Genomic DNA, 57,671 nt, shown 5'->3' with positions numbered 1-57,671 from the left:
GTGGCGATGGCGGTGTGCGGACTGGTGGGCAACTACGTGCTGTACCTGGTGGGCCTGAAATTGCTCAGCCCCGGCACCGCGCAGTTGGTGGTGCAGATGGGGCCGATCTTTTTGATGGTCGCCAGTGTGTTCGTCTTCAAGGAGCGCTTCAGCCTGGGACAGGGGGTGGGGCTGGTGGTGTTGATCATTGGTTTCGGCCTGTTTTTCAACCAGCGCCTGGAAGAACTGCTGACCTCGCTCGGCGCCTACACCGCCGGCGTGCTGACCATCCTGCTCGCCACCACGATCTGGGTGTTCTACGCCCTCGGCCAGAAACAACTGCTGACGGTGTGGAACTCGCTGCAGGTGATGATGGTGATCTACCTGTCCTGCGCCGTGTTGCTCACGCCTTGGGCACATCCCCTGGAGGCGTTGCACCTGAGCCCGCTGCAAGGCTGGCTATTGCTGGCGTGCTGCATGAATACCCTGGTGGCCTACGGCGCCTTTGCCGAAGCGCTGGCCCACTGGGAGGCCTCGCGGGTCAGTGCGACCCTGGCGCTCACGCCTTTGGTGACCTTTGTGGCGGTGGCCGTGGCGGCCTGGCTGTGGCCCGACTATGTGCAGGCCGAAGAGATCAACGCCCTGGGCTATGCCGGGGCGTTGGTGGTGGTGCTGGGTTCGGCAACCGTGGCGCTGGCGCCGTCGTTGCTCGCCGGGCTCAGGGCCCGGCGGTTGCGCCTGGCGTCCTAGGCTAGGTGCCCAGCATGTCTTCGGGGCGAACCCACTGGTCGAACTCCCCATCGGTGAGGTAGCCCAGTTCCAGCGCGGCTTCCCGCAGCGTCAGCCCTTCGGCATAGGCCTTCTTGGCGATCTCGGCGGACTTGTCGTAGCCAATGTGCGGGTTGAGCGCGGTGACCAGCATCAAGCCACGCTCCAAGTGTTCCGCCATTTGCACAGGGTCAGGCTCCAGCCCGGCCACGCAGTGTTCCTGGAAGTTGTTGCAGCCGTCGGCCAGCAGGCGGATCGACTCCAGCAGGTTGTGGATGATTACCGGCTTGTACACATTCAACTGCAAGTGACCCTGGCTGGCGGCAATGCCGATGGTCACGTCATTGCCCAACACCTGGCAGGCCAGCATCGACAGTGCTTCACACTGGGTCGGGTTGACCTTGCCCGGCATGATCGAGCTGCCCGGTTCGTTGGCCGGCAATTTCACTTCGGCCAGCCCGGTGCGCGGCCCGGAGCCCAGCAGGCGCAGGTCATTGGCGATTTTCATCAGGGCCACGGCCAGGGTTTTCAGCGCGCCGTGCAGCGTCACGAGAGGCTCATGGCCGGAGAGGGCGGCGAATTTGTTCGGCGCGGTGACGAACGGCAAGCCCGATAGCGCCGCCAGCTCCGAGGCAATCGCCTCGCCGAAGCCATGGGGCGCATTGAGCCCGGTGCCCACGGCGGTGCCGCCCTGGGCCAGCTCGCACACGGCGGGCAGGGCGGCACGGATCGCACGTTCGGCATAGTCGAGTTGAGCGATGAATGCCGACAGCTCCTGGCCGAAGGTGATCGGGGTGGCATCCATCATGTGGGTGCGCCCGGTCTTCACCAGCTTCATATGTTTGGCGGCTTGCTCTGCCAGGCCGCCGGACAGGGTGGCAATCGCCGGCAGCAACCGTTGATGCACCGCCTGCACGGCGGCGATGCTCATGGCGGTAGGGAAGCAGTCATTGGAACTCTGGGAACGGTTGACGTGATCGTTGGGGTGCACCGGGCTCTTGCCGCCGCGCTTATTGCCCGCCAGTTCGTTGGCGCGACCGGCGATCACTTCGTTGGCGTTCATGTTGCTCTGGGTCCCGCTACCGGTCTGCCACACCACCAGGGGGAACTGGTCGTCATGTTGACCGGCCAGCACTTCGTCGGCGGCCTGTTCGATCAGGCGGGCGATGTCGGCGGGCAGGTCGCCATTGCGGTCGTTGACCCGTGCCGCCGCCTTCTTGACCAGGGCCAGGGCGTGCAACACCGCCAGGGGCATGCGCTGCTCGCCGATGGCGAAGTTCACCAGCGAACGTTGGGTCTGGGCGCCCCAGTAAGCGTCATCCGGGACATCGACTTCTCCCAGGCTGTCGGTTTCGATACGGCTCATCGGGCACACTCCTTCAGGTTCGTTTGCGCAGTTTAGGCTGTGAAGAGCCTCGGGGGTTCCCCTGAAAGACTTTTCATCGGGCAATCCCTGTCCGACAAGGCCCGGGGTTGAGCCCTAAGGTTTTTTAGGCGCAGAATGGGCGCCCTTGGGGTCTTACCTCGCCTGCTAGAAAAGGAAACTCGATGACTCGTCTTCGTGCCATCTGTACCGCGGTTGCTCTGGTTTGCGCCAGCGGCCAGGTTCTTGCCGATACCGCCAGCCACAACGCCAGTGCCGAAGCCTTCCTTACCCTGGCCCACGCCGACAAGCTGGGTACCCCGGTGTACATGCAAGTGCAACAAATGTTCGCCCAGCGTTTCGAACAGACCAAGGCGCCTGCCGCCAAGCAGTCCGTACTGGACAGCTACCAGGCCAAGGCCAACGCCGCCCTCGACCAGGCCATCGGCTGGCCGAAGCTGAAACCGGACATGGTCAAGCTCTACACCACCAACTTCAGCGAATCCGAGCTCAAGGACCTGGTTGCCTTCTACCAGTCGCCACTGGGCAAGAAAGTCCTGGAAAAAATGCCGCAACTGACCCAGCAATCGGCCCAGATGACCCAGGCGAAGCTGGAAAGCGCCGTGCCGGTGGTGAACAAGCTGTTGGAAGACATGACCAACGAGCTGACGCCTAAAGCCGCCGCCCCGGCCAAGAAGAAGTAAGCAGGAATGACCATGCAACAGCGTATCGAAACGGCGCTTGCCGCCCTGGGCACCGACCACCTGAGTGTGCTGGACGAAAGCCACATGCACAGCCGTGGGTTGCAGACCCACTTCAAGGCCGTGCTGGTCAGCCCGCAGTTCGAGGGGCTCAACCGCGTCAAGCGCCACCAGAAGGTCTACGCCACCCTGGGTGACCTGATGAGCGAGTTTCATGCGCTGGCGCTGCATACCTACACGCCTGAAGAGTGGGCGAAAATCGACGCAGCCCCGGCCTCGCCGACCTGCGCCGGCGGGCATGATTGATGATCGGGTGTCTCTGACACCGGGCATTTGTTAGAATCCGCGACGCGCCGCCTAGACGGCGCGTTTTTTTTGCATCCGGTTCACCCCTTACGAGGGTAGCCACCTGGAGAGAACACCCATGACTCAACCGATTGTCGTGGCGGCACTGTATAAGTTCGTCACCCTCGAAGATTACGTCGCCCTGCGCGAGCCACTGTTGCAGGCGATGCTCGACAACGGCATCAAAGGCACCTTGCTGATCGCCGAGGAAGGCATCAACGGCACCGTTTCCGGCAGCCGCGAAGGCATTGATGGCTTGATGGCCTGGCTGAAGAACGACCCGCGCATGGTCGACATCGACCACAAAGAATCCTACTGCGACGACCAGCCGTTCTACCGCACCAAGGTCAAGCTCAAGAAAGAGATCGTGACCCTGGGCGTCGAAGGCGTCGACCCGAACAAGAAGGTCGGCACCTACGTCGACCCGCAGGACTGGAACGCGCTGATCAGCGACCCGGAAGTGCTGTTGATCGACACCCGTAACGACTACGAAGTGTCCATCGGCACCTTTGAAGGCGCGATCGACCCGAAAACCACCAGCTTTCGCGAATTTCCCGACTATATCAAAGCCAACTTCGACCCGGCCAAGCACAAGAAAGTCGCCATGTTCTGCACCGGCGGCATTCGTTGCGAGAAGGCCTCGAGCTACATGCTCAGTGAGGGTTTCGATGAGGTCTACCACCTCAAGGGCGGCATCCTGAAGTACCTCGAAGAGGTGCCGCAGGCAGAAACCAAATGGCAGGGCGACTGCTTTGTTTTCGACAATCGCGTCACCGTGCGCCACGACTTGAGCGAAGGCGACTACGATCAATGTCATGCCTGCCGCACACCCGTGAGTGTTGAGGACCGCGCCTCCGAGCACTATGTGGCGGGCATCAGCTGCCCGCATTGCTGGGATAAGCTGCCGGAGAAAACCCGCCGCAGTGCGATCGACCGGCAGAAGCAGATCGAGCTGGCCAAGGCCCGTAACATGCCGCACCCGATTGGTTTCAACTACAAGCAAACTCCTTCCGAGGCCTGAGCCATGTCCGCGCGCCTGCTCTATGTGATGGACCCGATGTGTTCCTGGTGCTGGGGCTTTGCCCCGGTGGCCGAGGCGTTGGTGGAGCAGGCCCAGGCGGCTGGCGTGGAGCTGCACCTGGTGGTGGGCGGCTTGCGTACCGGCAGTGGCGCGGCGCTGGAGCCGACCACGCGGCGCTACATCCTGGAGCACTGGCAGGCGGTGACCGACGCCACCGGCCAGCCGTTCAAGCGTGACGGCGCACTGCCCGACGGTTTCGTGTATGACACGGAGCCGGCGTGCCGCGCCATCGTCACGGCGCGCAGCCTGGCGCCGGATTGTGCATGGAAGCTGCTGGGGCTGATCCAGCGCGCGTTTTATGTCGAGGGCCGCGACGTGACTCTCGCTAGTGTGCTGGTGGAACTGGCCGAACGGGCAGGCATCCCGCGCATCGAGTTTGCCGGCGAATTCGACCGCGCCGAACAGCACGCCGCCACCGCTGCCGATTTTACCTGGGTACAGGACCTGGGCATCGCCGGTTTCCCGACGCTGCTGGCCGAGCGTAATGGCCAGTTGGCGTTGCTGACCAACGGTTACCAGCCGCTGTCCGAGCTTTCGCCTTTGCTGGGCCGATGGCTGGAGCGAGCCACCTGTGCATGAGCAACCTCAACGCACCGACCGCCTGACCTGGGCGGAAATCCGCCGCCTGGCCCTGCGCCACAAGAAGTCCCTGTGGATCGCCAATGGCGTCGCCGTGCTGGCGACCCTGTGCAGCGTGCCCATCCCTCTGTTGTTGCCGTTGCTGGTCGATGAAGTGTTGCTGGGCCGTGGCGATGCCGCGCTCAAGGTGATGAACCACGCCTTGCCCCTGGGCTGGCAGAAAGCCGCCGGCTATATCGGCCTGATGTTGCTGGTGACGCTGTTCCTGCGCTGCGGCGCGTTGGTGTTCAACGTGGTACAGGCGCGGCTGTTTGCGCGGTTGGCCAAGGACATCGTGTACCGCATCCGCGTGCGCCTGATCGAGCGGCTCAAGCGTATTTCCCTCGGCGAATACGAAAGCCTGGGCAGTGGCACGGTCACCACCCACCTGGTCACCGACCTGGACACGCTGGACAAATTCGTCGGCGAAACCCTCAGCCGGTTCCTGGTGGCGATGCTTACGTTGGTGGGCACGTCGGCAATCCTGGTGTGGATGCATTGGCAACTGGCGCTGCTGATCCTGCTGTTCAACCCGTTGGTGATCTACGCCACGGTGCAGTTGGGCAAACGCGTCAAACACCTGAAGAAACTGGAGAACGACAGCACCTCGCGGTTTACCCAGGCCCTGACCGAAACCCTGGATGCCATCCAGGAAGTGCGCGCCGGCAACCGCCAGGGCTTCTTCCTCGGGCGCCTCGGCCAGCGGGCCCAGGAAGTGCGCGACTACGCGATCCATTCCCAGTGGAAAACCGACGCATCGAGCCGCGCCAGCGGGTTGTTGTTCCAGTTCGGTATCGACATCTTCCGTGCGGCGGCCATGCTCACGGTGCTGTTCTCCGACCTGTCCATCGGCCAGATGCTCGCGGTGTTCAGCTACCTGTGGTTCATGATCGGCCCGGTGGAGCAGTTGCTGAACCTGCAGTACGCCTATTACGCGGCGGGCGGGGCGCTGACGCGGATCAACGAACTGCTGGCGCGGGCCGATGAACCGCAATACGCGGGCGGCGAAGACCCGTTTACCGGGCGCGAAACCGTCGGCATCGAAGTACGTGGCCTGAATTTCGGTTATGGCGAAGACCTGGTCCTCGACCAGTTGAACCTGGCCATCGCGCCCGGCGAGAAGGTCGCAATCGTCGGCGCCAGCGGCGGTGGCAAAAGCACCCTGGTGCAACTGCTGCTGGGCCTGTACACGCCCCAGGCCGGGACGATCCGCTTTGGCGGTGCCACCCAGCAGGAAATCGGCCTGGAGACCATCCGCGAGCACGTCGCCGTGGTGCTGCAACACCCGGCGCTGTTCAACGACACCGTGCGCGCCAACTTGACCATGGGCCGCGAGCGCAGTGACCAGGCCTGCTGGCAGGCACTGGAAATCGCGCAGTTGGAGGCGACCGTCAAGGCGTTGCCCATGGGCCTGGACAGTGTGGTGGGGCGTTCCGGGGTGCGGTTTTCCGGCGGCCAGCGTCAGCGCCTGGCGATTGCGCGCATGGTGTTGGCCGAACCGAAAGTGGTGATCCTCGACGAAGCGACTTCCGCCCTGGACGCCGCCACCGAGTACAACCTGCACCAGGCGCTGGCGCGCTTCCTCAGCGGCCGTACTACACTGATCATCGCCCACCGCCTGTCGGCGGTTAAGCAGGCAGATCGAGTCTTAGTGTTCGACGGCGGTCACATTGCAGAGGATGGCGACCATCAGCAATTGATTGCTGACGGTGGTTTGTACGCCAAACTCTATGGGCACTTGCAACAAGTACGTTGATTTAGCCTAGGCTGAGCTATCGGAAGCGGTGTTTCGCGTGCGTATCCAGCAGTGCATGTGCAAGGGGCTTCATGAAGCAAAAGCGGACTCTCGGAACGCCACGGTTGTTGGGCATTGTCTGGCCCTTTATCGCCGTGGTGCTGTTCCAGGCATTGTTGGGTTGTGTCAGCCTCTACGTGCTCTCGGCGGTGCGCGGTTATGTGGCTGGCGAAAGCCTGTGGTCCAAGGGCCAGAAAGACGCGATCTACTACCTGACGCTGTATGCCGACAACCGCGACGAAACCACTTACCTCAAATACCAGCAGGCGATCGCCGTGCCCCAGGGTGGGCATGAACTGCGTGTCGCCCTGGACCGCTCCACCCCTGATCTTGCTGCCGCTCGGTTGGGTATCCTCAAGGGCGGCAACCACCCGGATGACGTCGCCAGTCTGATCTGGCTGTACCTCAACTTCCGCCATTTCAGCTACCTGGAAAAAGCCATCGAGCTTTGGACCGTGGGCGATGGCTACCTGGTGCAACTGGATGACCTGGCGCGCGAGATGCACGGTGCAATCACCCGTGACCAGGTCAGCGCCAACGATGTGCGCCAATGGAAGGCGCATATCATCGCCATCAACGAAGGTGTGACGCCCGCTGCCAAGGCGTTCAGCGATGCCTTGGGCGAAGGTTCGCGGATGATCCTGCGGCTGCTGGTGATCACCAACCTGGCCACGGCACTGGGCCTGATTGTGCTGGCGCTGTTGCGCACGCATAAACTGCTGGCCCAGCGCCATGCCTTCGCCGACGCCCTGCAGCAAGAGAAGGAGCGGGCGCAGATCACCCTGGAGTCGATTGGCGACGGGGTGATTACCACTGATGTCGATGGCGCCATCACGTACATGAACCCGGCGGCCGAGGCGCTGACCCACTGGAATTCTGCCCAGGCCCAGGGGCTGCCCCTGGCGGCGCTGTTCAATCTGCTGGATGACAATGCCCAGCCCGATGGCTTTACCCTGATCGAACATATCGTCAAGGGCCAGCTCGGCGGCGGCAGGGAGCATTCGAAAACCATCCAGCGCCTGGATGGCAGCACGGTCTCGGTGACCCTGGTGGGCGCGCCGATCCGCAGCGCCGGCAAGGTGACCGGGGCGGTGCTGGTGCTGCACGACATGACCCAGGAGCGTCAATACATCGCCAACCTGTCCTGGCAGGCGACCCATGACGCCCTGACCGGCCTGGCCAACCGCCGTGAGTTCGAATACCGCCTGGAGCAGGTGCTCCACCCCATGGGGACGCAGCAGGGCGGGCGGCATGCGCTGATGTTCCTCGACCTGGACCAGTTCAAGTTGGTCAACGACACCTGTGGCCATGCGGCAGGCGACGAGTTGTTGCGGCATATCTGCGCGCTGTTGCAATCGGACCTGCGTGAAGGTGACACCCTGGCGCGCCTGGGCGGCGATGAATTCGGCATTCTGCTGGAGAACTGCCCGGCGGCCGCGGCTGAAAAAATCGCCGAGAGTCTGCGTCATACGGTGCAAAGCCTGCACTTCGTATGGAAGGGCCGGCCGTTCATGACCACCGTCAGCATCGGCCTGGTGCACCTTGGGCACACCCCGACGACCTTGGAAACCTCACTGCGCGCCGCCGACATGGCGTGCTACATGGCCAAGGAAAAGGGCCGCAACCGCGTGCAGGTCTACCACGCCGACGACTCGGAATTGTCCGTGCGCTTCGGCGAAATGGCCTGGGTGCAGCGCCTGCACATGGCCCTGGAAGAAAACCGGTTCTGCCTCTATGCCCAGGAAATCTCACCCCTGGGGCACACTGACGGTGGCGATGGGCATATCGAGATCCTGCTGCGCCTGCATGACGAGTCTGGCCGCATCATCCTGCCGGACAGCTTTATTCCGGCCGCCGAACGCTATGGCTTGATGACGTCCCTGGACCGCTGGGTAGTAGAAAATGTGTTCAAGATCATCAGCCGATGTCTGCAGGAGCGCCCGGGGCGTCCCATGGCGATGTGTGCGATCAACCTGTCAGGCATCACCATTGGCGATGATGACTTCCTCGGGTTTTTGCGTGAGAAGTTTCATACATACAATATTCCGCCGGGCATGATCTGTTTTGAAATTACTGAAACCAGCGCAATTGCAAATTTGGGCAGTGCGATCCGATTTATCAATGAACTCAAAGCCTTGGGTTGTCATTTTTCGCTGGATGACTTTTGTGCCGGAATGTCCTCGTTCGCATATCTCAAACATTTACCTGTAGACTTCCTGAAGATCGATGGAAGTTTCGTAAAGGATATGCTGGACGACCCGATTAACCGCGCGATGGTCGAAGTGATCAACCACATCGGCCATGTCATGGGTAAGCGCACAATTGCAGAGTTTGTCGAGACACCGCACATCGAACAGGCGTTACTCGAAATTGGTGTGGATTACGCTCAGGGCTACCTGATTGAACGACCGCAATTGTTTACCTTTGATAGCTTGCAGTGTCGACCTGTGCGGCCGCAGCCTCTGTTATTCAAGGCGCCCGGCACATTCCGCTGAAAACTTTGCTGGTCTGTACAATCACACTTAAAAAGGAGCCTTACAGTGATCGACACATTCAACAGAACCGGCCCGCTTATGGAAGCCTCGAGTTACCCCGCCTGGGCTCAGAAACTGATCCTGGACTGTAGCGAGAGCAAGCGCCGAGTTGTCGAACACGAACTGTACCAGCGCATGCGCGACAATACGCTCAGCGCCAGGACCATGCGCCACTACCTGATCGGTGGCTGGCCGGTGGTGGAGCAGTTTGCCTTGTACATGGCACAGAACCTCACCAAGACCAAATTTGCCCGCCATCCTGGGGAGGACATGGCGCGCCGCTGGCTGATGCGCAATATTCGCGTGGAGCTCAACCACGCCGATTACTGGGTCAATTGGGCCCGTGCCCACGGCGTGAGCCTGGACGAATTGCAAGCCCAGGACGTACCGCCGGAGTTGCATGCCCTCAGCCATTGGTGCTGGCACACCAGCTCGGCCGATTCGTTGATCGTGGCCATTGCCGCGACCAACTACGCGATTGAAGGCGCAACCGGCGAGTGGTCCGCCGTGGTGTGTTCCACCGGTGTCTACGCGGCGGCCTTCCCCGAGGAAGAACGCAAGCGTGCGATGAAGTGGCTGAAGATGCATGCCCAGTACGATGACGCCCACCCGTGGGAAGCGCTGGAAATCATCTGCACCCTGGCCGGGATGAACCCCACCAAGGCATTGCAGGCGGAACTGCGCCAAGCCGTGTGCAAGAGCTACGACTACATGTATTTGTTCCTGGAAAGCTGCATGCGTCTGGAGAAAGAAAAAGCCCCAGCGGTGATGCGTGAGCGTCAGGCGCGGGTTGCCAGCGAGGCTTGATGTAACCGTTGTGGCGAGCGGGCTTGCCCCGCGTTGGGCCGCGAAGCGGCCCGCTTTTTATTCAAAAAGCATGGGACTGCTGCGCAGTCCAACGCGGGGCAAGCCCGCTCGCCACAACATGCCCGATTACCCCAACAAGCCTTATTGCCACAGCAAGCCAGTTCGCTACAGCTGAAGGGGGTTACCCCGCCATCGCCAGGCGGTTGCGGCCTTCGCGCTTGGCCACGTACAACGCACTATCGGCCCGGCGCAGCAGGCTTTCGGCAGATTCGGCGGGCAGCAGGGTCGAGCAACCCAGGCTCACCGTCAATTCGATCCGCGTTCCGTCCGCCCAATAATCCTGGGCTTGTGTCGCCTGGCGCAGGCGTTCGCCAACCATCTTCGCCGCATCGCGGCCGGTGTTGGACAGCAGGATCAGAAACTCTTCCCCCCCATAACGAAACACCATGTCCACGTTACGCAGCTGGCTCTTGATCGATGCCGCCACAGTGCGCAGCACGTTGTCGCCGGCGGCATGGCCGTGGGTGTCGTTGATGGTCTTGAAGTGGTCGATGTCCAGCATCAGCAAGGACAGCGGGTTCAGGTGGCGGCGCGCCATGTCGATTTCCCGTTGCAGGGTCTGGTCCATGGCGATGCGGTTGCCGGTCTCGGTCAGTGGGTCACGCAGCGCGCTGCGGGTGGCGGCGCGGTATAGCAGGGCGTTGCGCATCGGGTAGAGCAGGGTCGCCAGCAGCGATTCAAGTTGGCCGAGTTCTTCTTCCGCCAGGCGCTGGTTGCGCCGGAAGATCAGCTCGCCCAGGTGCTCGCCTTCATGACTCAAGCTGTAGCTCATCGAGTGATGGCCGCGATGGCCGAACTCCAGGCGCAGGTCGCTGGCCTGGTGACGGTAGTGCAGGGCGTCCAGGGGCACCAGGCGTTGGATCTCACGGAAGAACAGCGCCAGAATGCGCTCCGGTTCCAGGCTGGTTTGCAGTTGCTGGCCCAGTTGCTGGCGAAGTTCGATAACGGTGGTGGGGCGGCGCGGCAGGAGGGCGGGTTGACCAAAGCCCAGGCGTTGCAATTTGGCACTGTCAAAGTCAATTGCATGGGTCTGGGTAGGTGTTTTCATAACCGTTCGGCCTCTAAGCGCTCAGCTGTCTTACAGGCTCGATGAGAGTGGCGAATGCCAGGCGTCTTACTGTTCCTTCAGTTCCGTAAAACATGAATTACAGTCTAGACCGCTTTACCTTGGGTTATAACCCCTGGGCACTGCCGCACGTCTTGTCATCGCTTAACCTGCTTGGAGAGGGTTAGAGCGAGTTTCATGCCACATTCGTTCAATTAAATAAAAAGCCTTACAAATCAAGCGACTGTTTTTATCTCTAAAAACAGTCGCCGAAGGATGACGCCAGTTATTTGGCAAGCGGGCGTCGCGCTTACTGTTTTTGCGGATCGAACTGTTTATCGCGAATAAACAACGCCGGGATGACGCCGCAGATGAAGTACGCGCCGCCCATTACCAGAAACCCCATGCCGATGGAGCCATGGGACGCCAGGAAACCAATGGCTGCCGGTGCCACTGCCGCACCAATGCGCCCGATATTGTAGGCCCCGCCCACTGCCGAACCACGAAACTTCGCCTCGAAGCTTTCGGTCATGTAGGTGGCATTCACGCCATAGGGAATCCCGTACAGGAAACCGAACACCACCAGCATCCACAAGATGTTCTCCGGGCTCTGGAACAACACGATTACCGGCAGGAAGACCGCCGTGCCCAGGGCGCCAAACGCAAACACGGCGCGACGTCCCAGGCGATCCGCCGCCAACCCCGCAAGGATCTTGCCGAAGATCATCGCGGCGTAGGTGCCGACCATATAGCTGGTCATCGACTTGAAGTTCATCCCCAGTTCGCTTTCCAGGTAGGACGGCATCCAGTTGTTCACACCGTAGTAGCCGAACTGCAGGAAGCCTGCGGTCAAGGCCCAGAGCAGGAACATGCGGCTGGCTTTGGGGTCGCTGAAGATCAGCTTGAACATGCCGTCGGGCTTTTTCTGCTGGGCTTGCCGGGTGCCATTGGCTTTCTCCTGCGCGCGCTCGGCGCGTGCGGTCAGCCAGGCTTGAGGCTCTGGCACCAGGCGTTGCATCAACACGGCGAGGATCACCGGGATGATCGCCACGTAAAACAACCAGCGCCAGCCGTGTTCGGGCAGGATCCAGCCTGCCAGCAGCGTGGCGACGATGTACCCCACCGACCAGCCAGCCTGCAGGGTGCCGAGCACAGTGGTGCGGTAGCGGGTCGGCACGTATTCGGCCATCAGCGTATTGCACGCCACATACAGCGCACCCAGGCCGAGGGAGGCGAAAAACCGCGTGCTCGCGAACTGCCAATAGCTGTGGGTCATGCCCAGGATCGCCGTGCCCACGGAGAACAGCACGATGCTCCACACGACGGTTTTGACCCGGCCGAAGCGGTCACAGGCCCAGCCCCCGTAGATGCCACCAATGGCCATGCCGGCCAGGGTGAAACTGCCCAGGCTGCCGGCCTCGACGCTGGTCAGGCCGAACTCGGCCTTGAGGCTGCTGAGGCTGTAGGACAGCAACATGAGGTCTGCGCCATCGATCAACAGACCGAGGAAGCAGAAGATAAAGACAATGATCCACAGTTTGCTTTTTGCAGGCGACAACGCGCCCGCCGATGCGGCGACTTCCATAGCGATACCTTGTTGTAGTTGTTAGGGCATTGGGTATGGGTGGTGCTCAGCGTTGCGCCGCGCGAATCATGTTGCGGGCAATCACCAGTTGCTGGATCTGCGTGGTGCCTTCGTAGAGGCGGAACAGGCGAACATCCCGGTAGAAACGTTCAATGGCGTACTCGCTGATATAGCCGGCGCCGCCATGGATCTGCACACAGCGGTCAGCGACGCGACCGCACATCTCGGTGGCGAACATCTTCGAGCAAGAAGCTTCGGTGCCGATGTCCCGGCCTTCGTCACGCTTGCGGGCGGCGTCGAGCACCATGCAGCGCGCCGCATAGATTTCGGCCTTGCTGTCGGCGAGCATGGCCTGGATCAGCTGGAACTCGGCAATCGGCTGGCCGAATTGCTTGCGTTCGATCGCGTAGTTCAGCGCGTCACCCAGCATGCGCTCGGCGGCGCCCACGCTGACGGCGGCGATGTGCAGGCGGCCTTTGTCGAGGACCTTCATGGCGGTCTTGAAACCCACGCCTTCCACGCCACCGATCAACTGGCTGGCTGGCACGCGGACGTTGTCGAAGATCACGTCGCTGGTGTGCGCGCCGTGCTGGCCCATCTTGTGATCGCGCTTGCCCAGGGACAGGCCTGGCGTGTCACGTTCGATGATGAACGCGCTGATACCGCCCGAGCCGCGGATCGCCGGGTCGGTGCGCGCCATCACCGTGAAAATCCCGGCGTGGGGTGCGTTGGTGATAAAGCGCTTGGTGCCGTTGATCACGTAGTGGTCGCCATCGCGTACGGCGGTGGTTTTCAGCGAGGCGGCGTCGGAGCCGGAGTCGGGTTCGGTGAGGCAGAACGAGCTGAGCAGCGCACCGCTGGCCAGCAACGGCAGGTAATGTTCCTTCTGCGCATCGGTGCCGTCGAGCAGGATGCCGATGGAGCCGATGCCATTGTTGGTGCCGAAGTAGGAGCGGAAGGCCGGGGAGGTGCGCCCCAGTTCAAAGGCGATGGTCACCTCTTCCTCCATGGTCAGGCCCAGGCCGCCGTAGGCTTCGGGAATGGTCAGGCCGAACAGGCCCATGTCCTGGAATTGGCTGATGATGTCCGCCGGGATTTCATCGGTTTCGGCGACTTCGTTTTCCCGTGGGATCAGCGCTTCATCGACGAACTGCGCAATGGCGTCCACCAGGATATGCAGGGTTTGTGCGTCTCGGATCATGTGCAGCCCTCAGCGGCCCGTTCGGCGGGCCTGTTATCGTCAATCTGCCGAGGCCATGCACCTGTCCAGCTAGCGGGTGGCGGCCTCGATATTGTTCACCATGTGCTTGAGGCGGGGGCCGATGTCGTCTTCGAGTTTCTCCCGGGAGAGGTGGAAACTCGGTCCGCCACAGTTGAACGCCAGCAAGCCGTGTTGTGCGTGTCGCAGCGGTACGCCGATGGCGTTGACATCGCGGTGCCACTCACCGATCGACATGCAATAGCCGAAATCGGTGTAGTCCCGGAAGGCGCGTTCCAGCCCCTTGCGGATGTTCGGCCAGTCCTCCAGATGGCGCTGGCGGATGTGGTCGAGAATGAACTCCCGCTCGTTTTCCGGCATCGCTGCCAGGCAGGCGCGGCCTGCTGAACTCAAGTGCAACGGCAACCGTGTACCGACCTGGCGGCGCATGGTCATGTTGGCTTCGCCCTGGACCACATCCAGGTACACCGCGTCGAGGCGGTCGCGGGTGGCCATCGCGACGGCCGCCTGGGCGTACTTGGCCATGGTCTCCATCAACGGGTGGGCCACGGCGCGGATCGACAGGTTCGACAACATGGCGTAACCGAAGGCCATCACGCCCACCTCCAACTGGTACCGGCCCGACTGCGGCAGGTGCCTGAGGTAACCCAAGCGGGTCAGGGTGTGGGTCATGCGGGTGATCGTCGGTTTCGGCAGCCCGGTCTTGCGCGCCAGTTCCTGGTTGCCCAGCACACTCTCGCTCGGCGTGAAACAGCGCAGCAGTTCCAGGCCACGGGCCAGGGCGGTGACGAACTGGCGGTCCTTGTCTTCCTCCTCATCGTTGTGCATCGGGTCAATCAACAAATGCTCGAAGGCGTTGTTGCCTGCTGGGACTTGGTTGTTGTCCGAGTCCGGGTTTCGACGGCGCATGTTAAGCCTCATTTTTTTATAAAATCAACAAAACAAAATAGTATTCCGCACAGCGAAACTAAGCAACTTTTTGCCTAGCGATTATTTGATGCGATAAACCCCAATAAAACAGCAGGTTAAAGACTGTATGTGCATGAGTTCGGGTTTTTACGTTTACACCTGTGGGGACGATACTTATGATTATCGATAAATACGGAATGTTATTTCGCATAGCGAAACAAGTGCAATCCAACTAACAAGAACTGTGCAGCAGGAGTCAATGTGACCAACGCTAACCCACCCGTGGTGACCCTCGACGTCCAGGACAATGGCGTGGCCGTGGTCCGTATCCATCGCCCCGAAGTCAAGAACGCCCTGAATACCCAGGTGCGTGAAGCGCTCGCCGAGCACTTTCGCGCTTTGGCTCGCCGTCAGGATGTGCGTGCCATTGTGCTGACGGGGGGCGAACAGTTCTTCGTCGCAGGTGCGGATATCAAGGAGTTCGCCGCTGCCGGGGCGATCGATATGTACCGCCGCCACACCGAATATCTGTGGGAAGCCATCAGTCGCTGCCCCAAGCCGGTGATCGCGGCCGTCAATGGTTTTGCCCTGGGCGGTGGCTGTGAGCTGGCGATGCATTGCGACCTGATCGTGGCGGGCGAGTCGGCGCGGTTTGCCCAGCCGGAGGTCAAGCTGGGCTTGATGCCGGGGGCGGGCGGCACCCAGCGGCTGGTGCGGGCGGTGGGTAAATTCCAGGCGATGCGCATTGCGCTCACCGGCTGCATGGTCAGCGCAAAGGAAGCCCTGGCCATGGGCATGCTCAGCGAGATGGTCAGCGACGATCAGACACTGCCCCGCGCCCTGGAACTGGCCGCGCAGATCGCCGCGCTGCCGCCGTTGGCGGTGGAGCAGATCAAGGAGGTGATGCTGGCCGGTGCCGACCTGCCGCTGGAAAGCGCCCTGGTGCTGGAGCGCAAGGCGTTCCAATTGTTGTTCGACTCCAAGGACCAGAAGGAGGGCGCTGCGGCGTTCTTCGAAAAACGCACGCCGCAGTACCGGGGGGAATAAGCATGAGCGACGCTATCAACACGATGGGCCTGGTGGGCACCGGTGTCATGGGCGCGGGCATTGCGCAAATCGCTGCTCAGGCCGGTGTTCGGGTATGCCTGTTCGATGCTCGCGACGGCGCTGCGCAAGCGGCCCGTGACAGCCTCGGTGGTACATTTGCGAAGTTGGTGGGCAAGGGCAAGATCAGCCAGGCGGCGGTGGACGCAGCGTTGGCCAACTTGCAGGTGATCGACCGCCTTGAGGACCTGCGCGATTGCGACCTGGTGGTGGAAGCCATCGTGGAAAACCTCGACGCCAAACGCGGCCTCTTGCAACAGCTTGAAGGTATTGTCAGCCCCACGTGCATCCTGGCGACCAACACGTCTTCACTCTCCGTCACGGCCATCGCCACTGGTTGCCGGCACCCCGGACGTGTGGCGGGCCTGCACTTCTTCAACCCGGTGCCGTTGATGCGCGTGGTGGAGGTGATCGATGGCCTGGCCACCGCGCCCAAGGTCGGTGAGGCATTGCTGGCCCTGGTTGCACGCACCGGCCATCGCGGCGTGCGCGCCAAGGACACGCCTGGTTTCATCGTCAACCACGCCGGCCGGGCCTACGGCACCGAAGCCCTGAAGATGCTGGAAGAAGGCATCGCCGAGCGCGGCGATATCGACCGTATCCTGCGCGACGGCGCCGGGTTCCGCATGGGGCCGCTGGAGCTGCTGGACCTCACCGGCCTGGACGTGTCGCACCCGGTGATGGAGTCGATCTACAACCAGTTCTACCAGGAGCCCCGCTACAAACCGTCGCCCCTGACCCGGCAGATGCTGGTGGGCGGCCGCCTGGGGCGCAAGACCGGGCACGGCTTCTATCAGTATGAACACGGCCAGCTCATCAACGGCCCGCAACCCCAGCCGGTGCCCACGGTGCAACCGCTGCCACCGGTGTGGATCGCCACGGAAAACAGTGAAGACTACGAGCGCTTGAGTGCCCTGGTGATCGACCTGGGCGCCCATCTGGAACACGCTGCGCAACCGTCGCCACAGGCGTTATGCCTATTGGCGCCTTACGGCCGCGATGCCACCAGCACGTGCGTGCACTTCGATACCGACCCGGCGCACACGCTGTGCATCGATGTGCTGACGGACCTGTCGCGCCACCGCACGCTGATGCAAAACCCGCTGACGGCCCCGGCGATGCGCGATGCCGCTCACGCCTTGCTCGCAGCGGATGGCGTGGGCGTCACGGTGATCGGCGACAGCGTTGGTTTTGTGGCCCAACGCACCTTGGCGATGGTGGTCAACCTCGCCTGCGACATTGCCCAGCAGCGCATCGCCAGTGTCGAGGATATCGACCAGGCCGTGCAGCTCGGCCTGGGCTACCCCAACGGCCCGCTGGCCTGGGGCGATGCCCTCGGGCCACGACGCCTGCTCACGATTTTACAGCGCATGAGCGAGCTCACCCACGACCCGCGCTACCGCCCCAGCCCGTGGTTGCGGCGGCGGGCGCTGCTGGGTATTTCCCTGCGCCATGAAGCGCCGAAAGCCGGCTGATTTCCCAACCTCACAGGATAAGAACAATGGGTGCATTGACAGGTTTGCGGGTGCTGGATCTGAGCCGTGTGTTGGCCGGCCCCTGGTGTGGGCAAGTGTTGGCTGACCTTGGCGCGGAAGTGATCAAGATCGAACGCCCGAAAAGCGGCGACGACACCCGTGCTTGGGGCCCGCCGTGGATGAAGACCGACACCGGTGAGTCGTCCGGCGAGGCTTCGTATTACCAGTCGACCAACCGTGGCAAGTTATCCGTGGCCATCGACATCGCCAGCCCCGAAGGCCAGGAGTTGGTACGGGCGCTGGCGGCCAGTTCCGATGTGTTGATCGAGAACTATAAAGCCGGCTCCCTGGCCCGCTACGGCCTGGACTACGCGACCCTGGCCGAGCTCAACCCGCGCCTGGTGTATTGCTCTATTACCGGCTTTGGCCAGACCGGCCCGCGTGCCGAGGAGCCGGGCTACGACTTCATCATCCAGGGCATCGGCGGCCTGATGAGCATCACCGGCGAGCGCGATGACTTGCCCGGCGGCGGCCCGCAAAAGGTCGGCGTGGCGTTCTCCGACCTGATGACCGGCCTGTATTCCACCGTGGCGATCCAGGCCGCGCTGCTCAGCCGTGAGCGCACCGGCGTGGGCCAATACATTGATATGGCGTTGCTGGATGTGCAGGTCGCGACCTTGGCCAACCAAAGCATGAACTACCTGGCCTCGGGCAAGGTGCCGCAGCGTTATGGCAATGCCCACGCCAATATCGTGCCTTACCAGGTGTTCCGTGCCGCCGACCGCGACTTCATCATCGCCTGTGGCAACGACAGCCAGTTTGTCGCGCTGTGCCAGAGCATCGGCCTGGCGCATTTGCCGGACGACCCGCGCTTTCGCCGCAACGCCGACCGCGTGGCCCATCGCGAAGAGATTGTCGCGCTGCTCTCGGCGCACTTTCTGGGGCGCAGTGCCGATGAGTGGGTGGCGTGTATCCATGCCTCGAAGGTGCCGGTGGGGGCGATCAACTCCATCGCGCAATCCCTGGAAGAACCCCAGGTGATCGCGCGCAACCTGATGGTGAAGATCCCCCATCCGCAAAACCCGGAGTTCGCCATGGTCGGCAGCCCGATCAAAATGTCCGGCACCCCCGTGGAGTACCAGCGGCCGGCGCCGAGGCTGGGGCAGCACACCGACGACATCCTCGGCGAGCGGTTGGGCTTGTCACCGGAGCAACTGGCCCGACTCAAGGCCCGCGGGATCGTTGAACAGCAGGGTTAGACCAGGGTGGTGCGGTCGATCTGCGCGATGGACGTGACGCCAGTCAGGGTCATGGCCACGCGCATCTCCTTGGCAAAGATGTCCAGCAGGTTTTCCACGCCGTGCTGGCCATCGGCGGCCAGCGCGTAGGCGGTGGCGCGTCCCAGCAGGCACGCCTTGGCACCCAGGGCGAGCATGCGCACCACGTCCAGCCCGGAGCGGATGCCGGAATCCACCAATACGGTGAGGTCATCGCCCACTGCATCGGCAATCGGCGGCAAGGCTTTGGCGGTGGACAACACGCCGTCCAATTGGCGGCCGCCGTGATTGGAGACCACGATGCCATCGGCGCCGAAACTCACCGCGTCCTTGGCGTCCTGGGGGTCGAGGATGCCTTTGATGATCATCGGGCCTTTCCAGAACTCGCGGATCCACTCCAGGTCTTTCCAGCTGATCGACGCGTCGAAATTGTTCGCCAGCCAGCCGATGTAGTCTTCCAGGTGGGTGGGTTTGCCCAGGTATTTGGAGATATTACCCAGGTCATGGGGACGGCCCATCAACCCCACATCGAAGGCCCATTGCGGCTTGGCGACGGCTTGCAGCATGCGTCGCTGTGCGGCGAACGGGCCGGACATGCCCGAATGGGCATCGCGATACCGTGCGCCGGGCGTGGGCATGTCCACGGTAAATACCAGCGTCGTCACACCGGCCGCTTGCGCGCGCTCCAGCGCGTTGCGCATGAAGCCGCGGTCCTTGAGCACATACAACTGGAACCAGATCGCTTGCGCGCTTTGCGACGCCACTTCTTCAATCGGGCACACCGACACCGTCGACAGGCAGAAGGGGATGCCCTTGTTCGCCGCCGCCTTGGCTGCCTGCACTTCACCGCGCCGCGCATACATGCCGGTCAGGCCGACCGGGCTGAGGATCACCGGCATGTCGAGTTCCTGGCCGAACACCGTGGTCTTCAGGCTCAGATTGTCTACATTGCGCAGGATGCGCTGGCGCAGGCTGATCTCGGCCAGGTCCGAACTGTTCGCACGCATCGTGTGCTCGGCGTAGGCGCCGCCGTCGATGTAGTCGAACAGGAAGCGCGGCAGCTTGCGCTTGGCGGCTGCGCGGTAGTCGGAGGCGGACGAGATGATCATTTTTAGAGGCTCCACGGGCAAGGTGGCTTCAGGATAGGCAATTCTCTGGCATGATAAAAACAACTTTTATCGCTGGCAGCCAGTCGCCAAAGGAATACTGATGAACCTGAGAACATTGCGTGCCTTTGTAGAAGTGGTACGCCAGGGTGGTTTTTCCCAGGCTGCCGAGGTGGTGTCCCTGACTCAATCCAGCGTGAGCAAGGCGGTCAAGACCCTGGAAGACGAACTGGGCACGCCGCTGCTCAATCGCCTGGGGCATCGCAACGAACTCACCGCCGCCGGCGAAATTGCCTACCGCCGCGCCCTGGTGCTGCTCGCCGAGCGCAATGACCTGGTGGCCGAGATCAACGATTTGTGCGGCCTCAAGCGCGGCGTACTGCGCATCGGCCTGCCGCCGGTGGGTTGCGGCGTGCTGTTCGCGACCATGTTCGCCACCTACCGCAGCCGTTACCCGGACATCGACATCGAACTGACCGAATACGGCAGCAAAAAACTGCGCGAATGCCTGGAAGCAGGGGAGGTCGACCTGGCTGCGCTGCTGCTGCCGGTGGACGAAGACTTCGACTTCCAACCCGTGCGCAACGAACCGTTGATGGCGGTGCTGCCCATCAGCCACCCGCTGGCCCGCCTTGAACGTATCGACTTCACCGACCTGGCCGATTCGCCGTTCATCCTGTTTGAAGCCGGCTTCGCCCTCAACGCCAAGATTCTCGCCGCCTGCGAGCGCAAGGGCGTCACCCCCAAGGTGACCGCCCGCAGCGGGCAGATCGACTTCATCATCGACCTGGTCGCCGCCGGCCTGGGCGTAGCCTTCGTGCCACGCATGCTGGCGCACAAACACCAACACCCCGGCATCGCCCTGATCCCCCTGGACGAACCCCACACCGACTGGCACATCGCCCTGGCCTGGCGCGCCAGCGCCCACCTGCCACCCGCCGCCCTGGCCTGGCTGGAACTGGCCAGGGAGCACGCCGTTTCAACCGGCCATCCGGTTTAATCACGCCGAGTGCCAGAGAAAGCTTGACTTCTCCTTTTCAATCAGTAACATACGGCGCATTCCGCGATAGCTCAGTTGGTAGAGCAAATGACTGTTAATCATTGGGTCCCTGGTTCGAGTCCAGGTCGTGGAGCCAGATAGCGACATAAAGAGAAGCCTGCAGAGATGCAGGCTTTTTTTTGCCTTGGATTTCTCTGGGGGGGATCAAAGCGCACAGCGTGATAGGCATGAAGGCGTCTCTAATCCTACGATTCAGAGGGAGCGGGGCGGGGAAAGGGGAGGATAACGTCAGTAAGGGGTCCAGTACGCTGAAGGCATTGGATGCCATGGGCCAGTTTATAAATGGCCCGACAGGCGATGCCAAATTTGGTAACAGCAAGCAGAGTTCCAGCGAGCAGGTTGTTGAGCAAACTAATCGTTCATCAACCCTCAAGGCGGGTAACGACGTCGATCTGTCGGCCGGTAACGATGTCACGATCAAGGGCAGCCAAGTGGGTGCGGGTCGCGACATCAACATCAAAGGTCGCGATGTCACACTCGATGTTGCTAAAGGCGGTGTCAGCCAGGAAAACACCCAAAGCCAGAGCTGGGGCGGAATTCATGGCGGCTCCAGCGGTGGTATCAAGGTGGGCGTGGGCGGCAGTCATGGCGTAGCCAATGAAGACCGTAATCGTGAGTCCGCTACTGCCACCAATCTGGATGCCGGTCGTGCGATCAATCTTGATGCCAGCAATGATCTGAACCTGATAGGGACGCAAGCCAAAGCTGGCCGCGATATCGACCTCAAGGCAGGAAATGACTTGAATATCCGTTCTGAACAGAACGGTGCTACCAACGACAGCAATCGAAGCAGCGGCGGGGGGGAAGTCGGCATTACAATTGGTTCCGAGGGCTTTGGCGTCTACGCCAGTGTCAGTCTCGGAAAGGGCAACCTGGAGCGTGATAGTAAGCGCCAACAAGATGCCTATCTCTATGCCGGTGATCGCCTAGGCTTCACCAGCGGCAAGGACACCAACATTGCGGGTGCCACTTTACGCGGTGATGAAGTCGTTGGCCGTGTTGGAGGTGACCTTAATGTCGCCTCGGTGGCAGACACGGGGAAGGTCAAAGGTAAAGAGTTCGACATCAATGCGACCGTTACCATTGGCCCGGGAGCCGGTGTCAGCGGTTCAGTCGGCTTTGGCCAGACCAGCGGCAAGACCAATTGGGTCGAAGACCAGACGCGGATTACTGCCAAGGACAAAGTGGACATCCGCACGGAGAATCACACTCAAATCGATGGAGCGCTGATTGCCTCGGATACCGGCAACCTAAAGCTGGACACCCGTACCCTCGGTTTCAGTGATATTGCGGGAGAAGACAAAGAACACGGCTACTACCTGAACGTCGGCGGTACTTTCACGTCAGCTAACAGCAAGACAGCCACGACCCAGGATCCGACTCAGGTTGGTAAAGGCAAAGAAGGCGAGACCAGCGCAAGTATCAGCGGTTGGAAGTACGATAAAGAGCGAGAACAAGCTGTTCGTGCCACCGTGGGGGCGGGTGACATTGTCGTGCGCAATGATGCCGAGACAGGGGCTGACTCAACGGCCGGTCTGAATCGTGATGTCAGCAAAGCCTATGAGGTCACTCAAGACAAAGAGTCGCGTACAGATCTCTACGTCAGCAGTTCATCGGTCGAGGATGCACTCCATCCTCTCGATACGGCCAAGAAACTGGCCTTGGGCGTGTACAACTACGACAAGAAATCCAAGGAGAACTGGGACGCAGCCAGCACTGGCATGAACGCCATTATCAATAAGGTGGAGGCTGCTCTTGGTCGCAAGATGGATGCGGGCGCTCTTGCCATTGGCGGCAAGGACTTGGCGGAAAATACTCTTGAAGCGTTGATTCTTTCTGGCAAGAGCCGTGCCGATGCCATGGCAATGATGAGAGATCCGGGCTTTCAGCAGGGCGTGCTCGCGCAGCTCGACAACATCATGCACGTCAACGATGTTGTGCTGAAAAAGACGCAGGCAGACGTTGGGCCGATGGTGGATGAGTATATGTCGTCCGCTGCCGGGTCTTTGGTCATCAAGACACCAGTGGTCACTGAGGGTGAGCAAAACGCGCAACAAGCGACATTGACATTCGTCTCAAACATAAATGCCTACCGGCAAGCTCATCCTGAAAGTATTGAAGCAATCGGGTATGTCCTGGCCCTTGCCCAAGGTCCGAAGGGCATGATGCAACTGGCAGTAGGGAAGCTTGTTGAGAACACCGAATATGGTGAGGCGCTAGGTAAAAAGCTGGACGAGCTTGAAACGAAGCTGGGTAGGGCACTCGCCGAAAAAATGTCGGGGATTGTCACCCTTGATGTTGATAGTGCGGACGACCAGTACCTTACAGGTTTCAAGCCTGGAACGATAACCAGCTATCAGCAGTATTATGATAAGCAGGGAAGTCGGTTAAAATATGAAGCTGGGGAATGGAAAAACTGGGAGTGATGGTGAATGACTTTATTAGTTCCTGATCTTATGGCTGAGTTGAGTCCTGGCTTGAGTGCGGCTGGTTTTTATTTGGGCGAAGATTTTTCCTGTGTTCAGGAAAAAATTGGCGCTGTGGAGTGGTACGACTCAAACTCCGCTCTTAATAAAATTTTGCTCGAAAGTTCAGGTTGGATTGGCGTTCGAACGGCGGTGGGCTCCGCCATCGGTATAGGTGCAGTCGTGGAGTCTTTCAGCTATCGGAATGACTGGGTTTCATTGGATTTTGGGGAGGGCAATAAGCTATATAGGATAGTGGTTGGTAGAGGCTATCAAGGGAAGTTTAAAGTGGTTATGCCTGGCAGTGACCTACTGCTGCTTGAGGATTTTTACGAGTTGGATTTTAATGAAGTGGATGATGAGTTTCTGATTATTGAAAATGGTGAATATATAGAGGGGATTAGCTTTATTACCGACTATAGAGCACCCTTGGAGTATGAGTCTAATCAGAAGATCGAATTGATATCGGTGCATGACTGGTCGTTTCAATAGAAGTAAATTTGGAACCAAGTATGCTGGGGCGATCAAATAAAGAGTATAAACGGGGGCAGACGCCGCGCAGTAAGACCCCGCGCAGTAAATGGGGTCAGACCCTGAGGGATCCTTGATCACCGGTATCGATCTGAGCCGGATCACCGGGAAAGATCTGCTTGGCGCCAGCAGAATAATAGAGGCTTAAAAATGACCATTACCATGAGTGTTGAGATTGAGGAAGGCATTTCATTTGATGCGATTTCCGCGGTGATATCCAAGCTGGCGGGCGGGTATACAATTGAGCAGGAATATTTGACTGGGAATTTTGATTGTTCAAATTGCTATTTTGCGTTTCGCCGTGTTTTTCCTCATGATGATGTTGCTGCCGAAGGCGTAGAGGCTAGCTGGAAAGTAAGTGTGCGAGGTGCGTTTCATGCGCCAATCAGATCTTTATCTGAGAGCTCAAAAGACATTCAGAATTTTCTTGTTGGGCTTTCAATAGAAACAGAACTGAGATTTGTACTCTCTTTTCAATATGAGAGCGTATATGCCGTTCGTGATGAGCAGGGTTTAAGGTTTGTAAATAGCATGGTTGTTGAACCCTGAGTGATCGCTGAGAATTTAAAGTCGCCACTTTGTCTTTGTTTTTTCTCAGGTTTTGTAGGTGAAGTGTGTTTGGGGAATATGAATGTTTGCTGGGCTCTATAGTCTCAGAAGATTATTGGAGTGATGTGGGTGTTGATATCGCGGCCTCCAAGATCTCTCAATTTGATAATTCAAGCTGGAACGAACTTTAATCTGCTCTTCTGGCAAAGTCTCAAGTCTGGCGAGGGCGGTGTGCGGAGTCTTTCGGAGATTCGAAGGATGAGTGGGCGTTGCGCGTATTGCTGGCGCTTCTAAAAACTAAAGATGAGTCGGTTGTCATTCATGCAATTGAATCAATTGAATCAGTTTTTTTGGCTGGCTATATTCTTGACGCGGCGCAGGTCATACGTGCTCTATATGAGGGGTTTGAGGTAGAGAGCAGAACATTGAGGCTAATGGCGGCTACGTTGGTCAGGAAGTTAAGTGAGGCATAAAGGTTGCTCAGTAGCTGACAGCGCACGACTCCTTTTCCTACAGGTCATTGAAATGTCCTGCTTTGACAAGCCAACCCAACCCGACTAACTTTCCTGGCGTGACGCATTCATGCGACCCACGCTATGCAGCTAACCTATTTTCTGCGCCACATTTCGTCGTGGCCCCAGTGCACCTAACAGCTAGCAAATGACTGTTAATCATTGGGTCCCTGGTTCGAGTCCAGGTCGTGGAGCCAGATAGCGACATAAAGAGAAGCCTGCAGAGATGCAGGCTTTTTTTTGCCTTGGATTTCTCTGGGGGGATCAAAGCGCACAGCGTGACCAGCATGAAGCCGTCTCTAATCCTACGATTCAGAGGGAAGCCCCATGAAAGTCGCTGCAGTGGTTTCAACCAAAGACGGCAGAGTCGGCGTAGCGAACGTCAGGATTCAGCCCCAGGCGGATGACCGAAGTACGCCTTGTAGGCGTGGTTGAAGTTGGCAGGGTTGGCGTACCCCAGGCGGTGGGCAATCTGCGCCACGTGCCATTTGCGTTGGCGCAGCAGGGTGCGCGCCAGTTCCAGGCGCTGCTGGCGCACATAATCGAGCATCGATTGGCCGTACACCCGGCTGAAGGCACGTCTGAGGGTGGTTTCACCCACGCCCAGTTCCCGTGCCAGCGCCAGCGTGCCGGGTGGTTTCATCAGGTTTGCGTCGAGCTTGAAGCGTGCTTCATGTGCCAGGTCCGAATGGCTGCGCAACGGGGCCGTGGGCTTGGCCGGTTGTGGCGCCAGGTGCGTGGCCAGCTCGACCAGCACGGCCAGGCTCAGGCTTTCCTGGTTCAGCCGTTCCAACGCCCCCTGGTAGGGCGAGTGATAAAGGCGCTCGAACAAACGCCCGACGGCGCGACAGCCGTGCAGTTCTGAAAAGTGCATGCCATCGTCGAGCAGCCTGGCCAGCGATTGCAGTGACGGGTCTTCTTCGGCCAATTGGCGTAGGTAGTCGCCGCCGATGCGCAGCCCGGCCATGCGCGCACGGCTGCCGGCAGGCATCTGGTCCATGGCTTCCATGCTTTCGCTCAAGCCCAGCACATGGGGCGCGCCGGGGGTGTATTCATTTAGCCGGCCGTCTACCTGATGCTGCCATTGCCCACCCAGTACCTGCACGATGCACACGCTGTCGGGCAGCACCTTGTGGATGCGTAACGGTTCGGGGAACTGCAAATTGCAGTCGAAATACTGCAGGTGCGGCCGCACCGTCTGCGCACGGTAATGGCCGATCGCGCTGCCCATGACCTGCTGCGCGCTGTCATCGAATACACCGGCCTGGTCCAGGGCCTCTGGGTGATCGAAGCAGAAGTGGGTGTCCAGATAGGGGTTGCGGCGGTCCATTGGCAAAAGCGTCCGTCAGAGCGGGTGGGCAGCGTTGCATGATATCGACATCGGGCAGGCCGATCAGTTGTTGTGAGCCACGGCCTTATTATTGTGCGCCACGGCCGCACCGCTTGGCAGGCGTCGGCGCGTTGATTTCAATGGTCGGCTTTGAACTGTCGAGGAAGCCGTAAATGTTGATATATCGCAAGTGGGCAGCGCTGCTGGGCCTGGTTCTGGCCGTGATCGCGGGGATCGCCCAGGCTGACAACCGCCCGGAAGTCGCGGAAAAAGTGTTGGCCTATGCCGGCGAAGGCGGCGTGAAAGTCTGGACCCTGCGCATCGGCGCGCGCAGTGACAATCAGGCGCTGGTGCAGGTAGAGGGCGTGGACCACGACTGGAACATGAAGATCCAGAAAATGGCCGTGGAAAAGACCGGCAAGGACACCCGCTATTCCACCACCGTGGACGGCCAGAAGTTCGTCGTGCTGGTGCTGCGTCAAGGCTGGGGCGAGCTGTACTTGCCCGGCGAAGCTCAAGCGTTGAACGTTGGCTATGACGAGTTCCTGTCCAGCCAAGGCAATGCGCAGGCATTCCTGACCGATTATTTGCAGGCCAACTGAGCAGTGGGTCGATTCGCACGGTGGTCGTGGGCGCTGACGATACTGGTACTGCCGCTGGCCCTGATGGGGTGGGCCAGTCTTCAGAGCTGGCGCGCCGATGAAGTGCTGCGGGACGCGCAAAGTGTCAACGGCGACTACGCCTGGCTGCGTGTGCGTCAGGCCCTGGCGGGGTTGGCGTACTGGCTGGCCATCGCCGCGTTGGTGGCCGGGTTCTCAACATGGCTCAAGATGCGGCTGGACGCATGGCGCGCGCGGCAATCCAAGGACTTTCTCTACGGCCGTCTGTTCCTCTGCTGGCGTGCTCTGGGCCACTGGTTGGTGGCCTACACCGGGCTGCTGGTCTGCGCGCTGGCGCTGTGCCTGCTGTATGAACTGAGCTGGGGCTGGAGCCACTTCAAGGCCGGCGGCTGGTTCATGCTGTTGGTGGCGGTGCCAGTGATTACCGTGCTCTGGACAGGCTGTCTGTTGATTGAGCGGTTGCGCCGGCAATGGCACGCCTTGGACCGGCCTTCCTCGGCGTTTCTGGGCCAAACCCTGGGGCGCGCCAAGGCACCGGCCTTATGGGCATGGGTTGAGCAACTGGCCAATACGGCCGGTGCGCCGGTGCCCGACCATATCGTGGTGGGCATCGACCAGGCGTTTTTCGTCACCAGCGTCGATGTCGCGCTGCAACCCGCCGGTGACGTGCTCAGCGGGCGCACCCTTTACTTGCCGCTGACCTACCTCTCGAGCCTGAGCCAGGCCGAAGCGGCGTCGATCATCGGCCATGAGCTAGGCCATTTCAGCAGTCGCGACACCGAACGGGGCAGCGAGATCGGGGCGCATTTCAGCCTGATGTGCCTGCACTTTTCGTATATCAGCGCTGGGGATGCCGACCCGGCGTGGGTCGAGCGCCCGGCAATCTGGATGACGCAGCGTTTCCTGCACCACTTTCAACTGGCGGTGCACCACTGGGGCCGCGCCCAGGAATTGGTCGCAGATAGGGTGGGCGGCAACATCGGCGGTGAGCGCTTATTCTGCCAGGCACTGTTACGCGTTATCGCGCTCGACGGGGAGATCCACACGCTGCTCACCGAGCGCCACCCGAACCTGATCCAGGCCCTTACCGACCACCTGCTTCATACACCGCTGCGCTTGGACAAGGCAGCGCTGGACCATGCCATCGCGCACCCGTTCGATACGCACCCGTCGACAGCACTGCGCATGCAGCAACTGGGCGTGCGACTGGATGACGACCTGCTGGCCCAGGCCACTCGTGTGCCTACCGAGCACGACCGCCACTGGTTCAGCCAACTCACCCATGCATCGTCCTCCGATGTCGGGCTGCCTGTATCACCGCCTATATCAATCGCTCAAGGAGAATGACCCATGACCCAACCCTCCGATCCGCTGTCGGATCTCGCCAGCACACTCAGTCAGGAATATGCCGACTCCCGCGAAGCTCAGCGCGAGCGTGCGATCGCCGAACTCGAGCAGGTCATCCATCGCGTGCCCGAGCAGACCGCATTCACCAATTCGCGCCGTTACAAGGTGCGCGGTCCGCTGTTTTTGCTGATTGCCCTGGGCTTGCTGGGCTTCGGGCTGCACCGAGGTTACAACGGCTTGGCCGTGTGTGCTGCGGTGATGGCCGTGGTGTTCGTACTGCTCACTTGGCAGCACCGCAACGCCGGGCAACATGCCTTTATGCGCCTGACCCGCCGCCAGTTGTTTGTGGACACCTTGAGTGCGCCGGTCGATCTCGTCGAAATTGCCGACGTCAGCGTCAGTGAGGAAGGCTGGCTGACGGTGCAGAAACTGATTTTGCGACCCGGTGCGCCCCTGCCTGTGCATCGCGCCACGCGACAGCTGTTCGGCAACCAGGCGCTGGCCCTGAACAAACCCCAGCCGCAGATCCTGATTCAATCCGCCGGCCTGATGCATGAGGGCCATACCCTGGATGACGACCAGATCGCAGGCATCCTCAACGCCTATTGCCAAGCCGCCCAGGCCCAACAACATCTTGATGCGCTGCGCCAGGGCACTCAGCGCGATTCCTGAGCGGTTGTACGGTAGAGCCGGTTCAGGGTTGTTGAAATTGCCTCGCTGCATTGACATCCAGATCCGCAAATCAACCTGTTGAGCATTCAGTTTATGACCGTGATCGCGCCAGTTGCGATGGCCGCGACCAACATCACCAGCACGGTGCCGAAGGTCCACTTCAGCGAGACCCGCTGGTTATCGCCATAGTCAATGTCCAGCAGCCCGCACAGTAGGTAAGTGGAGGCCACCAGTGGGCTGAGCAGGTGCACTGGCTGGCCGATCAACGATGCGATGGCCATTTCGTGGGGGCCGATGCCGTAGTGGGCAGCGGTTTCGGCGAGGATGGGCAGCACTCCAAAATAGAACGCGTCGTTGGTCAGGACGTAGGTGAACGGCATGCTGAGCAGCGCGGTGATGACTGACATGCCGTGGCCAGCCTGCTCTGGCAGGATGGCGATCAGGTTATCGGAGATAGCCTTGATCATCCCGGTGCCGCCCATGATGCCGACGAAGATGCCCGCCGCAAAAATCAGCAGGGTCACGGCCAACACATTGTCGGCGTGCCGACCGATGACTTCCTTCTGCTGTTTGAGCGTCGGGTAGTTGATCAGGCAACCCAGGCCGAAGGCGACCATGAACAGGATCGGCAGCGGCATCAGGCTGAGCATCATCGAGCTGATGAGGGCGACCGTCAGGACCACATTGAACAGAAATTTCGGGTCGCTCAGGCGAACGTGTGCGTAGCCTTCGAGCACCTTGTCTTCGCTGACGCTGACAATACCCAAACGGCGGTATTCCATTCGACCTAGCCACCAGGCGGCAAAAATCACCCATACACCGCCAGCAATCATGATGGGAACCATCTGTAAAAACAGCTCGGTGATGTCGACGTGCATGGCACTGGCCGCTCGCGAAAACGGCCCGGCCCACGGCAGGATGTTCATCACCCCGATGGCCAGCAGTAGCACGGTGGCCATGACCTGCAAACGAATGCCGGTCAGACGATACAGCGGCAAAAAAGCTGCTGTGGCGATGATGTACGTGGTTGCGCCGTCGCCGTCCAGGCCAACGCACAACCCCAGCACGGCGGTGCCGACAACGATCTTGCGCGGATCGCCCTTGACCAGCCGCAACAGCACCTTGATCAGCGGGTTGAACAGACCGGCGTCGGTCATCATGCAGAAATACAGGATCGCGAAGGTCAACATGATGCCGGTGGGGGCGAGCATCTTCACGCCGTCGTACATCATGCCGCCCAGTTGCGTGGCGAAACCGCCGAGGCAACCGAAGAGGATCGGCACCAGCAGCAGCGCCACCAGCGGTGAAAGGCGCTTGCTCATGATCAGGTACATGAAGCAGACGATCATGGCGTAGCTCAGAAAGATCAACATGGGCATCCCTTTTATTGGTTTTGTAGGGGGCGAGCGCGGGACGGCTCGCGTTCTTCGGGCCGAACGAAGCCGGTGCAGCAGGCGCACAGGATTCAGCGTGTTGCGGGTTTAGTGGTGCGAGAACATCGGCTGGCCGCTGTGGGGCAGGTCGGTGACCAGGATGGAACCGGTAGAAGAGTCGGTGATGAACAATTGCCGATTGCCCTCGCCACCGAACGCCAGGTTGGTCAGGGTGCGGCCTTGGGTGCACGAGCGAATGCGGTACAGCGGCACGGCGTGAGGGTCGAACACCCAGACGCAGCCGTTACCGGCATCGCACACATACAGATTGCCTTCGCTGTCCAGCGCCATGCCGTCGGCGCCACTGACGCCCCCGGCCATGGCGGTGAAAATGCCCGCCTTGCTGGTGCCGCCGTCGCGTTGGATCGGCAGGCGCCAGACAGCGTTGCCCCGGGTCATCGCCACGAAGAGCGCGTTCTGCGCGAGGTCCATGACAAGGCCATTGGGGCTCGGGCCGTTGTCGATCAGACGCGTGAGGGTCTGCTTTTCCAGATCATAGGCGTAGACGCGACCGGTCGGGTCCTGCTGGCCGGTCTGGCCCTGATCGGTGAAGTACAGCTTGCCGCCGGCATCGAAGAATAGGTCGTTGACACCCTTGAAGCCTTCGCTGCGACTGTGAGTGAGGAACGGCGTCACCGCGCCGGTGTGCGGAGCGAGCGTCAGGATCCCTTGCTTGTAATCGGCGATGAAAATCCGCCCGTCGCGGTGGATTTTCAAACCGTTGGGCCAGCCATCGTACTCGGCGATCAACGTCCAGTGGCCTTGAGGGTCGATGCGCAGGATGCGGCCGTAGGGAATGTCGGTGACGTACAGGTTGCCGTCCCGGTCGAAGGACGGCCCTTCGAGAAAGCTTTTGACCTTCTGCCCTGGTTTGTTGGCGCGTACCCAGTCGGAGTCGCCGTCTTTCCAGAATTCTTCGGGCAGCGTGGTGAACACGCGGGTCGACAAATCGCGAGGCGGGGCATACAGGCTCACAGGATCAGCTCCTACGGGGGCGAACGGAAAGCACCGATCTTGCTGGTGACGAGACCTTTTCGCCTTATTGTTTTTGTTCTATCTGACAGAACGTTGTGTTTGCAGATAGAACAAGGTTCGACTTTATTTTTTCAGCTGTCAACCCACCGGGATTGTCTGTTTTTCATTTCGCCATTCATCACCAGGCACTCCCAACGCACTCGGGAGCGCCCTGGCGCATCGCTCGGGATGAGAGGCGTTGACAGTGGGATTTTGTCGGCTCATGATTATTTCAGAACAGTGTTCTGTCAGATAGAACTATTGCATTCCACCACCCGGAGACCCGGCGATGAACTCTAATAACAACCTGGACATCCTGATCAGCGAGGTCGGCCCCCGTGATGGCCTGCAAAGCATTAGCGCGACCATGCCCACTGCGCTCAAGCTTCACTGGCTGACGGCCCTGGCCGACGCTGGCTTGAAGGAGATCGAGGTCGGCTCGTTCGTGTCCCCCAGACTGCTGCCGCAAATGGCCGATGCCGCCGAGTTGGTGGCGCACATGCGTCAGCGTTCGGACGTGTTCGTTACCGCGCTGGTGCCGAACCTCAAGGGCGCCGAGGCAGCGTTCAACGCGGGCGTACAAAAGATCACCCTGCCCATTTCCGTCAGCGAGCCCCATTCACTGGCCAACATCCGCAAGACCCATCAACAGGTCTACGACGAAGTGCGCACGGTGATGGCCCTGCGCAACGAGCGCTTCCCGCACGTCGAGGTCGAGGCCGGGCTGTCGACGGTGTTCGGTTGCACGATTCAGGGCGAGGTGCCCGAGGACGACGTGCTGCGCATGGCCCTTACGATGGTCGAGCTGGGCGTCGATGAAGTCGGGCTCGCCGACACTGTGGGGTACGCCAATCCGGCGCAGGTGCGTCGCGTGTTCACCCGTCTGCGCAACGAGATCGGCAGCAAGGCCGGCAGCGCGCATTTTCACAATACCCGTGGGCAGGGCCTGGCCAATGTGGTCGCGGCGCTGGACGTTGGCGTCACCACCATCGATGCCTCTCAGGGCGGTATCGGCGGTTGCCCGTATGCGCCGGGGGCGTCGGGCAATATCGTGACCGAGGATCTGGTCTACCTGCTCGAGTCCATGGGCCTGCGCACCGGCGTGGACATCGACAAGCTGGTGGCCGCTCGCGCCTGGCTGAAACAGGGCCTGCCGGGAGAGCCGCTGTATGGCTTCATCCCTGACGCAGGCGTCGGCAAGAATTTCCATTACGCCGGAGGTGCGCGATGAGCCTGCTCAATCGGAACCTTCAGGCGCTGCCGCTGGCAGGCGTGCGCGTGGTCGAGTTCGTGCACATGGTCATGGGCCCGACCTGTGGGCTGGTGCTGGCTGACCTCGGCGCTGAAGTGATCAAGGTCGAGCCGACGCCCGAGGGTGACAACACGCGTCGCCTGACCGGCTCCGGCGCTGGCTACTGGATGACCTACAACCGCAACAAAAAAAGCTTCGCGGTTGACATCAAGACCGAGGAAGGCATGGCCGCGGTGCGCAAGCTGATCGAAAGCGCCGATGTGGTCACCGAGAACTTTCGTCCCGGCGCCATGGACAAGCTCGGCCTGGGCTACGAGCAGGTCAAGGCGATCAAGCCGGACATCATCTACAGCTCGATGAAAGGCTTTCTGCCGGGGCCGTATGAACATCGCACTGCGCTGGACGAGGTGGTGCAGATGATGACGGGCCTGGCCTACATGACGGGTCCCGAAGGCCGCCCGCTACGCGCCGGTGCCTCGGTCAATGACGTAATGGGCGGTATGTTCAGCGCCATCTCGATTCTGGCGGCGCTGTGGCAACGCAAAAACACCGGGGAAGGGCAGTTCGTGCAGACCGGGCTGTTCGAGAACTCAGCGTTTCTGGTGGGGCAACACATGATGCAGATGGCAACCACTGGCAAGCCTGCCGCGCCGATGCCCAGTCGTTTGTCAGCCTGGGCGATCTACGACGTGTTCAATACCCTGGGCGATGAGCAGGTGTTCATGGGCGTGGTGAGCGACAGCCAGTGGGTCAATTTCTGCCAGGGTTTTGGCTTTACAGAGCTGGGGCGCGACCCTGGACTGGCGAAAAACACCCAGCGCGTGCAGGCCCGGGCGAGGATTCTGCCGCAGGTCCGCGAGCGTCTGGCGCAAATGAGCAAGCAGGAGGTCATGGACCTGTGCGAGCAGACGGGCCTGCCGTTTTCGCCGATCCAGCGGCCGCAGGACCTGTTCGAGGACCGGCACCTGAACGAGTCGGGTGGGCTGGCCCATCTGACGCTGGAGAATGGCGACGCGGTCAAGGTGCCAATGCTGCCGTTCGAGATGAATGGTCGTCGCTTCAATACCCGCCTCAATGTGCCGCAAATGGGCAGTCACTCTGCCGAGCTGCTCGAAGAAATGGGCTACGCGTCGGGTGACATCGAAGCGTTGCGCGGGCGTGGCATCGTTCGCTGATACCGCTGGAAGGGATTCCTGATTCCTGTAGCTGACGGACATTCCCGCCGTCAGCCTTATAAAAATAAATGCTGAGGAAACCCGTCATGGCCATCGTCACGACACCCCCGCACAGCAGCGATATCAGCAGCGTGCGCTCCCTGGATGCCGAACAGACCCGCGTCCTGCACAAGGCCGCCTGGCGCTTGATCCCCTTGCTCGCGCTGGCGTATTTCTTCAATTACCTGGACCGCACCAGCGTCGGCTACGCCGCGTTGCAGATGACCGAGCAGTTGGGCCTGACCGCCACGCAGTTCGGCCTTGGCGCGGGCATCATGTTCTTCGGCTACTGCCTGTGCGAAGTGCCGAGCAATCTGGCGATGTACCGTTTCGGCGCCCGCCTGTGGATGGCGCGGATCATGATCACTTGGGGCCTGGCCGCTGCTGCCACCGCGATGATCGTCGGGCCGTACAGCTTTTATATTGTGCGCTTGATCCTCGGCATCGCTGAAGCCGGCTTCTTTCCCGGCGTGATTTTCTTCCTTACCCTGTGGTTCCCCGCGCAATACCGCACGCGGGTGTTGGCCTGGTTTACCGTGGCCACGCCGATCTCGTTTCTGGTGGGTGGGCCGCTGTCGATCTGGCTGTTGCAGATGCACGGTTTGCTCGGGCTTGCGGGTTGGCAATGGATGTTTCTCATCGAAGGGGTGCCAGCGTGCATCCTCGGTTTGATTACCTTGAAGGTGCTGACCAACCACCCGGCCGAGGCCAAATGGCTGACCGCCGAAGAACGCCATGTGCTGACCGGCATGCTCGCCGAAGAGCAGAGCAAGGGTCAGCACAGCCATGGCTTCAAGGCCGCACTCAAAGACCCACGCGTGTGGATTCTCAGCTCGATCACCTTCAGCTTCACCCTGGGCTCCTACGGCATCGGTATCTGGTTGCCGCAGATGCTCAAGGCCCATGGTGTCGAAGTCAGCATGATCGGCTGGGTTGCGGCCATTCCGTACTTCTTTGCCACTGTAGCGCTACTGATCTGGGCCAAACATGTGGACCGTACCGGCAAAGGCATTTTCAACCTGACCGTGGCCATGCTGCTGGCAGGCTTTGCGTTAATCCTGGCGCTGCGAATGGACGCGCTGGTTCCGGCACTGGCAGGGATTACTTTAGCGCTGATCGGCACGATCGCTGGCAAGACGATTTTCTACACTTTGCCGGGCAAGTTCCTGCGCGGGCAAGCCGCAGCGGGTGGAATCGCACTGATCAATTCCATTGGCGCGTTTGGCGGGTTTGTCGGGCCTTACCTGATGGGCTTTTTGAAGGACTACACCGGGTCGTTCACCGCAGGTCTGATGGTCATGGGCTGCATCATGTTCGTTGCCGCAGCAATGGTCGTCTCGCTTCGCTTCTTCCTGCGCGAGTAGTGAGCAGCGGCTGCACTTTTTTCAGAAGGGATCGGGCGGCTCTGATATTGTCTTGCGGGTTGGCGGGGTGGTTTGCGAATCATCCGCCGCCTGCGAGCGACGAATCGACAATGAGTGTCTATGACTACCGAATCTGAAAAAAACCTTTCCGACCAGGCCGCCAGTGCCGAAGGCGGCGTGGCTGCCGTCGACCGCGCATTTGCCATTTTGTCGGCCTTCAGCATCGAGCAGGACTGTCTGGCCCTGGCCGAAATCGCGCGGCGGACGGGGTTGTACAAAAGCACCATCCTGCGCCTGATCGCCTCGCTGGAAAAAGCCGGGTTCGTCCGTCGCCTCACCGATGGTCGTTACTCGGTCGGCCCTGAGCCTCTGCGTTTGTCGCAGCTGTACCAGACCTCGTTCCGACTGCGCGACGTGATTCACCCCTTGCTGGAGTCGATCACTGAGGAAAGCGGTGAAACCTCTTCGTTCTACGTGCTGGAAAACGGCAGCCGCGTCGTGTTGTTTCGGGTCGAGCCCAAGCGTGCGGTGCGGGTTTCGGTGCTGGAAGGCGCGCGCTTTCCGTTGCAGGCCGGAGCGTCAGGCAAGATCCTTCGGGCCTTTTCCCGCGATGCGGAGCCTGCATTGACCGAGGTCCGCGAACGCTTCTGGGCCTGCTCCTTCGGCGAGCGGGACCCGGAAACTACCGCCGTATCAGTGCCGGTGTTTGCCATGGGCCATGAGTTGAAAGGGGCGCTGACCTTGTCCGGTCCGTCCGACCGTCTGCTCAAGGAGCACATCGAACATGCGGCGTCGATCCTGTTGAGAAACGCAGCCATCGCCAGTAATGCGCTCGGAGGTAATGACCGAGAACTACGTGCAGCTCTGACACGTCTGGGCGAATCGATGGTCCGTCGTTAACCGGCGAGCGACCGCTTAGGGCCGATGTTGTGAGAGGCAGCAGTCGGCCCACCCAAGGCCGGCAATACCCATTCTCTTGGAGTCGGTAGTGGTACAAAGTTGTACATTTAATTGACGCCACTATATCGCCATCTTAAGATCGCCGCTCATTGATGGCACTACGCCATATAGAGGGATCTAGAAATGTGGCGTTTGGTACGCCGGACCAGGCTTGGCCTGCTGTCCGCTTGTTTTTGCCTGGGCTTCGCCGGGACGGCTCAAGGCGCGACCCCGCAGAGCACCCCGGGCGTCACTGATCTGATCCGTGATCGCCAGGATCGTCTGCTTCAAGAGCAACAACGCCGCCTCGACGAACTCAAGGACCTGCCCGGCAAAGCCGTCGCTCCTGCCAAACCGACGGCGCCTGCTGACACCCGCTGCTTCGCCATCAAGGCCATCGAACTCACCGGTGCCGACGCGCTGTCTGAACGCGAACGCAACGCGCTGATCCAGCCCTACATCGGGCAATGCCTGGGCGTACCGCAACTCAATGAGGTGCTCAAGCTCATCACCGACCACTACCTGGCCAAAGGACTGGTCACCAGCCGTGCCTACCTGCCGCAACAAGACCTCTCCAGCGGCGTGCTCAAGATCCAGGTAGTCGAAGGCAGGCTCGAAGGATTGAAGGGCGAGCAGGGCAGCGGCATCACCGACCGGCAACTCGCGATGAGTTTTCCAGGCAAAAAGGGTGAATTGCTCAACCTGCGTGAAATCGAGCAGATGGTGGATCAACTGAATCGTCTGCCCTCGAACCAGGCCCAGATGGAGTTGGCTCCCGGCAAAGAAGTAGGCGGCAGCGAAGTGCTGGTCAAAAATACCCCGCAGAAACCCTGGCGCGTCGGCCTGTCGCGTCACAACGGCGGCCAGCGCGCCACTGGCGAGCAGCAGTGGGGCGCCAGCCTGGATTGGGATAACCCTCTCGGCCTTGCCGACCAACTCTCCCTGCGCGGCGGCCACGATGCCGTCAGCGACCACCAGAAGACCTCGCGCAACTCAATGCTCAACTACAACCTGCCGTTTGGCTGGTGGAACCTCAATTACAGCTACAGCGAGACTGAATACCGCTCCCTGGCCCAGGCCAGCGGCTTCAACTTCAAGCAGTCCGGTGACAGCCAGAGCCACCAGTTGCGCTTGGAGCGGGTCGTCCACCGCGACGCCCTGAGCAAGACTTCTCTGAGCACCGGCGTGGCCTACCTGCGCACCAACAACTTCATCGAGGACAGCAAGCTCGCCCTGAGCAGCAACCGCCTCAGCGAAGCGCAATTTGGCATCAACCACGGCCGGCGCATTGGCGGTTCATTCCTCAACATCGACCTGGGCATGCAGGACGGCATCGGCGCCTTCGACGCCCAGGCCAACCACAACCCACGCCCCGGCCAGGCCGATGCGCGCTACCGCAAATACACCGCGACCCTGAGCTACCTGTACCCGTTCAAGCTATGGGGCGAGTCATTCAGCTTCAGCAGCCTGATGACCGGCCAACGCAGCGAAGACGTGCTGTTCAGCCCGCAACGCATGAGCCTGGGTGGGCAGTCCTCGATTCGCGGCTACAAGGATCAAAGCCTGTCCGGCGACAGCGGCGGCTACTGGCGCAACGATTTGCGCTGGAGCCGCCCGGTGACCTGGGCCTGGATGCAGCCGGTGTTCAGCGAATACGGCACCAGCCTCGGCTACGACCAGGGCGTGATCCGCCACGGTCGCTACAACGCCGAACAGCATGGGCGCATGACCAGCAATTCCCTGGAACTGTTTGCTCGCGGCAAGAACGTCGCGGCCACAGTGACCTTTGCACACTCTTTGGAACGACCGGGGCCGATCACTGAACGTGAAGCGCCGATCTACTTCCGTATGGATTTCTTCCTTTAATTTTTTACCGCCCTTTGGGCATCGGGACATGACATGGACGTTTGCCAGTTCGCCTTTCTTGCGCGCCAACCTTCTGCTGCCTTGAAAAGCCGTTCTACCTTCCTGGGCTTGCCCAAGCGCGGGTTGGCGTTGGTGCTGGCGAACGCCATGTTCTGGCAGCCCCTGCTGGCTCAGGCGGACGGCATTGCCGTGAGCGGACCGGGTACGAGCCTTGGGCAGGCGGGTAACGGCGTTCCGATCGTCAACATCGCTGCGCCCAACGCTAACGGGCTATCGCACAACCAATTCCACGACTACAACGTCGGCGCCAACGGGGTCATTCTCAATAACGCGACCAGCCGGACCCAATCCACCCAATTGGGTGGCATCATCGTGGGTAACCCAAACTTCAATGGCAGCGCCGCCAGCGTCATCCTCAACGAGGTGAATGGCGGCAGCCCCAGCCAATTGCGTGGCTACACCGAAGTGGCGGGGCAGTCGGCCCATGTGATTGTCGCCAACCCGTATGGCATCAGTTGCAACGGTTGCGGCTTTATCAACACCCCTCAAGCCACACTCACCACGGGCAAGGCGGTCATCGAAAACGGCCAGATCAGCCGCTACCAAGTGGATCAGGGCAACGTCGCCATCGAAGGCACTGGCCTGAACGCCAGCAACGTCGATCAGTTCGAAATCATCACCCGCGCCACCACCCTCAACGCGCAGATCCAGGCGAAAAAGCTCACCATCGTAGCGGGTCGCAATGATGTGGATGCGCGCACGCTGAACGCCACGGCGCGTGCGGCGGACGGCAGCAAGGCACCGGACCTGGCGATTGACTCATCGGCGCTGGGCGGCATGTATGTGGGTGCGGTCAGGTTGGTGGGGACCGAGGCCGGCGTAGGGGTGAAACTATCCGGGGACATGGTCGCCGGTGGTGATATCCAGATTGATGCAGCGGGCAATGTGGTGATGGGCACGACCACGGCAACTGGGGCGGTCAACGTGAAGGCTCAGAGCGTCGTGGCCAACAGCGGAGTTTCCGCGGGCACTTCCCTGAGCATGCAAACGCAAGGCGACCTCACCAACCAGAAAAGTCTGGTCGCGCGTGATCGCATTCAGTTGCAAAGCGGCGGTGTGTTGACCAACAACGGCATCATCGAATCTGGCGTCAACGCAGACCAGACCCGCAACGCCCAGGGGGATATCAAAGTCACTGCCGGGCAGCTTGATAACAACGGTAAGACGCTCATCGCCAGTCGTGACCTCTCAGTCAACGCCGACGGCACTCTAGACAACCGAGGCGGAACCTTGAGCGCGCAAAACCAGCTCACGATCAGCGCCGCAACATTGGATAACGATCAGAAAGGCCGCGTGCTCAGTGCTGGAAGCGTAGATCTAAATGCGGGAAGGTTGCTCAACTCCGACGCCGGGCTGGTGGCTGGTGACCGAGTGCTGAGCGGTCGTGTCGGGCAGTTGGTCAATCGCAAGGGCGAACTCACAAGCCTTGCCCAGGTTACCTTACAGGTCGACAACCTAGATAACGTCGCCGGCCTCGTATCCGCAGGCCAGATGTTGCAACTGACCGCCGGTGCGACGGTGAACAATCAAGGCGGTCGCCTGACCGCTGGTCAACATCTGCAGATTGACGCTGGGCGGTTGGATAACAGTCAATCAGGCATCGTGAGCAGCCAGGGCAGCTTGGGCCTGAGCACCGCCAATATGCTGGACAATCAGCAACAGGGTCGAATCGAATCCGGCATGCTTGCCAAAGTCAATGCCGGAACGCTCAACAACCAACAACAAGGCGCCCTCGTCAGTGGTGGAACTCTTGAGCTGACGGTCGGGGCGGTCAATAACAGCCAGGGAGGATCGATCACCAGCGCCAAGACGCTCAATGCCCGTGTTGCTAGCCTTGATCAGCATGACCGTGGTCGCCTGTATAGCAGCGGCGACGTAAACCTCGACGTGAGCAATGGCCATCTCGACAATCACGATGGCGGCTTGATCAACGCCGCTGGCCAGTTGACGTTGAACCGTCTCCATAGTGTCGATAACCGCAGTGGTGAAATTTCCAGTGCCCATGGTTTTGAGCTCGCGGCGAACAGCCTGGATAACCGCAGCGGCAAGTTGCTGAGTGACCAGGCGCTGGGCTTGCGTATTGTCCAAACCTTGAACAACGGGGCAGGGCTGATTACAGCCAATGGCCTGGATATCGATGTGGCCAGCTTGATCAACGATCAACAGGGCCGGGTCCACAGTCGTAACCGGCTGAATACCCGAGTCGTTGGCTTGCTTGACAATCACGGGGGGAGTTTTAGCGCTGATGCGGGGGCACAGTTTGCCCTAGGAAGCCTGGATAACAGCAAAGGCGGTCAACTCTTTAGCCAGGGCGATCTGAACCTGAATCTCAATCGAGGCCATTTGAACAACCGGGGCGGTTTGATCAATTCCCCTGGGCAGTTGTTACTGACTCAACTTAACAGTGTTGATAACCAGGGCGGGGAAATCTCTAGCGTCCAGGCGTTCGAGCTGGTTGCGGATCAACTCAGCAACGGCTCCGGCAAGTTGCTCAGTGAGCAGGCGCTGAGTGTGCGCATCGCTCGCGCTCTGGACAATACCCAAGGACTGGTGACAGCCAAGACCCTGGATGTGCGAGCAGGATCATTGATCAACCAGTCCGGTCGTTTCGGTGCGGTAGACGGTCTCGGTGTGCAAGTCGATGCCGAACTGGACAACCGCAGCGGGAAATTGTTGGGCAAAAATATCGTGCTTGGGCTTGGGGCACTCAACAACGATCAGGGCTTGATCCAGAGCGGTTCAGCGCTGGAGCTTCACGCTGGTGGTGCAATCAGCAACCAGGCTGGCACATTGGCGGCGGGGCAAAGCATTACCTTTGACAGTGCCAGCCTTGATAACCGCCACGGTAACTTGACCAGCGACGGGGCACTGACTGCGCGTATTGCCGGGAACATGCTCAATCAAGCGGGGCTTTTAAGTGCGGGTACCGACCTGCAGTTGAAAGTGGCTGATCTGGATAATTCGCACAAGGGCCGTATTGCCGCTCAGCAGGTTCAGATTACCGGTCAGAGCATGGATAACAGCGCGAGCGGCAGCCTCTATGCCAAGCGTCAGTTGGGCGTCGTACTGGGTGGTCAGATGAACAACACTCAGGGCGCTGTCAGCAGTGACGGTCGCCTCGCCATAAATGCTTCCGGTGTGTCCAACGATGACGCAACGCTGTCCAGCGCCGACGTAATGCAGATTACAACTGGCAAGCTGAGCAATCAGGCAGGCCAACTAAATAGCGGCACTCATTTGGGGATCTCGGTAATCGCGCTGGACAACAGCCGTGGCGGACGTATTTCCGGCCAAACCGATGTAAACCTCGACCTGCAAGGCGGCCATCTCAGCAACCGTAATGGCTTGATAAGCGCGCCTGGGCAGTTATTGCTTAAACAACTCGGTACCGTGGATAACCAGGGCGGCGAAATTTCCAGCGCACACACATTTGAACTGTCGGCGACCGCCCTGAATATGGCAGACGGCAAGCTACTCAGCCAGCAAGCCTTGATCTTGCGTATTGCCCAGGCACTGGACAACACGCGAGGCCTGATTTCAGCCGCTGCATTGCAAGTGAATAGCGCCAGCCTGGACAACCATGGCGGCAAGTTGAGTGCTGGTGGTGACCTGACCCTCAACATCAACGGCCTGCTGGCTAATCGCAATGGTGAACTGCTTGGCTTGCACTCGACAGTGAGCGCGGCCTCCCTGGACAACGGCCAAGGCCGTATCCAGGGTGATAGCCGGTTGGCCTTGTCGAGCCTGGGCGCCATCAGCAACAGCAACGGCACGCTGGCCGCGGGGCAAGCATTGACGGTCAATGCGGCCAGCCTTGATAACAGCGCCGGAAAGCTCACCAGTGATGGCGCTTTGACGGCGCAGATTGCGGGCGACTTGCTGAACCAGGCGGGGCTGTTCGCAGCCGGCGCCGGCCTGAATCTCAATGCGGCCCGTTTGGACAACCAGGCTAAAGGTCGTGTCACCAGCAAGGGCGATGTGCAACTGCTTGTGGATGAGGTGGATAACCGAAGTGGCAGTGTCACCTCGGTAGGGCGCTTGCAGGTCAAAAGTGACGCATTGGATAACCGCGACGCCGGTGTACTCAATGCTGGCAAGGCAATGGATCTGACTGTCGGCAAGGTCGACAACCGCGGCGGTGAGATGTCCAGCGTGACTGACTTGACGCTGGCAGGACACGAGCTGGACAACAGCAACGCCGGTCGTGTGTTGGCCAACGGCTCGCTGCAATTGACGCTAGACAGGCTTAATAACCAGCTCAAGGGCCTGGTTTCCGGGCAGCAGGATCTCAACCTGAAGGCTGTCAGCCTTGACAACAGTGCACAAGGCAGCCTGTTTGCCAAACGCAACCTTGACTTGATCCTGTCCGAACAGGCCAACAACACACAGGGCGTGATGCGCAGCGACGCAACGCTGCAAGTGCGCAGTGCCAGCCTTGGTAACAACGGTGGGCGTATCAGTAGCGGTGGAGCATTGCTGCTGGACGTGGACGCTGCCATCACCAACCAGAGGGGCGAGGTGCTCAGCGCAGGCACTGCAACGGTAAACGGCGGCAGTGTCGATAATAGCCGAGGGCATATTGTCGCTGATGATGCACTGCAACTGACGACTGACGTTTTGCTCAACCAACATCAAGGCCGTGTCACCAGCGCTGATCGCCTCAGCCTCACAGCGACTGCCGTAGACAACCGTTTTGAAGGCCGCATCGCCAGTGGCAAGGCACTCAATGCCAGCGTCACCAGCCTTGACCAGCGAGGGGGAGGCGAGTTTTACAGCAACAGTGAGCTGACCTTGGACATGAACCATGGGCGTTTGAACAACGCTGATGGCTTTATCAATGCGCCCGGAATGCTACTGCTCAAGAACCTCAAGGACGTCGACAACCGCAAGGGTGAGATCTCCAGTGCACACGCTTTCGCGCTGACTGCCGACACCTTGGACAACAGCGGCGGCGACCTGCTTAGTGATCAGCGTCTGACCCTCAAAGTCGAACAGGCTCTGCTTAACATCAAGGGGTTGATCTCTGCCACCGGAGTCGGGCTTGAAGCCTCACGCTTGGATAACCGCGAAGGTAGTGTCAGCAGCTCATTGGATGCAAGTCTGGCCGTCAAGGACGACCTGCTTAACGACGAGGGCGAAATTACCAGCGCAGGCCAAACCCAGCTGAACGCGGCCAGCCTGAGCAACACCAAAGGGCAAGTCCTGGGTGATGTCAGCTTGGTTCTGAAGGTCAAGGGGGCCGTGGATAACCAGGGCGGTACCCTGGGTGCCGGCACGTTATTGGATGTGCAAGCCGGGAGCGTGGATAACCGCCAAGCGGGGCAACTTGTCAGCAACGGCCGACTTAACGCAGCGATTGATGGATTACTGGACAACCAGGCCAAGGGGCAAGTGTTGGCCAAGGGCGCGCTAGAACTGCACACCGGGCAACTGGATAACCGCGAAGGGCAAATTACGGGCCAGGACTTGCTGACCCTGCACAGCGCGAGCGTCGATAACCGCGCAGGTGTGATCCTTGCCCAGAAGGACCTCCACCTCGGCGTCGGTGAGCTGGACAACCAGCAGGGTGTGCTCAGCAGCAAAGCCGCTCTAGTTTATGGTGGGCAACGGTTACGCAACCAGAACGGCCTGATCAGCGCCGTGGGCCCACTGCAACTGACTGTCGATAACGTACAAAATGCCGCTGGCCGAATCGCTAGCCAGGGCGACCTGCAGGCAACTATCGGCGTACTGGCCCAGCAGGGTGGTGAGTTGGTTGCACAGGGTGAACTGAGTTTGAGCGCGGCGTCTTTGGACAACCGTGACAGAGGCCTGGTAGGTGCGACAAAAGCGCTGAAACTGTCGGTCGACACCGTTGATAACCGCGCAGGAGAAATCTCCAGCCAAAGTCGCGTCGACTTCAAGGGTCAGCGCTTGGATAACAGCGGTGGCAAGCTAGTGGCCGGCACGGCACTGGAATTGGCCGTGGCCCATATCATCAACCAGGCCAAAGGACTGGTGTTTGCCAAGGACAACCGCTTCAACGGCGCGCGCCTGGATAATGGCCAAGGCACGTTTGCCGGCCAGCAGTCACTCAACATTGCTTTGGTAGCCATTCCCGGGACTGAGCTGGACGGGCTGCTGGATAACCAGCATGGCCAGATCAGCAGCGACGGCAAACTGCAACTGACCAGCAACACACTTAACAACAATGCTGGCGCAATCTCTACTGAGGGTGTTCTACAGATTGCTGCCAGCGGCGCGATCGCCAACAAGGGCGGCATCATGGAAACCGATGCCAGCCTCGGTCTCACCAGTGCGAGTCTGGACAACGGCCTGAACGGTTTACTCAACAGTCGCGGTGCGCTGACCTTGACCACCGGCGCCTTGAACAATAACGGCCGCATCACCAGTGCCGATCGCCTGGACCTTTCGGCAAACCAGGTGGATAACAGCGGAAGTATCGCCAGCAACCAAAAGCTTACGGCCAAGGTGACCGGCCTGGACCAGAAAGGGGGTGAGCTGTTCAGCAACACCCAGCTTGATCTAGACCTCAATCACGGCCAGTTGAACAACATCGGCGGCCTGATCAATAGCCCATTGCTGATGTTGAAAAACCTGGCTGATGTGAATAACCAGCGCGGCGAGATATCCAGTCAGCAAGCGTTCACCCTGGCAGCCCGCAACCTGGACAGCAGCGGTGGCAAACTGATCAGTAATCAAGGGCTGACACTGCAAGTGGAAGGTGTGTTGGCTAACGCCAAAGGCGTGATCAGCGCAGGCTCGCTGAATGTGCACAGTGCTCACTTGGACAACAGTGACGGGCTGCTCAACAGTCATGGCGCACTGGAGGTAACTGCCAGCCAGTTGCTGGATAATCAGCGCGGTACTCTGATCGCTGACGGCGAACTGCTGCTGTCCTCTGTCCGACTCGACAACCAGGGTGGGAATGTATCGGGTAAGGCATTGGTGACCGCCACTATCGATCAAGTCGATAACCGCGGCGGCCAGCTCATCAGCACCACGGCATTGGACTTGCGTGGTACCGCCCTGGACAACCGCAAAGGCCTGGTCGGGGCGGAGAAGGAGCTGACACTGCAGGTGGGCAGTGTCGACAACCGTGGCGGCGAACTGTCGAGTAATGCCGACCTGAGCATTACCGGGCAAAGCATAGATAACAGCGACGCTGGCCGCGTGCTGGCCGGGCAAGGTCTGAGCCTCACGATTGCGAAGCTGCTCAATCGCAACCAAGGCCAGGTCAATGCGCAACGCTTGATGCTCAGTGGCCAGGACTTGGATAACAGCAATGGCAAGTTGTTCGCTCAACAGCTCCTGCAACTTGAATTCAAGGGTGAACTGGACAACACCCAGGGTGGTGTTCTCAGCAGTGAAGGGCGCCTGGGCGTCAATGCCGCGAGCCTGATAAACCGTCAGGGCCGGGTTTCCAGCGCGCAGGCGTTGGCGCTGGACGTGGTGGGTGGAGTAGATAACGCAGACGGTCAGCTCCTGACCGACAGCACGCTGCAACTGCACAGCGCGAGCCTAGGTAACCGCAAAGGTGTACTCAGCGGCAGAGGGGCGGTATCCGTCACTACTGGCGCGTTGGATAACACCGGCGGTCGTCTCAACAGCGGTGACACCCTGGACCTGAAGGCTGGACTACTGACCAACAGCGCCGGCAGCATCGGCAGCGCCCAGGCCCTGAAGGCCAGTGTCGGTGGCCTGGATCAGCAGGGCGGCAAGTTATTCAGCAACGCCAGCCTGACGCTGGACCTGAACAACGGTCAGTTGAATAACCAACAAGGCCTGATCAACGCGGCCGGACCGCTGGTGCTCGAACGCCTCAATGACGTGAACAACCAAGGCGGTGAAATCTCCAGCGGCCAGGCCTTCAATGTCGTGGCGCGCAATCTGGATAACAGCAGCGGTCGGCTCCTCAGTAATCAAGGGCTGGTGCTGCGTATCGACCAGGTTCTGACCAACCTCAAGGGATTGGTTGCGGGTGCGAGCCTGAGTGTGAATGCGGCCTCCGTCTATAACAGCAGCGGTACGCTCACCAGTCGCAGCAACCTGGAGTTGACCAGTACTGGCCTGCTGAACAACCAGCAACAGGGCCTGATAAACGCCGCACAAGGGCTGACCGTCAATACGGGCAACCTCTCGAACCAAGGCGGCACTCTGCTCGGTAACAGTGCCTTGACGCTGAATGCCATGGCCCTGGACAACAGCGCCAAGGGGTTGATCAACAGCCAGGGTCGTCTCGACCTGAATGCTCAGTCGCTGGATGCCGGCGACGGTGGTGAGGTATCGGCCAAAGGCGACATGGACCTCAAGCTCTCGGCCTTGGCACTTCGCGGCGGCAAGTTGATCGGTGACCAGAGCCTCACCGTGGACCTGGCCAACGGTGACCTGGACAACCGTAAAGGTTTGATCCTCGCCAAGGGCCCATTGACCTTGAAGAACCTGCGCGACCTGCAAAACCAGGGCGGTGAGCTGTCCAGCCAGGGCGCCTTGAGCATGGCGGTACGTAACCTGGACAATACCGCAGGCACGTTCATCAGCCAGCAGCTACTGACAGTGAAAGCAGGCGACGTAGTCAATCGCGGCGGCCTGATGTCCGGCTGGCAAGGGTTGAACCTCATCGGCAGCAGCCTGGATAACCGTGGTATCGGCACGCTGTCCAGCCGCAACGGCAACCTCGACGTGAACCTCACCGGTGGCTTGCTGAACAGCGGCGCCGGCGCACTGGCCAGCCAGGGACGTTTGAATGTCAGCGCTGCGCTCATGGATAACAGCGACAAAGGGGTCGTCTCCAGCGGTGCGCAGCAGACCTTGACGGTCACTGGCGGGCTGAACAACACCCAAGGTGGGTTGATCGACAGCGGTGCAACCCTGGACCTGAGCGCCACGGATCTCGATAACAGCGCCGGCAGCATCACCACTCAAGGCAACCTGAACTTGCTAGGTGGCAATCTGATCAACAACGCTGGCTCGTTGATGGGCAACGGCCACCTGCTGCTCGACTTGCGTGGAAACCTAGGCAATGTCAACGGCAAGATTGCCGGCACCGAGTCTCTAGTGGTCAAGCAAGCGATCGAGATCGATAACCGCGGCGGCCAACTGGCCAGCCAGGGGCGCTTGGCCCTGGCTATTGGCGGCTTGAACAATAGCCAAAGTGGCACCGTCGCCGCCAAGGGACCGCTGGCGATCGACGCCAGCGCGATCGTGCAAAACAACGCCGATGGCTTGATCTACAGCCAAGAGGGTGACCTGCAGATCAAGGCCTTTGCCCTGAGTAACATGCAAGGCAAGTTGCAGGGGCAAAATGGCCTGCGAGTGGAGGTCAATGGCGACCTCGATAACCAGGGCGGCAACCTCATCAGCCAGACCGGTGATGTGCGCCTTAAAGCGGGTAACTTCGACAACCGTGGCGGTGTGCTCGCCGCGCTCAAGGGGGATATCGACGCAGGCATTGTCGGAGTGCTGCGCAACGGTTATGACCTGAGTGCTAACCAAAAGGCCGGTCTGATTCAGGGCCAGGCCCTGCTGCTTAATGCCAGCCAGCTCGACAATCAGGGCGGCTACATTGCCGCGCAGACCGGTAATGCACTGCTGAACGTCTCGGCTCTCAATAATCAGCAGGGCGCGCTGTATGCCAAGGGGTTGATGCGGGTCAATGGCGGCAACCTCGATAACAGTGCCGGGCAGATTGCAGGTGACCAGATAGCACTGGGTCTCACTGGTCAACTCACTAACCACAGCGGTTTAATAGAAAGCGCCAACAACTTGACGGTAGAGGCCAATGCTATCGATAACCAGGGTGGCAAATTGCGCGCCCTGGGGGGCGCGGGCAGCACGCAATTCCAGATCGGCAGCGTGTTCGATAACCGCAATGGTGTTGTGGAAACGGCCAACCAGGATCTGACACTTGCGGCTGCCAGCTTTCAGAACACCGGCGGTAAATTGCTGCATATGGGGGAGGGTACCTTTGACATCTCCCTACCGAACGTAACCGGCGCGGGTGGCGATATCGTCACCCGCGGAGGCCTGACCCTCAACGCTGATACCTGGACTAACACCAGCGTCATCCAGGCCGGACGTTTGAACGTCAACGTCAATCATTTTACCCAGACCGAAACCGGACAGCTGCTGGCTTCGACGCACTTGGACGGCAAGGGCGGCAGTTGGGTGAACAATGGATTAATTGCCAGTGACGGCAGCTTAAAGCTTGATCTTACGGGGTCTTACAGCGGCAATGGTCGGATCACCAGCCAGGGTGGTCTCGACCTGCACGCAGGTCAATTGGATCTGGGCAACAGTGCCAAGATTACCGGCGGTGGCGATACCTTGATCAGGGTTGATGGCCAACTCAACAACTATGGACGTTTGACCTCGGCGACGAATCTCAATCTCTCGGCAGGTGGCCTGAACAACTACGGGACGGTCGGCGCAGCACAAAATCTGAAGGTGACCAGTGCGACCTTGATGAATGACCGTGGCCTGCTGTTCAGCGGCAACGACATGACCCTGCACGGCAACACTATCACCAACCAGTACGGCGACATCTACAGCCTGGGGCGCCTGGAGGTCGCCGGCCTTGATGGAGTGAGTAAGGCCGCCAGCCTGGAGAATGTGTCTGGCAGCATCGAATCCAGTGGAGATATGTCCCTGAAGGTAGCAAGTCTGATTAACCGTCGGGACGTATTCCAGACCCAAGACAAAGCAGGTAGTGGCGGCTCGCTGAGCAACATTTGCTGGGACTGCAGCGGCGGCAGTTTTGTTGTCGACTTCGTGGGAACTGAAAATTATCAAAGTGAGCTGCTGACGACATCGCCAACCTCGACTATCCAATCGGGCGGGCGTATGGATATCGCCGCCAGCAACGTACTCAATGAATACAGTGTCATCGCTGCTGGCACCGATATGAATATCTTCGCCGATACGCTGACCAATAAAGGCGCGACGACTGGGTCAGGTGTGCGCACCCGTACCTGGCGGATGTCAGCGTCCAATGGCACTTACTGGCGTTTCAAACGGGGCGTCATGGACCCTTACAACAACCAATCCGGGCCTAAAAGCTTGCCGGTCGGCGCGTTGTCGGCATTCGCATTGATCAGCGACACACTGGTTTCGACAGCTGGGACATCACTTGCGCCAGCGATCATCCAGGCGGGTGGAGCGGTGAACATCACCGCCACCAAGACCTTGATCAACAGTAGCGAGACGCCTCTTACGGCCCTCACCTCGGGCGTCGCGCGCAATGAAGACACCCGTGTCAGCACCGGCCCGGCCACGGTGGTGGTGCAACTTGCCTCACAACTGCCCCCTGACCTTGCCCAACAACAAGTCAACCCGCTGACATTGCGCGGGTTCAGCCTGCCTACCGGCACCCACGGCCTTTTCCATCTTAGTACCCAGACTGTCGACGCCACACAGGCCGCCCAGGCCAATAGCGGCCCGCAAAGTTGGAGCATGAGCGGCGCGAGTCTCGGCCTGGCCCAACGCCAGGAAGTACAGCCTACGCTTGGAGCGCGCAGCTTTGAGTTGACCAACGTCGCTGAACAGAGCGTAACGAGTCGTCAGTTGGATCCGACAACACGCCAGGTCAGCAATGTCAAGGCGAGCGCCAAGACGCTTGAAGTTTCCGTGGGCGCCGATATCGGCAGCGGTGACGCATGGACCCCTGGCCAGATCACCACCGGCAACATTGCCCGTGGCGATGGCATCAACACCCAAAATCCGTTTGCAGGTTCGACGCTACCTGTCACCAAGGTGGCGGGGCCGGGTGATCAGCCAGACCTTGCACTGACTGAGCGGGACACACGCATACAGGTCACCAACCCAGGTGACCTGTCCCGGCCGGTCTTAAACATTCCGGGTGTGACGCCTGTGCTGCCAGGTGTCCAGCCTGTGGCCAGCACCCCGAGTACGCAGGGCCAGGACGGTCGTCCGACCCAGGTGGCTAAGGTGATCGCCCAACCCCTTGATGCGGGTGCGCAAACTACAGCGGTCGCCAGCCAGACTGTCAATCGCGTGCAGGGCTTTACGCCGACTATGCCGGTGTCTCAGCCGCACAAGTACTTGATCGAAACCAACCCGGTGCTCACAGACCTCAAACAGTTTATGAGTTCGGACTACCTGCTTGCAGGCTTGGGTTACAACCCGGATGAAAGCGCTAAACGCCTGGGCGACGGGCTCTACGAACAGCGCCTGATCCAGCAGGCCGTGCAGGCGCGTACCGGGCAACGTTTTATCGACGGTCAGAATACCGACGAAAAACTGTTCAAGTACCTGATGGATAACGCCATCAGCAGCAAGCAGCAACTGAATCTGGCAGTGGGCGTATCGTTGACCTCCCAGCAGGTGGCGGCCCTGACCCACGACATCGTGTGGCTTGAACAACATCAAGTAAATGGCGAAAAAGTGCTGGTGCCGGTGCTTTATCTGGCGCAGGCCGACAACCGTCTCGCACCGAGCGGTGCATTGATCGCCGGTAATGACTTGAACCTGATTGCCGGCGAAAACCTGGAGAACGCCGGCACCTTGCGCGCCACCAGCAATCTGTCGGCCAAGGCGGGTAACGACCTGCTTAACAGCGGACTGGTTGAAGCCGGAAACCGCCTGGATTTGCTGGCAGGCAATAACATTATCAACAAAGCCGGGGGCATCATTGCGGGTCGTGACGTAACGCTCACGGCCATCAAGGGCGATGTGATTAACGAGCGCGCCGTCACAAGTACCGGCAGTGGTACCGCAGTACGTCGCGACTATCTCGACACCGCATCACGGATCGAGGCAGCGAATGACCTTGCGATCAGCGCCGGTCGTGACGTGGCTATTACAGGGGCAGTGTTGCAAAGCGGGCGTGACACCACTGTTGTTGCCGGGCGTGACGTTCACATTGATGCTGTTGAGCAGCGTGATGGTTTCAACATGGGCAGTCGTCTGCGCACCGAAACCGTGACGCAGAACGGCGCCAGTGTTGAGGTTGGACGTGACCTTAAAGTAACGGCAGGGCGTGACTTCACCGCGATTGCCAGCCGCATCGACGCCAAGCGCGACCTTAGCATTTCTGCGACAGAAGACTTAAGTGTTTCGTCGGCAGCTGATGAGCAGCATTCCTCCAGTAAATCCAAAAAAGTCACCCAATCCAAGGACCACATCAGCCAGGTTTCTAGCGTACTGATAGCGGGCGGTGATGTGTCGTTGAATGCGGGCAAGGATCTGGAACTGACTGCCAGCCGCATCTCGGGTGCAGGCAACGTGGCACTGCAGGCACATCGTGATGTGAGCATCCTGTCGGCGCTGGACGAAGACGCCTCGTTCTACTCGAAAAAGAGCAAAGGCTCGTTCGGTCGCAGTAAAAGCGAGCAGCGCGAAAGTTACGACAGCACCAACGTGGCGTCCGTTGTCGAGGCAGGCAAAGACCTGACCGTCAATGCTAGCAAGAAAGCCGACGGTGGCATGAACATCGAAGGTGGGCGTGATGTCACCGTGATCGGCAGCCAGCTGAAGGCCGGTGGCGACATGTTGCTGGGCGCCACGGGCGATATCGCAGTGCTGTCAGGTGTTGAAGAGCATGGCTCTTACAGCAAAAAGACCAAGTCCGGGTTCCTGGGGCTTTCCAAGAGTGGTAAGAGTCAGCTGAAAACGACTGCCAGCCAAGTGGGCAGTGATCTTGAGGCCGGTAATGACGTGGTTGTGGCTGCAGGTAATGACATTCGCTTGCGGGCGAGTGAGATCAATGCCGAGAACGATGCCGAGTTGAGAGCCGGTTTGGTAAAGGATACCGGCGACATCAACCTGGTATCCGCCAACGACACGGCTTATAGCCGCAATGAGAAATACGAGAAGAAAACCGGTTCGATTTCCGGCGGATTCATCGCGATCTCCTCGGCCAAGAAAGCCGGGCAAGAAGCTCAGAGCAGCACCAGCGTCGGTAGCCAGGTCGTGGCAGACCGCGATGCGACGTTGCAGGCCGAGCGCGATATCAATTTGGTGGGCAGTGGTATCAATGCCGGGCGTGACGTAAGCCTGAATGCGGGGCGCGACGTCAATGTGGTGGCTGCGCAAAACTCTAAGAGCGAGCACGAGTGGGCCAAATCCAAACAAACAGGGATTGGTGTGTCCAGTGATGCCAACGGCGTCACCTTCTTCGCCGGTACCGACCGTGGCGCCGAGAAGAACGGGCTAGAACAACAGACTGCGGCCGCGAGCCAGATCAAGGCAGGTGAAAACCTCGCAATCATTGCCAAGCGCGACATCAATCAACGTGGTTCTGATTTGGCGGCTGACAACGATATTGACCTGAAGGCTGGGCGCAATATCAATATTGATGCCGCTCGTGAGCGGTTGTTGGTAGAGGAGCAACGAGAGAAAGAACGCAATGGTTTGAGCGTCGCGATCAATCATAACTTTGGAAGCACAAAAGACGCAGTTAACGGAGCGGGGAAAGGTGAAGACGGCGTCAGCAAGGGGTCGAGCACACTGAAGGCGGTGGACTCGGTCAGTCATTTTTTTGCTGGCGCCACGCCTGACATCAAGTTTGGCAACAGCAAGCAGAGTGTCACTGAACAAACGGTTGAACTGACGAGCCGGTCTTCGACCTTGAATGCGGGCAATGACGTCAACCTGTCCGCCGGTAATGACGTAACGGTTATTGGCGGCCAGTTAGGCGCTGGGCGTGACATCAACGTTAAGGGGCGCGACGTTACATTTGATGTTGCCAGAGGCGGAGTTGCCGATGACAGCCAGGAGAATCAGAGTTGGAGCGGCTTTCATGGCAGTGTCTCCAACGGTTTCAGGGTTGGTGCTGGGGGTAGTCACGGTGTCGCCAACGAGGATCGTGAAGCGCAATTGTCCACTGCAACTGAGTTGGACGCCGGGCGGAACATTAACCTGAAAGCTACGAACGACCTCAACTTGATAGGCACTCAAGCAAAGGCGGGGCGCGATATCAACCTGAGTACCGCCAATGATCTGAATATTATCGCTGCTCAGAACAACACCACACGAGACAGCACTAGAAGCAGCGGCGGCGGCGAGGCCGGGATTGCAGTACAGGATGGAGCTTTTGGCTTCTATGCCAGTGTCAACCTTGGCAAAGGCAATCTAGAGCGTGAGGGCGTTAGCCAGCAGGAAGCCTATCTCTATGCTGGGGAGCGTCTAGGGTTTGAAAGTGGCAGAGACACTAACGTTGCCGGTGCCCAAGTGCGTGGAGACAGTGTGGTTGGGCGTGTGGGTAGAGACTTGAATGTTTCTTCGGTGGCGGATACAGGCAAGGTTAAAGGTAATGAGTTTGACCTGAGTGCGACGGTAACGGTTGGGTTTGGTTTCAGTATGAGTGGCTCTTTGGGCTACGGCCAAACCAACGGAAAGTCTAACTGGATCGAGGACCAGACACGCATTAGCGGCGCCAATGTCGTCGATATCCGTACAGAGAAACACACTCAGCTTGATGGTGCTCTGATTGCTTCCGACACCGGAAAACTCAAGCTCGACACTGAAACACTTGGCTTTTCCGACATCGCCGGGCAAGACAAGGAACACGGTTACTACCTCAATGTGGGCGGCTCTTATAAGGAGGGCGGTGGGGCTTCGCAGGATCCAAGTCAGGTCGGTAAAGGAAAGGGCGACGAAAATGGTTGGAGTGTTAACGGTTGGCAGTATGACAAGGACCGTGAGCAAACCGTTCGTGCAACAGTGGGTGCTGGCGACGTTGTCGTGCGTGCGGACGAGAAGAACGGGACTGACTCGGCAGCAGGTCTGAACCGTGACGTTACCAAAGCCTATGAGATTACTCGCGATAAGGAATCGCGCACTGATCTTTATGTGACCAGCTCTTCGATTGACGACGTCCTGCACCCTATTGAGACCGGCAAAGACTGGGCTCAGGGCGCTGCTGAGTGGGACAAAAGAAGCCTCGCTAACTGGAACGTTGCGATGACGGGCATGAACGCCGTCATCAACAAGGTCGAGGTCGCACTTGGGCGTCCGATGGATCCAGGGGCTCAAGCAATAACGGGGAAAGAGCTGGCCGAGAGTGTTTATCAGGCGCTGATTTTTTCTGGGAAAAGCCGTTCTCAAGCAATGGCCATGATGAGCGATCCTGCGTTCCAGGAGGGTGTGCTCAAGCAGCTTGATGAAATCATGCATGTTAACGACGCTGACCTGAAGGCGGCAAAGGCCGACGTCCAGCCTGGACTTGATCAATACCTGAAGTCGTCTACTGAACTGGACATCACGACTATTGAGGGTAAGAGGACGGCGCTGCAAAAGACATTGACGTTTGCCGGAAAATTGAACGATTACGTTAAGGCCAACCCTGAAAAAGCTGAAGCTGTTGCCTATGTGATGGCATTATCTCAAGGGCCGAAGGGCGTTTTGAGCTTGTTGGTAGGCGAAGTCGTTAATAGTACTTTTGCAGGTCAAGAGTTTGCTGAAAAGGTCGAAGAGTTTAAGGCTAATGCCGCTATCGCACTTGCCAATTACATGTTGGGTGCTGAAAAACCAGACGAACAGCTTAAGCCCTCGAAAAAAGATGATGAGTCTCTAATCGGTGGTGGAAGGCTGATCTTAGAGCTCCTGAGCAGTGGGCCGCCCGGGCGCGCGAAGAAAGAGACTCACATTACCTCCGGCGGCAGCTCGGTGAATGATCATCGTCGTGGGGATAAGGCGGGCAAAACCGAGAAGGAGAAGGTTGAGAAAGAGAAAGCCGAGAAGGAGAAAGCCGAGAAGGAGAAAGCCGAGAAGGAGAAGGCTGAGAAGGAGAAGGCTGAGAAGGAGAATGCAGAGAAAAATCCGGCAAGCTTGAGCCCATCAGAGCTTAAGGTTTTGGCTTCAAAGATTACTGTTCCTGTAGATTTTGATGGGCATATACTGCGTGCTGAATTGAAAAGTAACGGTAAAGTGGTTGGTGGGCATTCAACTGCAACAGGAGATGTACGGGTAAAGAGCGTAGAAGTTCCGCCAAACGCTCAGGGCGTTTATGTCGCTAAAATTGAGATGGAGGATCCTCTGAATCCCGGGAGTTATTTGTCAAAAAGTGGTAATGGCAAATCTACGATGTTTCCAGATTCATGGACCTCGGATAGGATAAAAGTCGAAGTCGATATGGCGTTCAAAAACAAGCAGGTTTCCGGAGATACTTGGACTGGGACAACGCCTAGCGGTGTAAAGGTCAAAGGGTATTTGAGCCCTAAAACTACCGTATATCCATTAATGTAAGGGCTAGAATGAAAATTAACTTTTATTTGGAAGAGTCAATGGGTGATCCAACTCCCTGGTGCAGCACGGATGTGGGAGGGCCAAATGACGTTGATCTTCTTGCGTGTCTTTTGCTTGACGATGGAGGACTACCTTTGGGTTGCACTATTTCTTGGCTGGATGAGGGGTTGAGTAGGATAATCTCAGTGAAAAACGCCGAGAAAGACTTCACTGATTGGGTGCGTGAAACTTGGGCAGCTGATATTTCAATAAATGAGGTTAAAGTCTACTCGCTTCATGATGAGGAGTTTGCAGTTACAATTAGTTTGGATGACTTCGAAAAGGCTTTGCTAGGTTGGAGAAAGTTTGTTGTGTCATTTCAGCAGGGAGAGAAGTTTGTAGGGTGAGGTATTCGTAAAGGCGTTGAGAAAGTCTGCTTGCTCGAGCGTACGAATTCGATGCTCAAGCAAAGGAAACGGGACGGATTTATATAAGTGGTGTATCCAGTGCGGTGCAGAAAAATAAATCTGGCCCATTAGCTCTGGTAGCAAGGGAGTTTTGCTTTGAGAGCCATCTGTCAATGAAGAAAATACTTAGTTGGTTGGCGCTATAGCATAATATTGCTTCTGTTCCGCAACGCCTATATACACTAGCGATGGCGGTGCTAATCAGTGGCTTTACTTTGTGGTGCCTTCCTGCAGTACGTTGGTTGTATGACGCCTGGGACAAGCCATTTGCCAAAACGCCTATTGTTCTACTTCATATTTTTATACTGCTCGTCGCCACTGTGCTGGCTCGTTCGTTAGTTGCGGAATCACTTGGTCTCCCACCTCAAAGCTTTGATTTGACTACTAGCTTTCTTGTCATATTATTTTACCTGCCTGCATGGATGATTGTTGCCGCAGTAGTTCTGGCAGTTGTAGGGTTTTTTTGGCTATAGTGACACTGTTGCAACTTCCGTTGCAGGGGGGCGCTGCAACAAGTAGTCATATTTGTTAGAGCCTTCGGTTTGCAGTTACCCTTTCGACAAACGCGTGTTACGGTATTCATCCACAGCCTTGGTGCCTTCGCCGCTAGCTCCCTTTTACTCCAACGCTATGCCTATCTAGCAATGAACTATCAGCCGTGGCTCTACCCCGTGGTTCGGGTCATTGCGATAAAGAGCGATTTCGACCCAGCACCACTTTACCCAGGCGTAAAGCCTGGAGAGCATGTCCATCCGCTGGAAAACGGCTTTATTGCCGTTGCGCAGACCCGATTAGACGACAGTGTTGTTATTAGCGTGCGCTCACAGGAGGGCGTGACTGAGGTGCGTGAGATTGGAGAGCCTCTGCCGTCTGTAAAGCAAATATTGGCTCCTCTAATTGATCGTCTCCGCCATTAGTATTTGGAGTATTACCTTCCAGAGGGTCGCCTCCAAATTCGAAAGAGTGAAAGTGCAATCTACCTATTGGGGCCGAGTTCTAAACGTTGAAATAACGAGGCATTCGGGAAAAATTAATCAAGCTTTTTCACAAAAGCCGTGTTGGCGAATATTTATAGTTTCATATCTTGTCAATTTTATATTAATTTGGATATCACAGATACTTCTTAAAGCTTCCGGCTGATCTGATAACCACAAAGCCGAGTGCGGCAGTGCTTGGTAGCAAAATAATCATTGGGTACAAGGTCGTGGGGAGTGCTGTAAACGGGGTCAGACCCTGAGGGATCCCGGCAGGGTTGGCAGGAGGCGATGGCCCATTGGGTTACCGAGGGGCGGATACGATACTTTCCGCCGGTGCTGGCTTTGGGAAAGTCCCTCTCTTGATGGGGGGCTTCGGGTGGGTTGAGAGCAGTAAATGAAGCTGTAAATGGGGTCTGACCCTGAGGAGTCGTAGGGCCTATGGCTGCGACTGCGGCGGGTGGTGGTGGTGTCACGGCGGCGGCGGTGGGGGCTGTTGCTTCAGGTGCCGCGACTAATGCAACCGTCAGCGTTATCAATAATCGGGGCAATCTGGGGGCAGTGTTCAAGGACGTCACCTCATCGGATGCGATGAAGGGCTACGTGATATCGGGCGTGACGGCAGGCCTGACGAAAGGGCTTTTCGATGGTTGGACAGGCACGCAGACCAATCCAAACACAGGGGCCGTTATCACTTCGCCAGCCCTCAACACCTGGACCGGCGTTGGCCAGTTTGCGGCGAACCAAGCCTTGCAGAACGGTACGTCGACTTTGCTGAGCAAAGCGCTCGGACAAGGTGGTGACTTTGGTGATGCACTCAAAGGCGCATTGTTCAATACATTGGCTGCAGCAAGTTTTAATGCCATTGGCGACTACACCCATGGGGTACTGACGGAAGGCTACCCTCCTAAAATTGTGGTTCATGCAATGGTGGGTGGCTTGCTCTCTAAGGCCACAGGCGGGGACTTCAGAACGGGGGCTTTGGCAGCCGGGATCAACGAAGCTCTAGTCGTTCATCTGGACTCTTTGGTTAAAGGCGATAAGACC

33 protein-coding genes, 1 tRNA gene and 2 pseudogenes (1 of these 36 running past the window's edge) are annotated in these 57,671 nt (G+C 59.2%); 27 read left to right on the top strand and 9 right to left on the bottom strand.

All coding sequences use genetic code 11. From position 1 onward, the window contains the following. Nucleotides 1-729 carry the 3' portion of a DMT family transporter gene (locus BFN10_RS17595; protein ID WP_071490749.1) on the top strand. The gene continues 228 nt to the left of window position 1, outside the view, so only the last 729 of its 957 coding nucleotides appear in the window; its start codon lies beyond the left edge, outside the window; it ends in the stop codon at nt 727-729. Between the two features lies 1 nt (nt 730). Here BFN10_RS17595 and BFN10_RS17590 read toward each other — a convergent pair whose 3' ends face one another. Beyond that, nucleotides 731-2,113 (bottom strand): class II fumarate hydratase, encoded by a 1,383-nt coding sequence (locus tag BFN10_RS17590; RefSeq protein WP_071490748.1) that lies wholly within the window; start codon nt 2,111-2,113, stop codon nt 731-733. Between the two features lie 182 nt (nt 2,114-2,295). Between BFN10_RS17590 and BFN10_RS17585 the strand changes: the two genes are divergently transcribed. The 7 genes from BFN10_RS17585 (at nt 2,296) to BFN10_RS17555 (ending at nt 9,991) form a co-directional block, all read left to right on the top strand. Beyond that, the gene (locus BFN10_RS17585) at nt 2,296-2,814 is read left to right on the top strand and encodes a DUF2059 domain-containing protein (protein WP_058424992.1); all 519 of its coding nucleotides are present in this window, start codon (nt 2,296-2,298) and stop codon (nt 2,812-2,814) included. Between the two features lie 6 nt (nt 2,815-2,820). Beyond that, nucleotides 2,821-3,117, top strand: coding sequence for a BolA family protein (locus BFN10_RS17580; protein ID WP_038847405.1), 297 nt, complete (start codon nt 2,821-2,823; stop codon nt 3,115-3,117). A gap of 118 nt (nt 3,118-3,235) precedes the next feature. After that, a complete protein-coding gene (gene trhO / locus BFN10_RS17575) occupies nt 3,236-4,177 on the top strand; it encodes an oxygen-dependent tRNA uridine(34) hydroxylase TrhO (protein WP_071490747.1) in 942 nt (313 codons plus the stop codon). Between the two features lie 36 nt (nt 4,178-4,213). Continuing rightward, nucleotides 4,214-4,816 carry a DsbA family protein gene (locus BFN10_RS17570; RefSeq protein WP_170856062.1) on the top strand — a complete coding sequence of 201 codons (603 nt, stop codon included), beginning with the start codon at nt 4,214-4,216 and terminating at the stop codon, nt 4,814-4,816. Further along, nucleotides 4,809-6,611: an ABC transporter ATP-binding protein gene (locus BFN10_RS17565; RefSeq protein WP_058424989.1), complete on the top strand. Its 1,803-nt coding sequence runs from the start codon at nt 4,809-4,811 to the stop codon at nt 6,609-6,611. Before BFN10_RS17570 ends, BFN10_RS17565 begins: the two co-directional genes overlap by 8 nt. Before the next feature lie 71 nt (nt 6,612-6,682). After that, a complete protein-coding gene (locus tag BFN10_RS17560; protein ID WP_071490745.1) occupies nt 6,683-9,145 on the top strand; it encodes an EAL domain-containing protein in 2,463 nt (820 codons plus the stop codon). A gap of 78 nt (nt 9,146-9,223) precedes the next feature. Then, nucleotides 9,224-9,991, top strand: coding sequence for an iron-containing redox enzyme family protein (locus tag BFN10_RS17555; protein WP_219733315.1), 768 nt, complete (start codon nt 9,224-9,226; stop codon nt 9,989-9,991). A 181-nt stretch (nt 9,992-10,172) separates the two neighbouring features. Here the strand turns inward: BFN10_RS17555 and BFN10_RS17550 are convergent, their stop codons facing one another. From BFN10_RS17550 to BFN10_RS17535, 4 genes are all read right to left on the bottom strand, one after another. Continuing rightward, nucleotides 10,173-11,099 carry a GGDEF domain-containing protein gene (locus BFN10_RS17550; protein WP_071490743.1) on the bottom strand — a complete coding sequence of 309 codons (927 nt, stop codon included), beginning with the start codon at nt 11,097-11,099 and terminating at the stop codon, nt 10,173-10,175. 307 nt (nt 11,100-11,406) lie between these two features. Beyond that, a complete protein-coding gene (locus tag BFN10_RS17545) occupies nt 11,407-12,681 on the bottom strand; it encodes an MFS transporter (RefSeq protein ID WP_071490742.1) in 1,275 nt (424 codons plus the stop codon). 46 nt (nt 12,682-12,727) lie between these two features. Next, a complete protein-coding gene (locus tag BFN10_RS17540; protein WP_071490741.1) occupies nt 12,728-13,882 on the bottom strand; it encodes an acyl-CoA dehydrogenase family protein in 1,155 nt (384 codons plus the stop codon). A 69-nt stretch (nt 13,883-13,951) separates the two neighbouring features. After that, nucleotides 13,952-14,821, bottom strand: coding sequence for an IclR family transcriptional regulator (locus BFN10_RS17535; RefSeq protein WP_071490740.1), 870 nt, complete (start codon nt 14,819-14,821; stop codon nt 13,952-13,954). A 249-nt stretch (nt 14,822-15,070) separates the two neighbouring features. On the opposite strand from BFN10_RS17535, the gene BFN10_RS17530 reads away from it, so the two are divergent. From BFN10_RS17530 to BFN10_RS17520, 3 genes are read left to right on the top strand one after another with little or no spacing between them, the layout of a single operon-like run. Further along, nucleotides 15,071-15,856 (top strand): enoyl-CoA hydratase, encoded by a 786-nt coding sequence (locus BFN10_RS17530; protein ID WP_071490739.1) that lies wholly within the window; start codon nt 15,071-15,073, stop codon nt 15,854-15,856. A gap of 2 nt (nt 15,857-15,858) precedes the next feature. After that, nucleotides 15,859-17,388: a 3-hydroxyacyl-CoA dehydrogenase gene (locus tag BFN10_RS17525; protein WP_071490738.1), complete on the top strand. Its 1,530-nt coding sequence runs from the start codon at nt 15,859-15,861 to the stop codon at nt 17,386-17,388. A 26-nt stretch (nt 17,389-17,414) separates the two neighbouring features. Next, entirely contained in the window at nt 17,415-18,647 is a 1,233-nt protein-coding gene (locus BFN10_RS17520; RefSeq protein WP_071490737.1) for a CaiB/BaiF CoA transferase family protein, read from the top strand. Here the strand turns inward: BFN10_RS17520 and lldD are convergent. Beyond that, nucleotides 18,644-19,774, bottom strand: a complete 1,131-nt coding sequence (gene lldD / locus BFN10_RS17515) for an FMN-dependent L-lactate dehydrogenase LldD (RefSeq protein WP_058424979.1) — start codon at nt 19,772-19,774, stop codon at nt 18,644-18,646. The genes BFN10_RS17520 and lldD overlap by 4 nt on opposite strands. A gap of 100 nt (nt 19,775-19,874) precedes the next feature. Between lldD and BFN10_RS17510 the strand changes: the two genes are divergently transcribed. The 5 genes and pseudogenes from BFN10_RS17510 to BFN10_RS17490 all read left to right on the top strand — a co-directional run bounded on the left by BFN10_RS17510 (nt 19,875) and on the right by BFN10_RS17490 (nt 24,376). Next, entirely contained in the window at nt 19,875-20,771 is an 897-nt protein-coding gene (locus BFN10_RS17510) for a LysR family transcriptional regulator (RefSeq protein WP_071490736.1), read from the top strand. A gap of 60 nt (nt 20,772-20,831) precedes the next feature. Then, nucleotides 20,832-20,907: transfer RNA gene (locus tag BFN10_RS17505), tRNA-Asn, on the top strand. A gap of 124 nt (nt 20,908-21,031) precedes the next feature. Beyond that, nucleotides 21,032-23,257: pseudogene (locus BFN10_RS17500) on the top strand (hemagglutinin repeat-containing protein); the annotation flags it as partial. Between the two features lie 6 nt (nt 23,258-23,263). Next, nucleotides 23,264-23,788, top strand: a complete 525-nt coding sequence (locus tag BFN10_RS17495; protein WP_071490734.1) for a hypothetical protein — start codon at nt 23,264-23,266, stop codon at nt 23,786-23,788. A gap of 189 nt (nt 23,789-23,977) precedes the next feature. Further along, nucleotides 23,978-24,376 (top strand): hypothetical protein, encoded by a 399-nt coding sequence (locus BFN10_RS17490; protein ID WP_071490733.1) that lies wholly within the window; start codon nt 23,978-23,980, stop codon nt 24,374-24,376. An 894-nt stretch (nt 24,377-25,270) separates the two neighbouring features. Here BFN10_RS17490 and BFN10_RS17475 read toward each other — a convergent pair. Continuing rightward, entirely contained in the window at nt 25,271-26,218 is a 948-nt protein-coding gene (locus BFN10_RS17475; RefSeq protein ID WP_071490732.1) for a helix-turn-helix transcriptional regulator, read from the bottom strand. Nucleotides 26,219-26,391: 173 nt separating this feature from the next. On the opposite strand from BFN10_RS17475, the gene BFN10_RS17470 reads away from it, so the two are divergent. Genes BFN10_RS17470 through BFN10_RS17460 form a run of 3 tightly spaced genes read left to right on the top strand, consistent with a single transcriptional unit; the run spans nt 26,392 to nt 28,857 of the window. Beyond that, a complete protein-coding gene (locus tag BFN10_RS17470; protein ID WP_071490731.1) occupies nt 26,392-26,820 on the top strand; it encodes a hypothetical protein in 429 nt (142 codons plus the stop codon). Nucleotides 26,821-26,823: 3 nt separating this feature from the next. Beyond that, nucleotides 26,824-28,185 carry a M48 family metallopeptidase gene (locus tag BFN10_RS17465; RefSeq protein ID WP_231999516.1) on the top strand — a complete coding sequence of 454 codons (1,362 nt, stop codon included), beginning with the start codon at nt 26,824-26,826 and terminating at the stop codon, nt 28,183-28,185. 3 nt (nt 28,186-28,188) lie between these two features. After that, on the top strand, nt 28,189-28,857 hold the full coding sequence (locus tag BFN10_RS17460) for a hypothetical protein (RefSeq protein ID WP_071490730.1): 669 nt from the start codon (nt 28,189-28,191) through the stop codon (nt 28,855-28,857). Between the two features lie 86 nt (nt 28,858-28,943). On the opposite strand, the gene BFN10_RS17455 is transcribed toward BFN10_RS17460, so the two are convergent. Beyond that, nucleotides 28,944-30,230 (bottom strand): CitMHS family transporter, encoded by a 1,287-nt coding sequence (locus BFN10_RS17455; RefSeq protein ID WP_071490729.1) that lies wholly within the window; start codon nt 30,228-30,230, stop codon nt 28,944-28,946. Between the two features lie 108 nt (nt 30,231-30,338). Continuing rightward, nucleotides 30,339-31,265 carry an SMP-30/gluconolactonase/LRE family protein gene (locus BFN10_RS17450; protein WP_071490728.1) on the bottom strand — a complete coding sequence of 309 codons (927 nt, stop codon included), beginning with the start codon at nt 31,263-31,265 and terminating at the stop codon, nt 30,339-30,341. A 328-nt stretch (nt 31,266-31,593) separates the two neighbouring features. Between BFN10_RS17450 and BFN10_RS17445 the strand changes: the two genes are divergently transcribed. The 8 genes and pseudogenes from BFN10_RS17445 to BFN10_RS17410 form a co-directional block, all read left to right on the top strand. After that, a complete protein-coding gene (locus BFN10_RS17445; RefSeq protein WP_071490727.1) occupies nt 31,594-32,535 on the top strand; it encodes a hydroxymethylglutaryl-CoA lyase in 942 nt (313 codons plus the stop codon). Then, nucleotides 32,532-33,731: a CaiB/BaiF CoA transferase family protein gene (locus BFN10_RS17440; RefSeq protein WP_071490726.1), complete on the top strand. Its 1,200-nt coding sequence runs from the start codon at nt 32,532-32,534 to the stop codon at nt 33,729-33,731. Before BFN10_RS17445 ends, BFN10_RS17440 begins: the two co-directional genes overlap by 4 nt. A gap of 86 nt (nt 33,732-33,817) precedes the next feature. After that, on the top strand, nt 33,818-35,134 hold the full coding sequence (locus BFN10_RS17435) for an MFS transporter (RefSeq protein WP_058424970.1): 1,317 nt from the start codon (nt 33,818-33,820) through the stop codon (nt 35,132-35,134). Nucleotides 35,135-35,254: 120 nt separating this feature from the next. After that, complete coding sequence (locus BFN10_RS17430; RefSeq protein ID WP_071490725.1) at nt 35,255-36,034, top strand: IclR family transcriptional regulator; 780 nt, start codon at nt 35,255-35,257, stop codon at nt 36,032-36,034. A gap of 183 nt (nt 36,035-36,217) precedes the next feature. Next, nucleotides 36,218-37,939 carry a ShlB/FhaC/HecB family hemolysin secretion/activation protein gene (locus tag BFN10_RS17425; protein ID WP_071490724.1) on the top strand — a complete coding sequence of 574 codons (1,722 nt, stop codon included), beginning with the start codon at nt 36,218-36,220 and terminating at the stop codon, nt 37,937-37,939. Between the two features lie 33 nt (nt 37,940-37,972). Further along, nucleotides 37,973-55,204, top strand: coding sequence for a hemagglutinin repeat-containing protein (locus BFN10_RS17420; protein WP_083351493.1), 17,232 nt, complete (start codon nt 37,973-37,975; stop codon nt 55,202-55,204). An 8-nt stretch (nt 55,205-55,212) separates the two neighbouring features. Next, nucleotides 55,213-55,590, top strand: coding sequence for a hypothetical protein (locus BFN10_RS29295; protein ID WP_130898118.1), 378 nt, complete (start codon nt 55,213-55,215; stop codon nt 55,588-55,590). 1,463 nt (nt 55,591-57,053) lie between these two features. Beyond that, nucleotides 57,054-57,671 (top strand): annotated as a pseudogene (locus tag BFN10_RS17410) (DUF637 domain-containing protein); the annotation flags it as partial.

The organism is Pseudomonas extremorientalis (genome assembly GCF_001870465.1).
Classification (GTDB): domain Bacteria; phylum Pseudomonadota; class Gammaproteobacteria; order Pseudomonadales; family Pseudomonadaceae; genus Aquipseudomonas; species Aquipseudomonas extremorientalis.
This window is presented reverse-complemented; position numbering and strand designations above follow the sequence as displayed.

What these genes read in the sequence shown, in the direction of transcription:
- BFN10_RS17510 (WP_071490736.1), top strand. Translation starts at nt 19,875, where the DNA reads ATGAACCTGAGAACATTGCGTGCCTTTGTAGAAGTGGTACGCCAGGGT.
- lldD (WP_058424979.1), bottom strand. Translation starts at nt 19,774, where the DNA reads ATGATCATCTCGTCCGCCTCCGACTACCGCGCAGCCGCCAAGCGCAAG.
- BFN10_RS17525 (WP_071490738.1), top strand. Translation starts at nt 15,859, where the DNA reads ATGAGCGACGCTATCAACACGATGGGCCTGGTGGGCACCGGTGTCATG.
- BFN10_RS17555 (WP_219733315.1), top strand. Translation starts at nt 9,224, where the DNA reads ATGGAAGCCTCGAGTTACCCCGCCTGGGCTCAGAAACTGATCCTGGAC.
- BFN10_RS17460 (WP_071490730.1), top strand. Translation starts at nt 28,189, where the DNA reads ATGACCCAACCCTCCGATCCGCTGTCGGATCTCGCCAGCACACTCAGT.
- BFN10_RS17535 (WP_071490740.1), bottom strand. Translation starts at nt 14,821, where the DNA reads ATGAGGCTTAACATGCGCCGTCGAAACCCGGACTCGGACAACAACCAA.
- BFN10_RS17495 (WP_071490734.1), top strand. Translation starts at nt 23,264, where the DNA reads ATGACTTTATTAGTTCCTGATCTTATGGCTGAGTTGAGTCCTGGCTTG.
- BFN10_RS17520 (WP_071490737.1), top strand. Translation starts at nt 17,415, where the DNA reads ATGGGTGCATTGACAGGTTTGCGGGTGCTGGATCTGAGCCGTGTGTTG.
- BFN10_RS17455 (WP_071490729.1), bottom strand. Translation starts at nt 30,230, where the DNA reads ATGTTGATCTTTCTGAGCTACGCCATGATCGTCTGCTTCATGTACCTG.
- BFN10_RS17585 (WP_058424992.1), top strand. Translation starts at nt 2,296, where the DNA reads ATGACTCGTCTTCGTGCCATCTGTACCGCGGTTGCTCTGGTTTGCGCC.
- BFN10_RS17470 (WP_071490731.1), top strand. Translation starts at nt 26,392, where the DNA reads ATGTTGATATATCGCAAGTGGGCAGCGCTGCTGGGCCTGGTTCTGGCC.
- BFN10_RS17475 (WP_071490732.1), bottom strand. Translation starts at nt 26,218, where the DNA reads ATGGACCGCCGCAACCCCTATCTGGACACCCACTTCTGCTTCGATCAC.
- BFN10_RS17425 (WP_071490724.1), top strand. Translation starts at nt 36,218, where the DNA reads ATGTGGCGTTTGGTACGCCGGACCAGGCTTGGCCTGCTGTCCGCTTGT.
- BFN10_RS17445 (WP_071490727.1), top strand. Translation starts at nt 31,594, where the DNA reads ATGAACTCTAATAACAACCTGGACATCCTGATCAGCGAGGTCGGCCCC.
- BFN10_RS17545 (WP_071490742.1), bottom strand. Translation starts at nt 12,681, where the DNA reads ATGGAAGTCGCCGCATCGGCGGGCGCGTTGTCGCCTGCAAAAAGCAAA.
- BFN10_RS17440 (WP_071490726.1), top strand. Translation starts at nt 32,532, where the DNA reads ATGAGCCTGCTCAATCGGAACCTTCAGGCGCTGCCGCTGGCAGGCGTG.
- trhO (WP_071490747.1), top strand. Translation starts at nt 3,236, where the DNA reads ATGACTCAACCGATTGTCGTGGCGGCACTGTATAAGTTCGTCACCCTC.
- BFN10_RS17420 (WP_083351493.1), top strand. Translation starts at nt 37,973, where the DNA reads ATGGACGTTTGCCAGTTCGCCTTTCTTGCGCGCCAACCTTCTGCTGCC.
- BFN10_RS17550 (WP_071490743.1), bottom strand. Translation starts at nt 11,099, where the DNA reads ATGAAAACACCTACCCAGACCCATGCAATTGACTTTGACAGTGCCAAA.
- BFN10_RS29295 (WP_130898118.1), top strand. Translation starts at nt 55,213, where the DNA reads ATGAAAATTAACTTTTATTTGGAAGAGTCAATGGGTGATCCAACTCCC.
- BFN10_RS17540 (WP_071490741.1), bottom strand. Translation starts at nt 13,882, where the DNA reads ATGATCCGAGACGCACAAACCCTGCATATCCTGGTGGACGCCATTGCG.
- BFN10_RS17590 (WP_071490748.1), bottom strand. Translation starts at nt 2,113, where the DNA reads ATGAGCCGTATCGAAACCGACAGCCTGGGAGAAGTCGATGTCCCGGAT.
- BFN10_RS17560 (WP_071490745.1), top strand. Translation starts at nt 6,683, where the DNA reads ATGAAGCAAAAGCGGACTCTCGGAACGCCACGGTTGTTGGGCATTGTC.
- BFN10_RS17490 (WP_071490733.1), top strand. Translation starts at nt 23,978, where the DNA reads ATGACCATTACCATGAGTGTTGAGATTGAGGAAGGCATTTCATTTGAT.
- BFN10_RS17430 (WP_071490725.1), top strand. Translation starts at nt 35,255, where the DNA reads ATGACTACCGAATCTGAAAAAAACCTTTCCGACCAGGCCGCCAGTGCC.
- BFN10_RS17570 (WP_170856062.1), top strand. Translation starts at nt 4,214, where the DNA reads ATGTGTTCCTGGTGCTGGGGCTTTGCCCCGGTGGCCGAGGCGTTGGTG.
- BFN10_RS17435 (WP_058424970.1), top strand. Translation starts at nt 33,818, where the DNA reads ATGGCCATCGTCACGACACCCCCGCACAGCAGCGATATCAGCAGCGTG.
- BFN10_RS17580 (WP_038847405.1), top strand. Translation starts at nt 2,821, where the DNA reads ATGACCATGCAACAGCGTATCGAAACGGCGCTTGCCGCCCTGGGCACC.